Annotated in this window: 50 protein-coding genes and 1 pseudogene (1 of these 51 running past the window's edge); 16 read left to right on the forward strand and 35 right to left on the reverse strand. The window is 32.3% G+C overall.

The window, feature by feature from the left end; all coding sequences use genetic code 11:
* The 4 genes from DG435_RS04210 to rpsF all read right to left on the reverse strand — a co-directional run.
* A protein-coding gene (locus tag DG435_RS04210; protein ID WP_106792130.1) for a carboxypeptidase regulatory-like domain-containing protein crosses the window boundary here: on the reverse strand, positions 1 to 328 show its 5' end (the start). 2,834 nt of this gene lie to the left of the window's left edge; 328 of the gene's 3,162 nt are visible here — the first part of the coding sequence; its start codon is at positions 326 to 328; its stop codon lies off the left edge, out of view.
* A gap of 279 nt (positions 329 to 607) precedes the next feature.
* Entirely contained in the window at positions 608 to 1,060 is a 453-nt protein-coding gene (gene rplI / locus DG435_RS04215; RefSeq protein ID WP_106792129.1) for a 50S ribosomal protein L9, read from the reverse strand.
* An 18-nt stretch (positions 1,061 to 1,078) separates the two neighbouring features.
* A complete protein-coding gene (gene rpsR, locus DG435_RS04220; protein WP_174412104.1) occupies positions 1,079 to 1,378 on the reverse strand; it encodes a 30S ribosomal protein S18 in 300 nt (99 codons plus the stop codon).
* Positions 1,378 to 1,716 carry a 30S ribosomal protein S6 gene (gene rpsF / locus DG435_RS04225; protein ID WP_024769054.1) on the reverse strand — a complete coding sequence of 113 codons (339 nt, stop codon included), beginning with the start codon at positions 1,714 to 1,716 and terminating at the stop codon, positions 1,378 to 1,380. The genes rpsR and rpsF overlap by 1 nt, the downstream gene beginning before the upstream one ends.
* 171 nt (positions 1,717 to 1,887) lie before the next feature.
* On the opposite strand from rpsF, the gene DG435_RS04230 reads away from it, so the two are divergent.
* Complete coding sequence (locus DG435_RS04230) at positions 1,888 to 2,595, forward strand: LytTR family DNA-binding domain-containing protein (protein WP_024769053.1); 708 nt, start codon at positions 1,888 to 1,890, stop codon at positions 2,593 to 2,595.
* Here DG435_RS04230 and priA read toward each other — a convergent pair.
* From priA to nadC, 7 genes are all read right to left on the reverse strand, one after another.
* Positions 2,592 to 5,045 carry a primosomal protein N' gene (gene priA / locus DG435_RS04235; protein ID WP_106792128.1) on the reverse strand — a complete coding sequence of 818 codons (2,454 nt, stop codon included), beginning with the start codon at positions 5,043 to 5,045 and terminating at the stop codon, positions 2,592 to 2,594. The genes DG435_RS04230 and priA overlap by 4 nt on opposite strands.
* A 146-nt stretch (positions 5,046 to 5,191) precedes the next feature.
* The gene (locus DG435_RS04240) at positions 5,192 to 5,758 is read right to left on the reverse strand and encodes a chalcone isomerase family protein (protein WP_106792127.1); all 567 of its coding nucleotides are present in this window, start codon (positions 5,756 to 5,758) and stop codon (positions 5,192 to 5,194) included.
* 114 nt (positions 5,759 to 5,872) lie between these two features.
* Positions 5,873 to 6,316: a DUF2147 domain-containing protein gene (locus tag DG435_RS04245; protein ID WP_106792126.1), complete on the reverse strand. Its 444-nt coding sequence runs from the start codon at positions 6,314 to 6,316 to the stop codon at positions 5,873 to 5,875.
* Positions 6,317 to 6,419: 103 nt separating this feature from the next.
* Entirely contained in the window at positions 6,420 to 6,983 is a 564-nt protein-coding gene (locus DG435_RS04250; RefSeq protein ID WP_106792125.1) for a chalcone isomerase family protein, read from the reverse strand.
* A gap of 143 nt (positions 6,984 to 7,126) precedes the next feature.
* Positions 7,127 to 7,687 carry a chalcone isomerase family protein gene (locus DG435_RS04255; RefSeq protein ID WP_106792124.1) on the reverse strand — a complete coding sequence of 187 codons (561 nt, stop codon included), beginning with the start codon at positions 7,685 to 7,687 and terminating at the stop codon, positions 7,127 to 7,129.
* A gap of 33 nt (positions 7,688 to 7,720) precedes the next feature.
* Positions 7,721 to 8,644, reverse strand: coding sequence for a YihY/virulence factor BrkB family protein (locus tag DG435_RS04260; RefSeq protein WP_106792123.1), 924 nt, complete (start codon positions 8,642 to 8,644; stop codon positions 7,721 to 7,723).
* Positions 8,645 to 8,647: 3 nt separating this feature from the next.
* Positions 8,648 to 9,505: a carboxylating nicotinate-nucleotide diphosphorylase gene (gene nadC / locus DG435_RS04265; protein ID WP_106792122.1), complete on the reverse strand. Its 858-nt coding sequence runs from the start codon at positions 9,503 to 9,505 to the stop codon at positions 8,648 to 8,650.
* A 141-nt stretch (positions 9,506 to 9,646) separates the two neighbouring features.
* On the opposite strand from nadC, the gene rlmH reads away from it, so the two are divergent.
* Positions 9,647 to 10,120, forward strand: a complete 474-nt coding sequence (gene rlmH / locus DG435_RS04270) for a 23S rRNA (pseudouridine(1915)-N(3))-methyltransferase RlmH (RefSeq protein ID WP_106792121.1) — start codon at positions 9,647 to 9,649, stop codon at positions 10,118 to 10,120.
* Between the two features lie 52 nt (positions 10,121 to 10,172).
* Here the strand turns inward: rlmH and DG435_RS25425 are convergent, their stop codons facing one another.
* From DG435_RS25425 to DG435_RS04295, 6 genes are all read right to left on the reverse strand, one after another.
* Positions 10,173 to 10,328: a hypothetical protein gene (locus DG435_RS25425; RefSeq protein WP_159025528.1), complete on the reverse strand. Its 156-nt coding sequence runs from the start codon at positions 10,326 to 10,328 to the stop codon at positions 10,173 to 10,175.
* Positions 10,329 to 10,417: 89 nt separating this feature from the next.
* On the reverse strand, positions 10,418 to 11,992 hold the full coding sequence (locus DG435_RS04275) for a S41 family peptidase (RefSeq protein ID WP_106792120.1): 1,575 nt from the start codon (positions 11,990 to 11,992) through the stop codon (positions 10,418 to 10,420).
* A gap of 325 nt (positions 11,993 to 12,317) precedes the next feature.
* The gene (locus tag DG435_RS04280; RefSeq protein ID WP_106792119.1) at positions 12,318 to 12,740 is read right to left on the reverse strand and encodes a hypothetical protein; all 423 of its coding nucleotides are present in this window, start codon (positions 12,738 to 12,740) and stop codon (positions 12,318 to 12,320) included.
* Positions 12,741 to 12,768: 28 nt separating this feature from the next.
* Entirely contained in the window at positions 12,769 to 13,215 is a 447-nt protein-coding gene (locus DG435_RS04285) for a hypothetical protein (RefSeq protein ID WP_106792118.1), read from the reverse strand.
* Between the two features lie 24 nt (positions 13,216 to 13,239).
* On the reverse strand, positions 13,240 to 13,920 hold the full coding sequence (locus DG435_RS04290) for a response regulator transcription factor (RefSeq protein ID WP_106792117.1): 681 nt from the start codon (positions 13,918 to 13,920) through the stop codon (positions 13,240 to 13,242).
* Between the two features lie 3 nt (positions 13,921 to 13,923).
* Positions 13,924 to 15,318 carry a sensor histidine kinase KdpD gene (locus tag DG435_RS04295; RefSeq protein WP_106792116.1) on the reverse strand — a complete coding sequence of 465 codons (1,395 nt, stop codon included), beginning with the start codon at positions 15,316 to 15,318 and terminating at the stop codon, positions 13,924 to 13,926.
* Between the two features lie 305 nt (positions 15,319 to 15,623).
* Between DG435_RS04295 and DG435_RS04300 the strand changes: the two genes are divergently transcribed.
* The 7 genes from DG435_RS04300 to DG435_RS04325 all read left to right on the forward strand — a co-directional run bounded on the left by DG435_RS04300 (position 15,624) and on the right by DG435_RS04325 (position 20,664).
* A complete protein-coding gene (locus DG435_RS04300; protein WP_234387073.1) occupies positions 15,624 to 16,514 on the forward strand; it encodes a geranylgeranylglycerol-phosphate geranylgeranyltransferase in 891 nt (296 codons plus the stop codon).
* Between the two features lie 3 nt (positions 16,515 to 16,517).
* On the forward strand, positions 16,518 to 17,099 hold the full coding sequence (locus tag DG435_RS04305; RefSeq protein WP_106792114.1) for a Maf family nucleotide pyrophosphatase: 582 nt from the start codon (positions 16,518 to 16,520) through the stop codon (positions 17,097 to 17,099).
* 346 nt (positions 17,100 to 17,445) lie between these two features.
* Positions 17,446 to 17,607, forward strand: a complete 162-nt coding sequence (locus tag DG435_RS25430) for a hypothetical protein (protein WP_159025527.1) — start codon at positions 17,446 to 17,448, stop codon at positions 17,605 to 17,607.
* Between the two features lie 285 nt (positions 17,608 to 17,892).
* Positions 17,893 to 18,843, forward strand: coding sequence for a septum formation inhibitor Maf (locus tag DG435_RS04310; RefSeq protein ID WP_106792113.1), 951 nt, complete (start codon positions 17,893 to 17,895; stop codon positions 18,841 to 18,843).
* Positions 18,844 to 18,879: 36 nt separating this feature from the next.
* Entirely contained in the window at positions 18,880 to 19,167 is a 288-nt protein-coding gene (locus tag DG435_RS04315; RefSeq protein WP_106792112.1) for a 4a-hydroxytetrahydrobiopterin dehydratase, read from the forward strand.
* 171 nt (positions 19,168 to 19,338) lie between these two features.
* Complete coding sequence (locus DG435_RS04320; RefSeq protein ID WP_106792111.1) at positions 19,339 to 20,064, forward strand: YebC/PmpR family DNA-binding transcriptional regulator; 726 nt, start codon at positions 19,339 to 19,341, stop codon at positions 20,062 to 20,064.
* 99 nt (positions 20,065 to 20,163) lie between these two features.
* Positions 20,164 to 20,664 carry a hypothetical protein gene (locus DG435_RS04325; protein ID WP_234387072.1) on the forward strand — a complete coding sequence of 167 codons (501 nt, stop codon included), beginning with the start codon at positions 20,164 to 20,166 and terminating at the stop codon, positions 20,662 to 20,664.
* Here DG435_RS04325 and DG435_RS04330 read toward each other — a convergent pair.
* The 4 genes and pseudogenes from DG435_RS04330 to DG435_RS04340 all read right to left on the reverse strand — a co-directional run bounded on the left by DG435_RS04330 (position 20,661) and on the right by DG435_RS04340 (position 24,658).
* Positions 20,661 to 21,179: a 1-acyl-sn-glycerol-3-phosphate acyltransferase gene (locus tag DG435_RS04330; RefSeq protein ID WP_369871653.1), complete on the reverse strand. Its 519-nt coding sequence runs from the start codon at positions 21,177 to 21,179 to the stop codon at positions 20,661 to 20,663. The genes DG435_RS04325 and DG435_RS04330 overlap by 4 nt on opposite strands.
* Before the next feature lie 60 nt (positions 21,180 to 21,239).
* Positions 21,240 to 22,301: an iron-containing alcohol dehydrogenase family protein gene (locus DG435_RS25900; RefSeq protein ID WP_234387077.1), complete on the reverse strand. Its 1,062-nt coding sequence runs from the start codon at positions 22,299 to 22,301 to the stop codon at positions 21,240 to 21,242.
* Between the two features lie 78 nt (positions 22,302 to 22,379).
* Positions 22,380 to 23,084, reverse strand: a pseudogene (gene kdsB, locus DG435_RS25905) (3-deoxy-manno-octulosonate cytidylyltransferase); the annotation flags it as partial.
* Positions 23,085 to 23,230: 146 nt separating this feature from the next.
* On the reverse strand, positions 23,231 to 24,658 hold the full coding sequence (locus DG435_RS04340) for an ATP-dependent RecD-like DNA helicase (RefSeq protein WP_106792108.1): 1,428 nt from the start codon (positions 24,656 to 24,658) through the stop codon (positions 23,231 to 23,233).
* A 136-nt stretch (positions 24,659 to 24,794) separates the two neighbouring features.
* On the opposite strand from DG435_RS04340, the gene DG435_RS04345 reads away from it, so the two are divergent.
* The 3 genes from DG435_RS04345 to rsmD are packed head-to-tail and all read left to right on the forward strand — an operon-like array spanning position 24,795 to position 26,783.
* The gene (locus DG435_RS04345; protein WP_106792107.1) at positions 24,795 to 25,439 is read left to right on the forward strand and encodes a type II secretion system protein; all 645 of its coding nucleotides are present in this window, start codon (positions 24,795 to 24,797) and stop codon (positions 25,437 to 25,439) included.
* On the forward strand, positions 25,420 to 26,244 hold the full coding sequence (locus tag DG435_RS04350; protein ID WP_106792106.1) for a DUF3822 family protein: 825 nt from the start codon (positions 25,420 to 25,422) through the stop codon (positions 26,242 to 26,244). Before DG435_RS04345 ends, DG435_RS04350 begins: the two co-directional genes overlap by 20 nt.
* 2 nt (positions 26,245 to 26,246) lie before the next feature.
* The gene (gene rsmD / locus DG435_RS04355; protein ID WP_106792105.1) at positions 26,247 to 26,783 is read left to right on the forward strand and encodes a 16S rRNA (guanine(966)-N(2))-methyltransferase RsmD; all 537 of its coding nucleotides are present in this window, start codon (positions 26,247 to 26,249) and stop codon (positions 26,781 to 26,783) included.
* Between the two features lie 29 nt (positions 26,784 to 26,812).
* On the opposite strand, the gene DG435_RS04360 is transcribed toward rsmD, so the two are convergent.
* The 9 genes from DG435_RS04360 to DG435_RS04400 all read right to left on the reverse strand — a co-directional run bounded on the left by DG435_RS04360 (position 26,813) and on the right by DG435_RS04400 (position 36,876).
* Complete coding sequence (locus DG435_RS04360; protein ID WP_106792104.1) at positions 26,813 to 27,268, reverse strand: hypothetical protein; 456 nt, start codon at positions 27,266 to 27,268, stop codon at positions 26,813 to 26,815.
* Positions 27,269 to 27,528: 260 nt separating this feature from the next.
* Positions 27,529 to 28,431, reverse strand: coding sequence for an aldo/keto reductase family oxidoreductase (locus DG435_RS04365; RefSeq protein ID WP_106792103.1), 903 nt, complete (start codon positions 28,429 to 28,431; stop codon positions 27,529 to 27,531).
* A 44-nt stretch (positions 28,432 to 28,475) separates the two neighbouring features.
* Positions 28,476 to 31,400 carry a glycoside hydrolase family 3 N-terminal domain-containing protein gene (locus DG435_RS04370; protein ID WP_369871656.1) on the reverse strand — a complete coding sequence of 975 codons (2,925 nt, stop codon included), beginning with the start codon at positions 31,398 to 31,400 and terminating at the stop codon, positions 28,476 to 28,478.
* Positions 31,401 to 31,407: 7 nt separating this feature from the next.
* Positions 31,408 to 31,893, reverse strand: a complete 486-nt coding sequence (locus DG435_RS04375) for an ABC transporter ATPase (RefSeq protein WP_106792102.1) — start codon at positions 31,891 to 31,893, stop codon at positions 31,408 to 31,410.
* Positions 31,894 to 32,006: 113 nt separating this feature from the next.
* The gene (locus tag DG435_RS04380) at positions 32,007 to 32,798 is read right to left on the reverse strand and encodes a (Fe-S)-binding protein (protein WP_024769023.1); all 792 of its coding nucleotides are present in this window, start codon (positions 32,796 to 32,798) and stop codon (positions 32,007 to 32,009) included.
* A 57-nt stretch (positions 32,799 to 32,855) separates the two neighbouring features.
* Positions 32,856 to 33,302: a phosphoheptose isomerase gene (locus DG435_RS04385; RefSeq protein ID WP_106792101.1), complete on the reverse strand. Its 447-nt coding sequence runs from the start codon at positions 33,300 to 33,302 to the stop codon at positions 32,856 to 32,858.
* Positions 33,303 to 33,382: 80 nt separating this feature from the next.
* Positions 33,383 to 34,708, reverse strand: a complete 1,326-nt coding sequence (locus tag DG435_RS04390) for a (Fe-S)-binding protein (protein WP_106792100.1) — start codon at positions 34,706 to 34,708, stop codon at positions 33,383 to 33,385.
* A gap of 6 nt (positions 34,709 to 34,714) precedes the next feature.
* Positions 34,715 to 35,665, reverse strand: coding sequence for an MlaD family protein (locus DG435_RS04395; protein ID WP_106792099.1), 951 nt, complete (start codon positions 35,663 to 35,665; stop codon positions 34,715 to 34,717).
* A gap of 86 nt (positions 35,666 to 35,751) precedes the next feature.
* Positions 35,752 to 36,876 carry an N-acetylmuramoyl-L-alanine amidase gene (locus DG435_RS04400; protein ID WP_106792098.1) on the reverse strand — a complete coding sequence of 375 codons (1,125 nt, stop codon included), beginning with the start codon at positions 36,874 to 36,876 and terminating at the stop codon, positions 35,752 to 35,754.
* 201 nt (positions 36,877 to 37,077) lie between these two features.
* Here DG435_RS04400 and DG435_RS04405 point away from each other — a divergent pair, with 201 nt between their 5' ends.
* Positions 37,078 to 39,846: a putative LPS assembly protein LptD gene (locus DG435_RS04405; protein ID WP_106792097.1), complete on the forward strand. Its 2,769-nt coding sequence runs from the start codon at positions 37,078 to 37,080 to the stop codon at positions 39,844 to 39,846.
* A gap of 82 nt (positions 39,847 to 39,928) precedes the next feature.
* Positions 39,929 to 40,309 (forward strand): RidA family protein, encoded by a 381-nt coding sequence (locus DG435_RS04410; protein WP_024769017.1) that lies wholly within the window; start codon positions 39,929 to 39,931, stop codon positions 40,307 to 40,309.
* Between the two features lie 388 nt (positions 40,310 to 40,697).
* Here DG435_RS04410 and DG435_RS04415 read toward each other — a convergent pair whose 3' ends face one another.
* Positions 40,698 to 41,015 carry a 2Fe-2S iron-sulfur cluster-binding protein gene (locus tag DG435_RS04415; protein ID WP_106792096.1) on the reverse strand — a complete coding sequence of 106 codons (318 nt, stop codon included), beginning with the start codon at positions 41,013 to 41,015 and terminating at the stop codon, positions 40,698 to 40,700.
* 112 nt (positions 41,016 to 41,127) lie between these two features.
* Between DG435_RS04415 and DG435_RS04420 the strand changes: the two genes are divergently transcribed.
* On the forward strand, positions 41,128 to 41,469 hold the full coding sequence (locus DG435_RS04420) for a cupin domain-containing protein (protein ID WP_106792095.1): 342 nt from the start codon (positions 41,128 to 41,130) through the stop codon (positions 41,467 to 41,469).
* Positions 41,470 to 41,574: 105 nt separating this feature from the next.
* On the opposite strand, the gene DG435_RS04425 is transcribed toward DG435_RS04420, so the two are convergent.
* The 4 genes from DG435_RS04425 to DG435_RS04440 form a co-directional block, all read right to left on the reverse strand.
* Positions 41,575 to 42,576: a S41 family peptidase gene (locus DG435_RS04425; protein WP_106792094.1), complete on the reverse strand. Its 1,002-nt coding sequence runs from the start codon at positions 42,574 to 42,576 to the stop codon at positions 41,575 to 41,577.
* On the reverse strand, positions 42,576 to 43,451 hold the full coding sequence (locus tag DG435_RS04430) for a hypothetical protein (RefSeq protein WP_106792093.1): 876 nt from the start codon (positions 43,449 to 43,451) through the stop codon (positions 42,576 to 42,578). Before DG435_RS04430 ends, DG435_RS04425 begins: the two co-directional genes overlap by 1 nt.
* A gap of 706 nt (positions 43,452 to 44,157) precedes the next feature.
* Positions 44,158 to 44,556, reverse strand: a complete 399-nt coding sequence (locus DG435_RS04435) for a hypothetical protein (RefSeq protein ID WP_106792092.1) — start codon at positions 44,554 to 44,556, stop codon at positions 44,158 to 44,160.
* A gap of 65 nt (positions 44,557 to 44,621) precedes the next feature.
* Positions 44,622 to 45,050, reverse strand: a complete 429-nt coding sequence (locus DG435_RS04440; protein WP_106792091.1) for a hypothetical protein — start codon at positions 45,048 to 45,050, stop codon at positions 44,622 to 44,624.
* 86 nt (positions 45,051 to 45,136) lie between these two features.
* Here DG435_RS04440 and DG435_RS04445 point away from each other — a divergent pair, with 86 nt between their 5' ends.
* Positions 45,137 to 45,514, forward strand: a complete 378-nt coding sequence (locus tag DG435_RS04445; RefSeq protein WP_106792832.1) for a transposase — start codon at positions 45,137 to 45,139, stop codon at positions 45,512 to 45,514.
* Positions 45,515 to 45,575: the final 61 nt, after the last annotated feature.

Genomic DNA, 45,575 nt, shown 5'->3' on the forward strand with positions numbered 1-45,575 from the left:
TACTATCCTCAACCAGCGTTATATTAAGGTTAAAGGTTTGTCCCAATTGTAAAAACACTTCATCAATAAGTTGCTTTTTAAAACCTACATAACTTATTGTTATTCTATAGGGCCCTCCTACACGCAAATTGTTTAGATTAAAACGCCCGTCAAAATCAGTCACTCCTCCATAAGAAGTACCTGTAGGTCCATGGACTGCGGTAACATTAGCACCTGGTAGTAATTGACTCCCATTATCACGTACTATTCCCGAAATATTAGAAGTAGTAACCTGAGCATTGATCGTAGTCCCCATCAACACTAAAATTAATAGAATAATTTTTTTCATGTAATAATAACTTTTAATTAATTGATTAAGAATGAAGTCGTTTAAACTTTTTGGGTTCTAGCGAAAAATAGTAGCTTTTTGATCAATTGTTCCGAGTACTCGGGATTGTACTTCATAGTAGCACTACGAAGTAAGAAAAAGACAAAAATTGAGTAAAAAAGGACATTTTTATAGCGAATTGAAAAAAGTTTAAACCACTACAATAAAAATAAAATAAAAAAATCGCTCAAAAGAGCGATTTTTCATAATATTATAAAACAGTTATCAACTGTTATTTATCTATTTAGCTTTAGTAATTACTTCAAAAGCAACAGGAATAATTACTTCTCTATGAAGGCGAACAGAAGCTTCATACTGACCTAAACGTTTAATTGTTCCACCAGGTACAGTAATAAATTTCTTTTCTAATTCAACACCTTCCTTAGCAAATGCTTCTGCAACATCAGCATTAGATACAGAACCAAATAATTTATCTCCAGCTCCAGCCTTTGCTAAAATTTTGATTTCTAATCCAGTAAGTTTCTTTCCTATTTTTTCTGCATCTTCGATCTCTTTCTTTTCTTTAAAAGCACGTTGTTTCAACGTTTCAGCAAGTACTTTTTTTGCAGAAGGAGTTGCTAATAATGCAAGTCCATTAGGAATTAAATAGTTACGACCATAACCATTCTTAACTTCTACTACATCGTCTGCGAATCCTAGATTCTCAACGTCTTTCTTTAATATAAGTTCCATAATATGTTATGACGAATTTTATTTTAATAAATCACCAACGTATGGCATTAAAGCTAGATGTCTTGCTCTTTTTACGGCAACACTTACTTTACGTTGATATTTTAATGAAGTTCCTGTAAGGCGACGAGGTAATAGCTTACCTTGTTCATTTACAAATGCCATCAAGAAATCTGGATCTTTATAATCAATATACTTGATACCAGATTTTTTAAAACGACAATATTTCTTCGTTTTTGATGTATCTATATTAAGAGGAGTAAGATATCTGATCTCTCCGTCTTTTTTTCCTTTAGCTTGTTGTTCTATAGATGACATAATTAAGCTTTTTGTTTGTTTCTATTTCTTCTCTTCTCTGCCCAAGCAATTGCATGCTTATCAAGGCGTACAGTAAGGTAACGCATTACTCGTTCGTCTCTTCTGTACTCAACTTCTAAAGCATTGATAGCTTCACCAGGTACCTGGTATTCGAATAAGTGGTAAAATCCACTTTTTTTGTGTTGGATTGCATATGCAAGCTTTTTAAGCCCCCAATCCTCTTTTGATATCATCTTGGCACCATTAGAAACAAGAATGTCTTCGTATTTCTTAACTGTTTCCTTTATCTGATCTTCAGATAAAACGGGATTCAAGATGAAAACAGTTTCGTATTGATTCATAAAAATCTATATTTAAATTAAAATTGGCTGCAAAAGTAAGACTATTTTTTGGATTTTCAAACCCTAATATCATTTCGATGAAACACTATTTTTATCGATAAAAAGCCGAAATTGTTTGTGGAAATAAGATATATTCATTAATATTGTATTGGAATATATAACACTATACAAGTGGAGCAATCTCAATTAAAATGTGCGGTAGTAGATGATTCCCGCCTCCAAAGACTAGCTATTGTAAAGCTAATAGACGAACATTCTTCACTAGAATTAGTGGCTGAGTGGAATAATGCTATTGAGACAAAAAATGGTTTACTCGATACTCAAGTGGACTTATTATTCTTAGATATTGAAATGCCAATCCTTACTGGCTTTGATCTTTTGGATGATTTAGAGAATAAACCTCATATTATTTTTGTCACAGGAAAAACGAAATATGCATTTAAAGCTTTCGACTATGATGCAATAGATTATTTAAGAAAACCATTAAAAAAAGATCGTTTTAATGCTGCTGTTGATAAAGCTCTTAGCATGTCCCGTATAGGAGGAGAAAATGCTATTGTAGAAGATGACGATTATATTTTTGTAAAGAGTAATCTGAAAAAAAGGAAAATCTTTCTTAATCAATTAAAATACGTAGAAGCTTTAGGAGATTATGTGAAGCTTATAATGGAAGAAGGTGATCCTATTGTTGTTTTAGCTACAATGAAATCTTTTGAAGCACAACTACCTAGTGATCGTTTTTTAAGAATTCACAAGTCTTATATTGTGAATCTGGATAAGGTAGAGCGTTATAATAGTCGTAATATAGAAATTGCGGATGAGAAAATACCGCTTAGCAGACATAAAAAACATTCTTTGATAGAAGCTTTGAATAACTAGTAGTTATCTACATTAATTATAACTCTTACTCCTGAAAATTCTTTTATACTTTTAAAAGAAGTGTTGATTTTTCTTATCACTTCTTTTGTTTTATTTAAAGATTGACCTTGTGGTATTTTTATAACTATATTTTTATGATATTGATTTCGTATTCTTGAGACAGGAGGAAACTCTGGACCCAGAACATTTTCATTAAATACGTTTCTAAAAGATCTAGCTAACCAGTTTGTAGCTTCATTTACCTTATTATAGTCCTTATGTTTACCTGTAATCTTTATTGTTTTATAAAAAGGAGGGTATTTATATTGATGTCTTTCTTCGATTTGATCTCTATACATTCCAGAATAATCATTAACAGATACTTGTTGTAAAATCTGATGAAAAGGATTGTATGTTTGGATCAAAACTTTACCTCTTTTTTTGGTTCTACCTGCTCGACCTGCTACCTGCTGCATTAATTGAAAACTACGTTCATGCGCTCTAAAATCGGGAAAATTAAGCAGGTTATCTGCATTCATTATACCGACTAAGCTTACATTTCTAAAATCCAATCCTTTAGAGAGCATTTGTGTACCCACCATAATATCAATATCTCCTTCTTCAAAACGGTTGATAATCTTTTCATATCCATGTTTTCCTCTGGTTGTATCCTGATCCATTCTTCCAATATTATGATCAGGAAAAAGCTCTTGCAACTCTTTCTCTATTTGCTCTGTTCCAAAACCTTTTGTAGTTAAATCAACACTATCACAAGCCATACATTTTTGTGGCATTGCAATATGGTATCCACAGTAATGACATCGTAGCTGATTTCTAAAACTATGAAATGTAAGACTAACATCACAATTCGGACATTGAGGAGAGTGTCCACAAGTATTGCACTCTACTACAGGAGAGTACCCTCTTCTGTTTTGAAAAAGAATAACTTGCTCTCCTTCTTTTAAAGCATCATGAATACCTGTTAACAAAGTATCACTAAAATGCCCAGTCATTTCTTTTTTTCGATATTTTGTTTTTATATCCACCAAATTAATTTCTGGCATTAATACATCACCGTATCTTCTGGTCAATTGTACAAATCCATATTTCTTTTGCTTAGCATTATAGTATGTTTCAAGAGCTGGAGTTGCAGATCCTAATACTACTTTGGCGCAAAACATTTTGGCTAAAACGATTGCTGTATCCCTGGCATGATATCTTGGAGCAGGGTCATATTGCTTAAAGGTGTTTTCGTGTTCTTCATCTACTATAATTAACCCCAAATTGGCAAATGGTAAAAATATTGCTGATCTAGCACCAATAACCACCTGTGCTTTTGTCTTTTTTGTTTTTACATTATTCCATGCTTCTACTCTTTCATTAACAGAATACTTAGAGTGATATACTGTGAGTTTCTCTCCAAAATATTCCTGTAATCGGGTAATGAGCTGTGTTGTTAACGCTATTTCTGGCAGTAGATACAATATCTGTTCTCCTTTCTGAATGACTTGCTCTATAAGTTTAACGTACACTTCTGTTTTACCAGATGAAGTAACTCCATGAAAAAGACATACATCTTTATCTTTAAAAGATTCCTTTATTTCCTCATACGCCTTATCTTGATATTCATTAAGCTGTTTAGTATTTCCTGTCGTTTCTCCTGTATATTGAACACGATCGGTTTGCAAATGGTATTCGTCTAATATATTTTTATCAACTAATGCTCGTATTACAGCTGCAGAACTATTAGAAGCTTTTACAAGCTCACTTACCTTAATTGATTTGGTAGTTTGAGCCTGTAATGTAAATAAATGCATCAACACCTCTCTCTGTTTAGGCGCTCTAGACATTGTATCTAATAAAACTCGTAGTGATTCTTCTTTATTATATTCTGTGTTTAACCGAATATATCGTACTATTTTAGGCTTATATTGCTCATATATTTCTTCCTGAACCGTAATAACTTCTTTTTCTATTAATCGTTTTATGACAGGTAGTACATTTTTTTTACTAACAATATTCATCACTTCTTGTATACGAAGTAAGCTCTGATACTGTAATGCTTCATAAATCAGAAACTCATCATCTTTTAACAAGGATTCGTCAAAAAGAGATTTTTCATTTTTTAGAATTATAGTTTCACTTTCTAGTAAGAAGGCTCCAGGAAGAGCAGCTCTCATTACTTCTCCTTTTGTGCACATATAATAGTTAGAAATCCAAGACCATAGCTCTAACTGATGTTGAGTAACTATTGGTGATTCATCAAGAATATGTTCTATTTCTTTAGCTTCATATACCAAAGGAGGGTTTTGATGTATCTTTGTTACCAGAGCAGCATACACCTTACTTTTCCCAAATTGAACAGCTACCCGCATTCCTGGTTGCAAAAAAGTAGCTTCAGTTTTATTAATACTATAGGTAAACTCTTTATCAAGAGGTATAGGAAGAATTACATTTATAAAGTATGACATTACCAATTATAACAAAATTCGGAATAGTTTAGTGTAAAACAACAAAAATACAAGTTTAACCCATAGAATGAAGTTTAATTTTTAAGAATAAAAAAAGTCCGATTTAATTAACAAATCGGACTTACTATTATATATGCTTGTATTCCTTATTTACTCAACCCTAACATTCCACCTTTAATAAGTTTGCAAGCAGGCTCATTTCCTAACCAGATCTTAAATAGGGCGTATTTAAAATCTCTTCCTTTTATAAAACCAAGCTCTTCACCATTTTTATAGGTTTTAATTCCTTTTCCTTTGATGTATACTAAATCAAAATAATCATTAATCTGCATTGGCGAAGTAAATAATTTTAAGAACTTTTCGATTCTAACATCTAAGGTTTGGGTATTACCAAACATTGCGTCATCAAAGCCTTTTCTAAAAACCTTAACCATTCGCTTATTTGTTACTTTCTTAGATACTATATTTAAACGAATAGACATACTCTCATCAGAATCCAAGACTACTCCCGGGTCATTATATTTTTTCTTGGTATACAGACCTCCCGAATAGGTATCAAACCCAAGAATGCTTCTCATTCCTGCTCCATTTAATGATAGCTCTTCTCCGTCAAAACTAACTTTATAAGGTAATACAATATCCCCTACTCTTACCTGCGCCATCGCGAAGGTAGATATAAGAGCTACAATTGTTAATGTAATTATTTTTTTCATGGTTTAGATTTTTTAAATTTCAAGGAGTTAGTCCTAAATCTTTAAAAACCTAACCAAAAGAATTGTTAAAATTTATAATTTGATAAATTTTAAAAAGGAAATAGGTCTTATATATTATACTCGAATCCACTTTTGTGTTCTATATAAAAAAGCTATATATCCTCGCACATTAAGTACATTTGGGCTATCCTCATCAATCCAGATTTTACATCGGTATATTTTGCCATTCTCTGGATCCATAATAGTTCCATCTTCATACTGATTCCCATCTTTTTCAAGTTCTTTGATAATCACCATTCCCTCTATAGGCTTATTATAGTCACTGCCTTTACATTCGATACATAACTTATTTCTTTCTGCTTCATCTAATACCTGTAGAATCTTCCCAAACAGTTTGTTTCCTTTCTTATAAATTTCTACGATAGATCTCGGCTCTCCTGTATTATCATCAATAGTTTTCCATTGCCCTACTATTTGTTGTTGTTGTTGTGCATTTACTGTTGTCGATATTAGTAATATTGCTACAAAAAGAATTTTGCAAAAACTGATAACTTTCATGATAATTTGTGTTTATTAATCCTAAGATAAAAAAATATGACAAAAACAAAAAGCTACCGATTAAAACCGGTAGCTTTTTACTTATTATTTTAATGGTATTAGGTTATTGTATTCCTAACATTCCATTTTTAATTTCTTCACTTGCTGGTTCATCTCCAAGCCAAATTTTAAATAAAGCATATTTAAAATCACGCCCCTTGATTACTCCAAGTTCTTTTTCGTTTTTAAAAGCAGTTACTCCTTTGTCTTTAATATATACTATATCAAAAACATCGTTCTTTACTATAGCTTCAGAGAAAAAACTAATAAATTTATTTATTCTTTTATCTAGTGCTTTTGTATTACCAAAAGTGGCTCTATTAAAACCATCTTTTACTGCTTTTATCATTTTCTTTTGTGTAACAAAACCAGAGACAATATTCAATTTTATAGCCATCGTTTCATTTGCATCAAGGATTTCTTTAGGGTCTTTGCTCTTTTTTGTTAAATAAAGTCCTCCTGCATACATATCAATCCAAAGCACTTTTCTCATTCCGGCACCATTTAATTTCAAATCGGTATCACCAAAATTCTCTTCATAAGGCAAAATAGCTTTACCAACCCTAATTTGGGCAGTAGCAGCAGACAGGGAAATTAGTGCTAGCAGTACTAAAGTAATTTTTTTCATTATAACTAAAGGTATTTGGGGTATTAATATTTGTTTATACTTATTTTTTAAAGCGCACAAATATAAAAAATATTATGCACGCACAACATCCTGAAATACATTTACTTAATTTTTTAACAAAAATACGATTATATCCTATTGGTTTAACTACCAAGCATTTCTTTTTTAAGCCCTTTATCTGCTGGTTTATTTCCTAACCAGATACCAAAAAGTGCTTTTTTAAAATCTAACCCCTTGACGTATCCTTTTTCTTTACCATCTTTATAGATTACACTTCCTTTTCCCTTTTCATATACCATATCATACACCTGATCTACTTCAATTTCATTATTAATAAAGCCAATAAATTTTTCTATTCTTTCGTTATAAGCCTCCATATTTCCGTTAGTTGATTTTTTAAACCCTTCACGTAAAGCATTAGCCATTTTACTTCTAGACATCATACCAGAAAGAATATGCAACTTAATTGCCATAGTTTCATCTGCTTTAGCTATTGCACTGGCATTACTACTTTTTTTCTTAAGATATAATGCTCCTGCATAAATATCAAAAAAGAATTTTTCTCTAAGGCCTCCTCCATTAATCGTTAAATCTTCTCCATTAAATTTTACTGTATTAGGTAATGTAGCATCCCCAATTTTGGTTTGAGCCTGTGTAGATACAATAGTAAAAAAGGCAACAAATAATATACTTAGTTTTTTCATTTTAAAAATTATTAGAAATCTATATTAGTGAAATTATGTATTAAAATTCTTTCTTAATTGATTTAATGATGCATTTAGTTCAAAACCCAGCAGTACTAAATTAGCATTAAGCCATATATATAGCATTAATATCAACATTGCTCCAATCGAACCGTACAATTGATTATAATTTGAGAAATTATCAATATATATCCCAAACAGATATGTTGTGATTATAATCAAAAAGGTAGTCATAAATGCTCCCGGTGAAAAGAACTTATTCTGTTTTCCTTCTGAAGTACCGAAATAAAATAAAGTAGCTATGATCACAAATATCATAAAAACAAATAATGCATATTTACCCAAAGTTAACCAAAAAACAGTATCATCGACAACACCCATTTTATTTAAATCATCTACTAAATACGAAAAGTATAAAGTTCCTATAACCGTAATTAACAATAACGATGCCACGATAATTGACACTCCCAGCGCTACTACATATTGCCTTACAAAATTTCTATTTAGAGTTACATGATAAGAGTATTCAAAACCAGAAAAAACTGCATTAACTCCATTGGTCATAAAAAGTATAGATAGTACAAAAACAGTGGATAGTAGTCCTCCTCGGGGATTAGATGCTATATCTTCGAATATCCCAGAGAAAAAATCTGAAGATTGATTCGGTAATGCTCCTTTAATAAATTCGAAAAAATTCTCCTCAAACCCGTCTATTGGTACATAGGGAATCAAATTAAGAAGAAATAATAAGAATGGAAACAGAGAAAGGAAAAAACTCCATGATATCGCACTGGCTCTAGCCGAAAAAGTACCTTTTATAATCCCGATAACATAGATTTCTATTAGATCGTATATCGATAATCCTTCAAAACCAGGAAGAATAAGTTTCTTCCCTATTTTGACCAATATATTGATCACAGGAATCTTGTTAAGCTTATCTTCTACGGGTTTTGACATATATTATACAGCTTTCAGACTCAAATCCAGATTATAAACAGAATGTGTTAGCGCACCGCTGCTAATATAATCTACTCCACATTCTGCATATTTACGAACAGTTTCTTCATTAATTCCTCCACTGGATTCGGTAAGACACGAATCACCAATTAATTCCACAGCTTTTCGAGTATCTTCATAATTAAAATTATCAATCAATATTCGATACACTCCTGGTGTTTGAAGTATTTCTTTGATCTCATTAAGATCTCGGGCTTCAACAATAATTTTAAGATCAAGGTTTTGGTCAGAAAGATATTGTTTAGTCTTTACTATAGCTTTGGTAATTCCCCCGGCAAAATCGATATGGTTATCTTTTAGCATTACCATATCATATAATGCAAACCGATGATTCTCTCCTCCTCCAATCTTTACCGCCCATTTTTCTATTGCTCGTATTCCCGGAGTTGTTTTTCGAGTATCTAGAATCTTTGTTCCTGTACCATCCAAAAGAGTAACAAAATGATTTGTTTTGGTAGCAATTGCACTCATTCGTTGCATGGCATTAAGTACTAATCGTTCTGCTTTGAGGATAGACTGTGAACTTCCTGAAACATAAAAAGCTACATCTCCGTATTTAACACGAGATCCATCTTCTAGTACAGTCTCAATTTTTATATTTGGATCTACATAATTAAACACGCTCTTGGCAAAATCTACTCCCGCCAGGATACCTTCGTCCTTAACTAAAAGTTTTGCTTTTCCGGTGGTGGATTCTGGAATACAAGCTAATGAACTATGATCACCATCTCCTACATCTTCGCGTATGGCATTGGTAATTATCAAATCAATTTCTTTATTGAATTGGGTTTTGCTAATCATATTGAATGGTTATTTTTGCTAATGTAAAAAAAGAAGTCGGAAGTACGAAGTGAGAAGCACATCGTATTTTTATTTACTTTACACCATAAATCTAAGTTTCACCTGGTTTTTGAGTAGAAATTACTACAATATTAAATACACATGAATATTAAATTACTTGCCGTAGGCAAAACAGACGACAAACAACTCAATGACCTTATCAATAACTATATCAAAAGGTTACAGTTTTATATTAAATTTAGTTTTGAAATCATTCCCGATATTAAGAATGCAAAAAATCTTAGTGAATCTCAACAAAAAGAAAAAGAAGGGAAATTAATTCTTAATCACGTCGAAAATTCTGATGTATTGGTATTATTAGATGAAAATGGAAAGCAATATGATTCTGTACTATTTTCTGAAGTATTGCAAAAACATATGAATAGCGGGATTAAACAATTAATTTTTGCAATAGGAGGCCCTTATGGGTTTAGCCCAGAAGTGTATAGTAGAGCTAATAGCAAACTATCATTATCCAAAATGACATTTTCGCATCAAATGATACGTTTATTTTTTGTAGAACAATTATATCGTGGATTTACCATTTTAAAAAATGAACCTTACCATCATCGATAAGGTTCATAGTACTTTACAATTATAATTTTCTCATATTCCTACTGTATTTTAATTATTCTTTAATGATATCTTTAAAATCGTCAAACATATCTATCAGATCTTCTGTATTAGTAATAGAGATGTTAATCCTATAATAACCTTCTCCTGATTCATCTCCAGAATAACTAATAGACACTTTTGAGTTTGAAGTTGTTTGGGTATTGCTCAAAAAAAGAGTAAATACGAAGTATAATGTGCAAATGATTGTTTTTGTAATTTTTGTTTTTTTTGATTGAACAAATAACACTTGCTCTTTTTTTAATCATTATTGATAAACTTCTTAATCGCATTATTTAATACATAAAGTTCTCTGTTTTCGAAATTTTCTTTGTTAAGCCCTACAAGAAGATCCAGCTTAGCAGGGTTGCCCTGAAGCATTTCTCCTTGTTTATTTACAGTTCGTGAATAAGGTATAGAGAATTGAAAAATTTCCTGACCTGCTATCTTATATTCTCTTTGATCGTTTCCTATATAGGTTTTCTTAATGCTTCCATTATCATCTATATAAAACACCACCGTAACAAGTGCAAAAGTGAGGTCTGCAGATTGAGGCTGTCCTACAACAAGGGCATTACCATATTCTTTCATACGATATGCAAAATCATCGGCAGAGCTTGCAGTATTTTCATTTACCAAAACGATAACATTTTTAAACTCGCGCTTTGCAGTTTTATTAGGTTGAATATACGCTAAGTCGCAATTCTCACTACCTCTACAAAAATCTGCCCTGATCGGTAAAAAATCACCTGTTTTAGTTTTTTCATATGTTTTGTTTTTCAGAATATTTTCAAACCATTTTTCTGCACCACTAAACCCATATGATAATTCTAATCGTAGGTTTTCATTAAGCAAAAGCCCTGTCTTCTTATATTGTACTCTAAGATCCATAAACTGAGATGAACAAAGTTCTGCCATAAATGATGAATTCTCCTTTCCTCCAGGGTTATCCTGAACATCAAATACAATATGATCTACCTGGTTTTTTATTAATTGTAAACCTTGTCTAAGCTTTTGAATATCACTACATATTGTAGAATCTTTTGCCTCTAGTGCACACCTTAAATCATTACTACCACGTTTATATGCAAAATTTTTAATTTTTACTAATGCAATCTTATTCTTAACCAGTAATGCTGCTTTATACCCCTTTTTAACAAGTTTCCAATCTTTGTAACCGCTAACATCTATGGCTTTATATCTGTTATACCAAGACGCTTTATCTTCATTTTTATGATAAACAACTTTTTTTGAACTACCATCAGAATAAGTGATACTTTCAGGAATCTTTCCGTTGATTTTCAAACCATTTTCGAATCGAAATTTAAAACTGGCCTGACTGGTTCCCAAACCATTTGATCTGGTTTCATAATTCACAAATTTTTTAAAAACATCTTTTATTGAAACGTCATTGATTTTTTGAATGGTTTTTTTCGTTTCTAAATCAAAAAATGAAATATTTGGATAGGTATATCCAATTTTAATGGAACTTTTGTATCTATTTTTCTTAGTTTTTTCTGTTGGATAAGTAAAACGAAAATAAGAATGCCCACTAACGAATCCTCTTCCAAAATCAAGAAACTTTTGCCTTAATTCCTGGTAATTATCTACTTTTTTGAATTGTGTTTCGTGATATTTCTTATACTGATCCCAGGATACATCCTTAGTTTTATTCCTAACGACAATAGCTTCTGCATCCAGAAATTCTATTTCTGAAATCATTTGTTTGTACAATTCTGACACTTGTTCAGAGGTTAAAAATGACTTATCTTTATCTTGAGCATTAACTGAAATTACAATACTCAAAAAAAATATACTGTTAATAATTAGTTTCATCTGTTTATTTCATTGTTAGAGGTTATACTTCGACTTAACTCGGTATAGTATGAAACCTTTGAAGGTTAAACGATTTTTCTTCTATGTGTATTTAATGATACTTTTTAATCGTGTCGGTTTCTTTCTTGTTTTAAATAGTAAGACGGGTATGGGTTAAGAATAACTCATACTTCTTCATAAAAAGTAAATAAGAGTTTCTTTTGCCAAAAACACTATCTTGACAATCGCACTGCTTTTCTTTTAAGATATTCTGTTGATTAAATCCGGATAGTATTGAAATTATCCCCTATCCCAGACCCTGGTGTTGTATAGTTCAAGTAAGAAACTACTGTGTTATTATCTCTTTTAAATCCTGAAACATATCTATCAAATCTTCTACTAAATCGGCAGATACAAATTCTTTATCCATAAAAACGTTTAGTTTTCCTCTTTTCAGTTTTACAACATACCCTGTTTCTCCTTTGGTATTATATTTCCAGGTAGATGTCGTTCCGTTTTTAGTCATTTCAGGAGTTAAATGATCTTTTAAAAACTGTTTTAGTTTTCCTGTTTTGGATGATGGGAAGCTAGCTTTTAATGTATACATATCTTCTGTATTAGAGATAGAAATGTTTACTCTATAATTACCTTCTCCAGGTTCGTCGCTAGAATAACTAATAGACACTTTAGAGTTTGAAGTTGAAGTTGTTTGGGCATTGCTCAAAGAAAGAGCAAATACAAGACTTAATACACAAATAATTGTTTTCATAATTTTTGTTTTTTGATTGATGATTGATTTAATTTTCGTTTTTTGATGTAATTGATTTTAATTCTTTGCCTATTCTTTCAAATTTCTTAATCAGTTTATTTGAGGCCAGTTCTTTATCTACATTGATTCTTAATCTATTTTCTTTGAGTCGCACTTCATATAATTCTTCATTTTCAGTTTCTTTTCTCCACAAATAAGCCTCATCCTCGATGGTCATATTTTCTTTTCCAAATTGATCGATGAGGTAAGATTTCACATCATTTTCCATATACTTCATAAATCTTATTTTGATTCTAAAACTCTTTCCCATATCAATGATAGCAAAGGACCTAGAATAACTTTTCTCACTCGAATCATCACTAATACTTATAGTTACTTCTGATGTTGACTTAGAAGAACTTGTGGAGCTTGTTTGGGCATTCATTGTTAGTAATCCTATAAGAAGATTTACCAAAATGGTGATTAATGTTTTCATATTGTTTGTTTTTTGATTGATGATTTAAGCTATACTAAATGTGAGACCAACCCCACGTACACTTTCTATATTTATGTTATTATCTTCTTTAAAATATTTTCTTAATCGACTTATGAATACATCCATACTTCTACCAGAGAAAAAATCATCATTACCCCAGACATCCTTAAGCACATCTTCTCTTTTGATCATTGTATTTCTATGTTCCCATAAATATTGAATTAACAATGTTTCCTTTTCTGTTAATCGCTGTGATTCTCCATTTAATTTTAATTGATGATTAACAATATCAAACTCATAATTCCCTATTCTTACAACATCTTCTTTAATGGATTCTACTTTTCGCGTTCGTTTTAAAATATTTTGAAGTTTAAGGACCAGAATATCTGCTTCAAATGGTTTCACGATGTAGTCATCTGCGCCTAGTTTTAATCCTCTGATTTTATCTTCTTTCATTTTCTTAGCCGTGAGAAATATGAATGGAATTTCGGGATCAATATCTACTACTTTCTCTGCCAATGTAAATCCATCCATTTTTGGCATCATTACATCAAAGACACATATATCAAATTTTCCTTCAGAAAAGATCGATAGCGCTTCTTTACCATCCTTGGCCCAGGTTACAGTATAATTATGTATTTCGAGGTATTGTTTTAATATACTTCCGAAATCAAAATCATCTTCTGCGAGTAGTATGTGTTTCATATATTAAATTGTTGGTATGGTTATTTTAAAATTTGTTCCTTCATCGGGTTTACTTTCAATATCTATTTCACCCTGGTGTGCCTTAATGATTTGGTCGGTATAGAAGAGTCCCAAACCTAATCCTTTTACATCATGCACATTTCCTGTTGTTACTCTATAAAACTTTTCAAAGATTCTATGGTATTCTTTTTCAGAAATCCCGATCCCATTATCTCGAATCGAAATTGTATATCCGCCATTTTTAAGTTCTGTTCGTATCTTAATTTTGACTTTTTCTTTCCCGTATTTTACAGCATTTTCCATTACATTAAATAAGGCTGTGGTAAATAGAAATTTATCAATATTAAGATCTACATCTCTAAATTCTATCTTCGTACTCACTTCAACTTCTTTATTCTTAACCGATAACTTAAAATCTTCTACAACTTCTTTAAAATACTTACTATCCAGAACTTTTTCTTTCTTTAAAATAATTTCTTCTGACCCTAAAGTATTATTCATCACCTGATCGATTAATTTTTGTAATCGGTTATTTTGTCGATCTAATATATCTAATGCGCTAGAGAATATTTTTGGTGAATTTTGAGTCTCCTTGTTTCTTAAACTTTTAGACGCAATACTTAAGGTTGCTAGTGGAGTTTTAAGCTCATGGGTTATATTATTTATAAAATCATTACGTACATCGGCAATTTTCTTTTGTTTAATCACTGTTTTAATCGAATAGAAAAGTAGAGCTACCACGAATAATAACAATATAACAGAGAATAAAAACAGGCTTGCCATTTGCCCAAAAACTATTCTTTTCCATCCAATAATACTAATCGAATCTACTGTTCGAATTTCGAGATTAAGTTGAGTTTTTATAATTTCAACACCACTATCATCCTCTATATCTTGTTCTGTAAACCATCTACCACTACTTATTACATTACCTTCTTCATCAGGAAAATCTTCTCCGAACAGAAAGTAATTACTCTCTTCTTTTGCTTTAAAAACGGTATCTAGACGGTTATTATCATGAATAATAATACTCTTTATTGTTTTCTTATATTTTAACTCATATCCCAGATTAACTTTTCCCATTTCTTTTTCATAGTACTCGTTAAATGTATTATTTAACGAATCTGTAAAAGGCTTGAAACGTTCTATGGTTTCATTTTTAAGAAGGTTATTCTTTCTATATTCTATTAGATTTTTTGTTAATTGATTATACCAAAGCTCTGCTATAGAATCCATTTCTTTGGTATTATCGATACTCGAGACGGCTTTCTTGGTTTCTTTAATAAACACATCTTTTTTAAGTTGATATGTGTTATAAATCAAATACCCCTGAATCCCAGATAATGCTAATAAGGTCAAAATGGATGTAATGATAAGTATGTTTATTTTTTTCTTCATTATGGTGATATATAGCTTGTTTATTTTTTTAATACCTGATGTATCAAAAGGTTGCTACGTTAACAAAAAATGTGACTTTCTTTATTTTAATACCCATTCGTTTTTTGATTGATGATGATCCCAAAAGTATAGCAAACATCTTTTGAATCAATAAAATCAGCTTCCATTAACCGTCTATTAACGTTAATACACTTAATCGTTACTGTAAAAACAAGGCTTTTAAGTATCTATGTTAATAGGCCAAAAATTAGTATTAATTATTACATTTGCTGACTAATTAACCAATCACTTCTATGCTATCCTATTTGAAGCTTATAAAATTTGATAACTTACTTATAATTGCCTTTGCACAATTATGTATTAAATATGGTCTATTTGAGCCCTTTAATATTGCTATTACTCTAAATGGTTTGGGTATTGCTATTCTAATGATTGCTACATTTTGTATTGCTGCTGCGGGTAATATAATTATTGAAATCTATAACCAAGAAGATACAAGTGTAAAAGGCTTATTATATGGTTCTATAACCGAAAAATCAGCGAATCGATTATTCATTATTTTTAATATTATAGGGGTACTTATTGGATTTTATCTAGCTAATCTTATTGATAGACCTGGTTTTGCAGCATTGTTTATAGTAATTTCTGGAGTGTTTTATATCTACGCATCTTATCTGAAAGAAATCTTAGTTCTTAAAAATTTTATTCCCGCATCGCTTGCCGCATTGAGTTTAATTGTTGTAGGGATTTTTGATCTTCTTCCTGCTATCACCGAAAAAAACAGAGAATCACAAACCGTTATTTTTTCTATTATCTTAGATTACTCAATATTTACATTCATTATTGTGCTATTAAGAGAACTAGTGAAAGATTGTCTGCATATAGATAGAGATCATAATATTGGGATTAGAACTATCCCAATAGTTTTGGGTAAAAATCGAACAACAAAATTAATTGGAGTATTAACATTACTTCCTATTTTTTCTATTGTCTATTATATATACACTTATCTTTTTTCAAATAGTAAAGCTGTTATTTTTGTACTGATCCTTATTGTTGCTCCACTGCTCTATTTTATGATTAAAAGCTTTAGTGCCGAATCAGATAAACAACTTACCAGGTTATCATTGCTTTTAAAGATAGTTTTATTTGCTGCATCTATCTCACTCTTATTTTATCAATTTATTTTAGTATAAGGTATGTTAAAAGATATATTAAAAGATAAAAATGTAATTCTTGCATCTGGTTCTCCCAGAAGACAACAATTTTTTAATGACCTGGATCTGGATTTTACAATACAATTAAAAGAGGTCGACGAAATATATCCCGATCATCTCAAAGCCGAAGAAATTTCGGATTATCTGGCTAAGCTTAAAGCAAATGCATTTACAGATTTACATCTAAAAGATATTTTAATCACCAGTGATACTATTGTTTGGCATAATAACAAAGCTTTAGGCAAGCCAAAAAACCTGATAGAGGCTTCAGAAATGATTAATTCCCTATCTGGAGATACTCATGAGGTTATTACCTCGGTGTGTTTTAAAACAATCAATCAGACTATTATAGTACATCAAACTACCAAGGTTACTTTTAAGAAGCTATCTGCAGAAGAAATCGAATACTATGTACAAACCTACAAACCTCTAGATAAAGCAGGAGCTTATGGTATACAAGAATGGATTGGTTTTATTGGAATATCTAATATAGAAGGGAGTCATTTTAATGTAATGGGGCTTCCCACGTATCTTGTTTATGAAACGTTTAGGCAATTAGCCTAAACGCATCATCTCAGCAAATTTAGCGCATAGAATATATATTAACACCCGTTGCGCATTTATAATTAATAGTATAAAAAGCGTCAATTCGAGTGATTTTTCGGAATAGGATGAAGAAAAATTGTATCGAGAATAGCTTTTTTGATTCGAAATTCTATTCTCGATACACTTCTTCCTTTGGTCGAGTACTCGAACTGACGAATTTCAAATCAAAAAAATTCAAATACACTATGGGTTTAACTTTTCTATTGATACTTCTTATAGTAACAAAATGTTAAATGAGGTTTCCCCGTAATTACCTGATTTTTAATTTGTTTATATTTCTTTATTATTTTTAAAACTTAATATTATGCTAAAGAATATTTTAAACTTAAACGGTATCAAAACACTTAACAAAACAGAACAAAAATCCTTAAAAGGAGGTTGGACTTATGTTATGTGTCACTCATGCGATCAATACTTACCTCCTGGATATGTATGTATGAATGAAGTTTTTTGTGGACCTAACTAATACTGTATAAAAAATAAAAACGGGATATATTGGTCCCGTTTTTTATTTTTAAATCACCAAATACATCCTTAACATACCAGTTCATTAACTTCTATATATTCTACACTTCTTTATCACTATAAATAGATTTATCTTTATATTCAATAAAAAAGTATTTTCTACCATCAACATCATTAGAAAATTTCTCGTTCATCTATCAATTAAAAGAATTAGATAGTTACTGAAACGTTAACAGTACTTGTCAAATCCAAGGTTTATTGTAATTTGCTCTATAAAAATGTTATCATGAAAAAGTCAATACTACTATTCGCTTTATTGGGCGTATTAGTCTTTATTGCTTGTAGCAATATTAAGGCAGACGAAGTGACCAAAGCTTCTACATCTAATGAGATCATTAAAGAGAAGATGCCTCCTGCAAAAGCTCTATCCGAAGATTTTAAGAAATACTGGTATGCAGGTAAAGCAGAAATATCATCATATCAACTAGAACAAGCTCGATATGGTGAAATAAGAAAAGGAACGGCGGTACTAATTTATGTTACCGAAGATTTTTTACCCAAAAAACAGGTGAAAGCAGATCGTCAAAACACAAGTAACATACCGGTTTTAAAACTTAATGCTACCAAAAAGTTTAACACAGGAATCTACCCATATTCTGTTATGCAGAGTATATTTTATCCCGTAGCAGATAATCAACATGCCATTAAAGTATCTAATTCGATGCAAGAATGGTGTGGTCACGTATACGCACAGTTGAATAACAAAAAACAATTCGAGATTACCTCACATTCCTATTTTGAGAATGAAGCAGATCAGGATTTTAAATTAGACAAAGCTATTTTAGAAAATGAACTTTGGGCAAAAATCAGAATCAATCCAGATGCATTACCACAAGGGGATCTACAAATCATCCCTTCTTTTGAGTATTCTAGATTGAGACATAAAGATATTAAAGCATACTCGGCTAAGGCATCTATACAAAAAGACACTGATACTAATACATATACGATAGAATATCCCGAACTTGATCGAAGTATCAGTATCACTTTTAATGCTTCTTTTCCGTATGAAATTGAGCATTGGACAGAAACATATAAAAGTGGGTTTGGACCCAATGCAAAGAAGCTTACTACAAAAGCAACCAAAATCAAAAGTATTAAATCTGCTTATTGGGGTAAAAACAGTAATAAAGATGAAGTCTTACGTGATGAATTAGGGCTTACTAATCAAAAATAAATATCAATTAATTTACAACTAACTAATACTAAACTAATGATAAAGTTATCAGAATCTGACATAAAAGAAAAACTAAATAATATTGATGGTTGGGAATACCATGATAATGCCCTTCATACCACTTTTGAATTTAACGATTTTAAAGATGCTTTCTCTGTAATGACTCGTATTGCTTTTGAAGCCGAACTACAACAACATCATCCAGACTGGTCAAATGTCTATAATAAATTACATATTAGTCTTTCTACCCATGATGCTGGCGGTATTACCGAGAATGATTTTAAACTGGCAAAAACTATAGATAACATTATCGAAGGAGAATAGGGATTAAACTCATTTATAATCAAAAAATAAATATCAAATTCTAAGGTCAAAACTTCTTGTTTTACTTTTTGAATTTTGGTACTTTAGGCGTAATCAAAATTGATCGTACACAAACATTTGTCAAAAACTTGGTTTCTACTTATGTTTGTATTTAGATTTTAAAATTAGCATATGGGAAGAGCTTTTGAATTTAGAAAAGCACGTAAGATGAAACGTTGGTCAGCAATGGCAAAAGCGTTTACTCGAATTGGTAAAGATATTGTAATGGCTGTAAAAGAAGGTGGCCCTGACCCAACTTCTAACTCTCGTTTAAGAGCAGTGATCCAGAATGCCAAATCTGTGAACATGCCAAAAGATAATATCGAAAGAGCAATTAAAAAGGCATCTGATAAAGATCAAGGTGACTATAAAGAAGTTCTTTTTGAAGGATATGCTCCTCACGGAATAGCTATTTTGGTAGAAACAGCTACAGATAACAACAATAGAACGGTTGCTAATATACGATCCTATTTTAACAAGTGTGAGGGTAATCTGGGCACATCAGGTTCTGTAGAGTTTATGTTTGATCATACCTGTAATTTTAGAATTAATAGTGAAGGACTAGATCCTGAAGAGCTTGAACTCGAATTTATTGATTTTGGAGCAGAAGAAGTTTTTAAGGATGATGATGGAATATTAATCTATGCTCCTTTTGGAAGTTTTGGAACAATACAAAAAGAATTAGAAAGTCGCGAAATCGAAATTCTATCCTCTGGATTTGAACGTATCCCGCAGGTTACCAAAAAAATAACTCCGGAGCAAGCTGCCGATGTAGAAAAATTATTAGAAAAGATCGAGGAAGATGATGACGTTCAGAACGTTTACCATACTATGGAGGAATCTTCTTCTGAAGAATAAAGATATTTCTAGTTATCATAAAGAAAAGAGTTTAGCATAGCTAAGCTCTTTTTTTGTTATGTTTACTATAATACCCCGACTATAGATAAAATATAAGCTATGAAAAGATTAGCCGTACTTCTTCTATTTTCATTTGTGAGCACATTACAAGCTCAACATATGGATAATGATAAACTAGAGTTAATTATCAAAAAAAATGCAGATACTCTAAATGGTATTCCCGGTAACTGGAAATTTATATACAAAGAGACTCCAATGCTTTGTGTAACTGATAAAACCAATAATCGGATGAGAATTATTTCTCCTATTACATCATCGGATAATCTTGATAAAGATGTATTACTTGATGCAATGACTGCTAATTTTCACTCTGCTCTTGACGTAAAATATGCTATCACCAATAAAATTTTATGGTCGGTTTATATTCATCCTTTAAAAGAACTTACCGAGGAGCAAGTAAACAGTGCTATATCACAAGTATATTATGCTGCAAGGACTTTTGGCTCTACTTTTTCTAGTACAGAACTTATTTTTGGAGCAGGAAATACAAAGAAAAAACCTAAAGAAGCTATTCCAGAAGAAAAAATCCGTAAATTTTAAGTTCCGTCGAAGCTATTTTCAGGAACTTTACCTTTAACCCCTACAAAGAAACTATACATACATTCAAAATCCTTTTTAATATCCTCTGTGGGATAATAAGGATCAGAGACCACACATTGTTTTTTCCCAAAATCAAAAGCAACCATAATAATAGGAACATTTGCAGCTTTAGCGATATGGTAAAATCCTGTTTTCCACTCTTTAACTTTTTTCCTTGTTCCTTCTGGAGCAATAGTTAAACGCAACTCATCCTTTTTTCTAAATATCTCTGCAATAGCTTCGACCTTATTCTGGCCAGGAGTTCTATCCAAAGAAATCCCTCCTACTCTTCTAAGATACCAACCTAGTGGCCATTTAAAAAGTTCTTTTTTACCTAGAAAGCTTATCTTAATCCCGGCTAATTGTCGTATCAAAAGGCCAATATAGAAATCGTGCCAACTTGTATGAGGCACTACAATAACTATACACTTTTTAACCGTATCAGCACTGAAATTACCGATAAACTTCCAGCCCATAATTTTATGATATATGAAGGAAGAAAAATATCGCATGAAAATAAAAGATTGAAAAGCAATTTACAAAGAACGATATAGTTCTTTTAGCATATCAGCATTTATTTTAGATTTCCAATTGTATCCCAGAGCATTTTCCCAGAGTGGTTCTAAGCTTAGTGCAACCTTAGTCATAACATCTAATTGATCTTCGGTTACATTGGCACAAACTCCTGTAGGTAAATTAATATTATGAAATTCTTTCATTTTTTTGAATACAGCTACACCTTCAGGATAGTATTTTTCTAATTTATCAAATACAACACAATTACCTATCCCATGTTTTGTTCCTAGCACATATGCCAGTCCATAACTCATAGCGTGAGCAACACCAACCTGAGAATATGCAATACTCATTCCGCCATGCCAGGAAGCCATCATCAGTTTTGCATCTACTTCTTCTTTACTTAGATTATTCTCGAGAAAAATCTCTTTACATAAGTCTAAGGCTTTTTCGCCATAGCTCTGACTAAATGCATTTAAATACGTTCCGTCTAGTGATTCAATACAGTGAATATAACAATCCATACCCGTATAGAACCATTGATCTTTAGGAACATCTTTTATTAATTCTGGATCTAATACAACCTGATCAAAGGGTGTAAAATCAGAATTGATTCCTAATTTGCGTTCGGGTCCTGTAAGTACTGTTGTACGAGACACTTCTGCTCCTGTTCCTGAAATCGTAGGAATTCCCACATGAAATACAGCTTTATTTTTTACCAGATCCCATCCCTGGTAATCTGAAGCACTTCCTGGGTTGGTAAGCATAATCGCTACAGCCTTGGATAAATCTAATATAGAGCCTCCTCCTATTCCAATAATTCCACTGGGGACATATTGATAATCATTTCTTATTTTAGAAACTATCTCATCTACCTGAGATGTTTTGGGTTCTTCAACAGTTGATACGTAAATTATCTCATCTGTATACGATAATGGTATTCTATCCTCTATAAACGAGGTATTGTTCTTAAAAACGTCATCTACCAAAAAGATAAAAGGAGCAACACCATTTCGTTCGGGTGAAATAATATCACAAATCTGATTAAAAGCTCCTCTCCCAAATACTACTTTTGGTACCATTGGGAAGTTTTTATGCATAGAAGTAGATTCTTCTGGAGTAATTATAGATTTTGGATTCAATAGATTTTCTTTATTTATTATTCTTTTTGCTCTTTCTAAATCTTCCGGGGTATCGATTTCTACACCTTCGTGGTGCGTTTCAACCATTTTAATATTTTTACCATATTCAAGATATCGAATACATTCTATTTTCTCTGAAGCTTCTAAAGAACGCATTGGTAAACGGTAAAAATCTAAAATGGCTTGTTTCTTAAATGCATAAACACCTTTGTGTTTATGGTATACATGGTTTATTTCTTTATCTCTTGGATATGGTATAGGTGCACGAGAAAAATATAATGCGTAATTATCTTCATCTACAATAACCTTTACACTATTAGGGTTCATGATATCATCCCAATCATCCATAGGAGTCATTAGACTAGCTAAATCTATACGATCAGAGTCTTCCTGATAAAATACACTTAATACTTTTTCTAAGCTCTCCCTGTCGGTAAAAGGCTCATCTCCCTGAACATTAACTACAATATCGACATCCATATCTTCGACTGCTTCGGCTATTCGATCACTACCACAGCTATGTTCTTTCTTGCTCATAATGGCCACACCACCATGAGAAGTAATTTCTTTGTAAATAACATCGCTATCAGTAACTACATAAACAGCATCAAAAAGTCCGGAATTTAGAGTAGCTTCATATGTTCTTCTTATGACGCTTTTTCCTTCGAGATCTTGCATTAGCTTGCCAGGAAATCGCGTGGCAGCATACCTCGCAGGTATCATTGCGATAGTTTTTAGAGTATTTTTGTTCAAAATTTGTTGCTTTTCTAGAGTTGCAAAAATAACTTTTTTTAATCAATTTTCGGGCCAACCATATATTTTATATCATAAAAAATTATAAAATATCTAATATCTCCCTTTTGCAAATTTCAATTTTCAGTAAAAAAATCATCTTTAAACCCAATTAGATATAATTTTTTCTTAGCTCTGGTAACTGCCGTATATAACCATCTTAAATAATCTTTATTAATTCCATCCGGAAGATAAGGTTGCTCTATAAACACATTATCCCACTGCCCTCCTTGTGATTTATGACATGTAATAGCATAGGAGAATTTAACCTGTAAACTGTTAAAAAACTTATTATTCTTTACTCCCATAAATCGTTTGTACTTAGATTTTTCATCTTCAAAATCTTTTAGTACTTCCTGATACAATTTATTTGATTCTTCATATGATAAAGATGGAGTTTCTGATGTTAATGTATCTAATAACAATACAGTTTCAAAAGGTTTTTGATTTGGATAATCAACCATATTAACATTAACTATTGCAAATCGAAATCCATATAATTCTTTTATAGAAAAAATCTCTAAAACTTTAATTATATCTCCATTTGCAATAAAACCAGCTTCACTTTTATTGTCTAGCCAAAAATAATTATTCTTAACCACCATCAAATAATCTCCGGGCGATAGTTCTTCTTCTTGAAAAAGTATCCTTGAGCGAATCTGTTGATTATAAATATTAGCTCTTTTATTAGAACGAAGTATAATCACAGATTCTTCATGACCAACACTAGAATATGCCTCATTTAATGCATCCATAATCTCATGACCATCAAAAAATCTTACTATATCGGGATATCCCGATACCTGAAATTGAAAGGAATCGTAAAAACCATCATTAATAATTTCTCTTAGCCGGGTAGCATTCATTAAAATACCACTATTTTCTGCTTGTCGTACTACTTCATCCAGCTCTATCTGAGTAACTTCTTTATTAAACCCCATTGCAAGATTATTAGGATCAAGTGCAGGGCTTACTTCTAATTTTACTGGTGGTAATTGCGCTGTATCCCCAATAAAAAGAATTTTACAATTATGTCCAGAATACACATACATCATTAGATCATCTAGTAAAGATCCATTTTCGAATAATTTACTATCGCTAGGAGTATCTGGTATCATAGAAGCCTCATCTACAATAAAAATAGTGTTGCGGCTTTTATTTTGTTTTAATTGAAAAGCTAATCCACCACTTTTATTCTTTTTAGGATAATAAATATTCCTATGAATAGTCTGAGCCTGTTTTCCCGAAAAATTACTAATCACTTTAGCCGCACGCCCCGTAGGAGCAAGTAAAACTGCATTTAATTTAGCTTTCCATAGGTTTTTAACCAAAGATCCTATCAAAGTAGTTTTTCCTGTACCCGCGTATCCTTTTAATAGAAAAAGTGATTCTTTTGCCCCTGATAACACAAAATAAGATAGCTTTTGTAAGACAATATCTTGTTTTATAGTAGGTTCAAAAGGAAAATCTTCTTTTAATAATTCATAAAATTCTTTTTCCTTCATTAAAAAAACTTGTCTATATGATTCATATCTCTATTAATAAATCAAAGATAGGGATGATTTTTTGGCAATAAACTTTTACGATTAAAAAAAAATTGTAGATTTGCGTATACACTAATGTTTAAAGCTAAATCATAAAATGAAAATTGTTGTTCAATTAGTTCTGTGGGTTATTATAGGAGTTTTGGGATACTTAGTATTCAATTCTGTTAATGGTCCTGTAAAGTTCAATAAAATAAAGCAAGCTAGATATGCAAAAGCTGTTGAAAATTTAAGAGATATTCGTACAGCTCAATTAGCATACAGATCAGTGACTGGGAAATTTACTAAAGATCCTGTTAAATTAGTTGCTTTTATAGATACTGCTAAATTTACATTAACCCAAAGAAGAGATTCTAGTTATATTGCATTTAATAAGATCCTAAAAATTGATGAGCCAAGAGATACTGTTATTGTTGATACTCTTGGATATGCATCGGTAAAAGATTCTTTATTTAAAACAGGAAATCATAAAAATATGATTAAAATACCTATAGAAGGTGTTGAATCTAATTTTGTAATGGATGCTGGTTATATTAACAAAAATGACCTTAGAATCCCGGTTTTTGAAGCTAAAGTAGCTAAAGATATATTACTACACGATCAAGATAAAGACTTATTAGCTCAAGAGAAAGAAATACGTTCTGTTGATGAAGTTAATGGTGGGTTTCTTTCGGTAGGATCAATGACAGAAGTAATGACTTCTGGTAACTGGCCAAGAACTTATGGTGCAAACGATCAATAATACAATTGATAATACATCAAAAACATTGTCCATTCAGGTAAGCCTGAATGGACTTTCTTTTTGTACAGTAAATACAAGCAATCAAATAACATCTATAGAGCACGAAACCTTTGGTATACAATTAACTCCCAAACAAGTACTGGATAAAATCAAATATACTTTTGATCACAATCACAATCTAAAAGAAGTTTTTGATACCATCGAGGTAATATACCAGAATGAACTATACACTGTAGTTCCTAAACCTTTATTTAGCGAAGAATTATTAAATGAGTACCTCAAGTTTAACACAAAGGTGCTTCAAAATGATTTCATTGCATATGATGAATTGAATCCCCACAATATTGTAACAGTATACATTCCTTATACCAATATTAATAATTTCTTTTTTGATACATTTGGGTCTTTTACCTATAAACACTCCAGCACCATTCTAATAAATTCTTTGCTTACTCAAGAAAAAAACAGCGAATCTATTACCGTTTTTGCGAACATGAATGATGCTTCTTTTGATATTATAGTAATCAATAAAGGAAATTTGATATTAAGTAATACATATAAATATCAAACCAAAGAAGATTTTTTGTATTATTTATTGTACACTACAGAGCAATTACAACTAAACCCAGAAGAATTCAATTTGGTATTTTTGGGAGATATTTCTAAAGATAGTGAGTTTTTCAATATTGCATATACTTATATTCGCCATATAAGTTTCGGAAGTCTTCTTCAGAAACCACAAATAACAGAAGATATAGCATCTTTTGAGCCTCATAAACATTTTGTATTACTTAGTCATTTTTAAATATGCGTATTATATCAGGAAAATATAAAGGAAAAAGACTTACAGCACCTAAGAAATTACCAGTACGTCCCACTACTGATATGGCGAAAGAGGCATTGTTTAATATCTTAAGAAATCAATACAACTTCTCTCAAATATCTGTTTTAGATCTTTTTGCAGGAACAGGAAACATAAGCTATGAATTCATATCCAGGGGAACAGAGGATATAACTGCAGTAGATTCTCACTATGCATGCCTTGGATATATTAAAAGTGTAGCAAAGGAACTGGACTCTCCTATTGAAACCATAAAAAGTGATGTGTATAGCTATCTCGAAAAAGTAAAACGAAAAACAGATATCATCTTTGCTGATCCCCCGTATGATTTTACTACAGATCAGTTTAGTAAAATTGCAACATTAGTTTTTGAGAATGAGTTATTAAATGAACATGGAGTCTTGATTATTGAGCATTCTAAACACACCTCTCTCGAGGAATCACCATATTTTAGTAATTCGAGAAAATATGGAGGATCTGTTTTTAGTTTTTTTGAAAAATAAATCTACACAAAAGCCTCCTTATACATATATTATGATTCGGTCATTACCGAGGTTCGGATCGAAAATTCGTCAATAGTAGTAAGGTTGCTTAAAGAATTAATTTGATGAGCAGCATTACTAATAATCTCTTCATAAAAGGCCAAAACTTTGACATCAAACCCAGGAGTATCTTCTGCTGTAATTTTAAATATATCCATTTGGTAAATGAAATTATTTAGGATATGATGACTAGAAGAAAGCATGGCTTTATAAATATTTAGTTTTGCATTTTCCATCTTTACTTTTTTAGCATTTTGCCGTGTGTCTATAAGTAGGAATACAAAAAATATTAATATTGGAATTATCATTTCGTCAAATTCAAATTGTTCTATACTTGCTAATAATGCAATAGCTCTTTCAAATAATTCTAATTCTAAGACAACGGTTGTTACATAAATAAAAATAGATAATACTAATCCGATACATGTTAGTTTATACTTATTCATTAGTTTAGAGTTAGGGGGTTAGGGGAATAACGATTTGTGAAGAATTTAAATGTTACGGTTTACAAATACTACATAAAATTGTAAATAAACGTTCGATTTTCAATACTAAATATATAGGAAAAATAGCAACTTGTAGTAATTTACATGTATTTTAACATTATTTATAGTTATAGTTAAAGTTCTTTTATAAGTGTACTAGGTAAATAAACTGACAGTCAGTAACATATCAAGGGGTTACTCATGATCAAAATAGCATTCTTTTAAGCCACTTCTTTTCCTGTAGAAGCTTCCCAAATCATAAACCATTCTTCATCAGTAATTTTAATCGCTAAAGCATCTACTGCTGATTTAATACGATTAATTTTGGTCGACCCGATAATTGGAAGAATTCCAGAGGGATGTTTTACAATCCAAGATGTTAGAATCTGATCAGACGTAACATTATATTTTTCAGATAACATACCAACCACTTTATTAATCCTTACTACCCTATCTTCTGGCTGTTTCATAAAGAATTTCCCTCCTGCAAGTGTAGAATACCCCATAGGTTTAACATGTTCGGTAATACATTGATCCAAGGTGCCATCTATAAAAGGATCCAGATGAAGTGGAGAGACTTCTATCTGGTTTGTTGCCAAAGGTGTAAACTTATGTAACATCTCAAATTGTTGTATCGTAAAGTTCGACACTCCAAAATGCAATACTTTACCATCATTTTTGAGCTTGATAAAAGCCTCTGCAATCTCTTCAGGATTCATTAGCGGACTTGGTCTATGAATCAAAAACAGATCTATATAATCTGTATTTAGATTCTGTAAAGATTGTTCTGCAGAACTTATAATATAATCTTTACTGGTATTGTACGATTTAATAATAGTATCAGGACGGTTAGGTGTCACTAATTTAATACCACATTTGGTAACAAGTTGCATTTTTTTACGAAGAGAAGGTTGTTTTTTAAGCGCATTACCAAATAATGTTTCTGTGGTATAATGCCCATAGATATCTGCATGATCAAAAGTAGTAACATCTATAGCTAAACAATCTTCAATCAATTCCTGAGCTTGATCTATGGTTAAATTAGCTCCCCATGCTCCCCAGTTCATACACCCGGCTACTATACGTGAGCATATAGAGTCTGGATATGAAACCTCGATACTCATATTTTTAGCTTTTAAAAAATTACTATCACTCTTAACACTATCAATCAATAGTCTATTGCTTCGTATATTAACCTTTGTATCTCTGAACGAATATCATGAGATATAAGTTTTCGATTTGCAGCATTAGGGAAAGTACGATTACTTAAAAAGACATATATTATTTCTTGTTCTGGATCTGCCCAAGTAAATGTTCCCGTAAAACCACTATGCCCAAAACTAGTCATTGATATACACCCGCAAGTCGGTCCTACATCACCCAATTGCGGTTTATCAAATCCTATTCCCCTTCGTACATTTCGATGGCAATAATGACATGTATTAAACTCATCTAATGTTTCTTCTCTAAAATATTGTTTGCCGCCATAATACCCTTTATTGAGATACATTTGCATTATCTTAGTAACATCATTAGCATTAGCAAAAAGTCCAGCATGCCCAGCGATTCCTCCTAGCATCGCTGCTCCCTGATCATGAACATATCCGTGAACAACCTCATCTCTAAAAATCCTATCATGCTCTGTAGGAACAATTCTTTTTTTTCTGAATCGCGTTAGAGGTAAATACGAGGCATTATTAGCTCCCAATGGTTTATAAAAATGTTGTTGAGTGAGCTTATGTAACGTATTGCCATAATGATCTTCTATATATGTTTTTAAAAGATAATACGGCAAGTCACTATACTTATATTTTAATCTATCTCTTAATTCACTATCTCTAATCCTTAGAAGCAAAGAATCTTTCATGTCACTTCTGAAATAAAGATTATTAGTGACTTCAATATTAAAATCTTTAGAGCGGCTTTTTCTATAATATTTCTTATCAGGCTTTCGCGTTACAGAATCCATTGTTTGCAAATAAAAAGGAATCCAAGCCTTCAATTTTGCATAATGCGAGAGCATTGATCTTATGGTGATATTTTCTTTATTAGATCCTTTAAAAGAGGGTAACATCTTTCCTACCCTAGTATTTAAAGAAATTATTCCTTTATCCTTTAGCTCTATAGTAAGCGGCAAAGTAGCTAATATTTTGGTCAAAGACGCCAGATCATAAACATCAGACCCTTTAACTTTTCTAAATTTATTATAGGTATGGTACCCATAATTTTTATTAAACACTACTTTTCCTTTCCTCGCAACGATTAGCTGTACACCCGGGGCCATTTTTTCTTTTAGTGCAAAATCCACTATAGAATCAATCCTATTAAGTTTATAAGAATTCATCCCTACACTTTCTGGTAATCCATAAGATAACCTATTCAAGGCTCTGGTTTCATATCCTGTACCCGCAGGAAATTCTTCTCCAATGCTTACAGGGAGTTTTCCTTTGGCCTCTAAAGCTCCAAAAAGTAATTGTGCCGTTTTCTCCTGGGCTACCTTACTATTTTGATAAGACATCACTATACCTTCAAAATTTGTAGTGGTTAACATATCTAACATTGCATAAGGTCGTGCAAATACACTAAGAACTGTAGTGTTTAACCTGGCAATCTCATATAACCAAACCAATTCTTTATCCTTAAACTTATATTCTGCCCAGGGTGAATCGTTAGATTTATGAAAACCTACAATGACATAATTATAGTTTTTTAATTGCTCTACCATTTCACCCAATTGATTGGCCTTTACCCATTCGATCTGAGTGTATTTGCTTAATTCTTCATAAAATGCTTCTCCAGAATCGTTTCCAAGTGAAACATAAGCTATTTTCTTCAGGTCAAGGTTTTTAATCGGCAGTGTAGCTCTTTCATTTTTTATAACAGTCAAAGAATTTTCGACCAAATCATGAAGCAGTACTTTATTTTTTACACTATTCAATTCCTCATAAAGGAAATCTGTTTCTACAGGCTTATAGACATTAAGACCAGCTTTATATTTAGCCAATAAGATCTTTCTGACGGAATACGACAAACGCTCTTCTGTAAGAGCTCCAGAGTAATATGCAGATACTATTTTTTGCGATGCTAATGGCACATCTTCCGACATTAAAAGGATATCATTTCCTGCTAAAAAAGCTGCTAAATCAATATCGCCCGGAGCTTTAAAATTAGAAGCTCCTTTCATATTAAGAGCATCTGTAAAAATTAATCCTTCGAACCTTAAGCTATCTTTTAATACTCCAGAAACTACTTTTTTAGAAATAGAAGACGGATAGCCTGATCTATATTCTAAACTAGGAATATTAAGATGAGCAACCATAATACTGGATAGCCCTTCGTTAATAAGTTTTTTATATGGATATAATTCGATGCTATCAATTCTTTTGGCATCAAAATTAATGGTCGGTAATGTATTATGTGAATCAGTATCGGTATCCCCGTGACCAGGAAAATGTTTAGCACTAGCCAGGATCCCTTCTCGTTGCATGCCTTTCATAAAAGCCAGTGCTTTTTGAGTTACCTTTTCTTTATCTTCTCCAAAAGAACGATTACCAATGATTGGATTTTTAGGGTTTGTATTGATATCGACAACAGGTGCAAAATTAATATGCACTCCCATTCGTTTACAATGCCTTGCTACTTGTCTTCCTGTTTCTTCTATTAAATGATCATCCTGTATTGCTCCAAGGGTCATATTCCAGGGAAAAGCCTGTGTCGAATCTAGTCGCATACCTAGCCCCCATTCTGCATCTATACCTATTAATAATGGTATTTTGGATAACTTCTGATATTCATTATTTAGCTTAGCCTGTCGCTTGGGGCCTCCTTTAGAAAAAATAACGCCTCCAATCATAAACTCTTCAATGAGTCGTTTTATTTTATCTGTTTCTCTTTGGGGATCAGAAGAAGATACATTTACCATAAATAACTGCCCCACTTTTTCCTTAAGGGTCATTCTATTATAAATGCTATCCACCCACCTTCTTTGGGTTTCAAAATCTTCTGCTAATAAAGGATTTTCTGATTGAGCATCAACGCCAAAAGTGATTAGAAAAATTATAAAAGAAAAATACTTTTTTATGATATGCCGCACGAAAATTTTAATTTAAAAAACGGTTATGCCAACTATCTTTTGCTGGGACCTCCCAATTGATTCGATATTCGGCAATATTAGTAACCAGGTTATTGAAAACGATAGTATTTGGGGATACTGATCTATTTTTAGCCATTTTCTTAAAATCTGCAAGAGGTTTATAGGCTACAAATTCTCCTTGCTTAAAAGACACGTTCATCTTGTCCATTAAGTCTACATCATATGTTTGTTCTAATTCCTGAACAAAACGAACAGAGGCATCTATAGAGCACCCTGTTGCCTGATTCATCCCTTGGTCTAGTCCAATGGCTATAAATCGTTTATACTTAATTTCATAACCTGCTTTTAGATCAGCACCGTGGGCTGTCCACTGAGTTATAAATTCTTTTATTTTTTTTTCGATTTCTTCCAGTTCATCCAAAGTGAATGACCGATTTGCCTGATAAATCCACACTCGAGATGTTTCCGGAAGGTCATTAAAATCTACCAACATGAGCTATTTTTTACTAAAGTAACAAAAACTATTGCTATTTACGATTATAGAAAAGAGTTAATATGAAAAAACATATTAACTCTAATAAAATTGTGTATAATTAAGAAAAAAAATTACAAATCCTGAGCATTGGCAATAAGTTCGGCCACATCCATCACTTGTATACTTTCTTCTTTTTCTTTACTCTTTACCCCATCTGTCATCATTGTATTACAAAAAGGACATCCCGCGGCAATAATATCTGGTTTGGTTTCTAAGGCATCTTCTGTTCGTTCAACATTAATATCCTTATTTCCAGGTTCTGGTTCTTTAAACATCTGGGCACCTCCAGCTCCACAACATAATCCATTTCGCTTACAGCGTTTCATTTCTACAAGCTCTACTTCTAATTTTCTAAGTAAATCTCTTGGTGCTTCATATACGTTATTTGCTCTACCCAGATAGCATGGATCATGAAATGTAATTCGTTTACCTTTAAATTTTCCTCCTTCAACTTTTAATCTACCTTCGTCCAAAAGAGATTTCAGAAATTGAGTATGATGCATTACTTCATAATCCCCTCCTAGTACAGGATATTCATTTTTTAAGGTATTAAAACAGTGAGGGCACGCAGTAACTACTTTTTTAATTTCGTAAGCATTCATTACCTCTATGTTTGTAACCGCTTGCATTTGAAACAAGAATTCATTACCTGCTCTTTTTGCCGGATCTCCCGTACAGCTTTCTTCGGTACCTAATACAGCAAAATCTACATTAGCATTATGAAGTAATTTCACAAAAGCTTTTGTGATTTTTTTAGCTCTGTCATCAAAACTACCAGCACAGCCCACCCAAAACAAAACTTCTGGTTTCTTGCCTTCTGCCATATATTCTGCCATTGTTGGCACCTTTACTGTCTCACTCATATTATACTATTTAAAGTTTAGAAGTTTACCCAGGGGTTAACATCCTAAAACTCATATTTAATCATGTTTTCCATCATCAAAAACTTCGATGGTCACAACTCTTTCTACCAATTCTGTAAATTTACCAGTATATCGTGTTGCTTTTACCAGGTGATTATCAATCCAATGGTAGTTCCCTCCTCTTGGTTTTCCCATCAAAAGACTATGGTATTTAAAACCACATTTCTTTAACCATGTTTCGGTTACATCTCTGTGTTCTTCGGTTCTTGAAGTAAAGAAGCATATAACATGTCCTTGGTCATACCATTTATTTAATGTAACTAATGCATCAGGAAAAGGCTCACAAGTAACCATTCGCCCTGGTTCTTCATTAGGTACATCTTCGGTTATAGTCCCATCAATATCAATAAGATAATTCTTGACACCTTCTGGTAAGACCGGGCTCACATGTTCTCCTTCTTCTATTTTATCATGCAATAACTTTTCTACTTCTTCCTTTTTCATAATTTCTATTAATTTGTGGTTTAATTGGTTAAAAGTTTTGGTTAAAATTTAATTTATTTGGATTGGTTATTTAATAAAAATTATTCGTTACTCCAGTTTAATCTATCCATTTGGTTAAATGGCCATGGAGCTCCATTATTTTCTATATTGGTCATCATATTATTTAGATCAGATGGTGCTGCACTTTGCTCCATTACCAGATAGCGTCTCATATCTATAATAATAGACAATGGGCTAATACTAACCGGGCAAGTCTCTACACAGGCATTACAACTGGTACAAGCCCACAGTTCTTCGGGAGTAATGTAGTCATTCAGCAATTGTTTTCCATCATCTACAAAACTACCATTCTTATCAATATTATCTCCTACTTCTTTTAAGCGATCCCTGGTATCCATCATGATTTTACGCGGGGATAGCTTTTTTCCTGTTTGATTTGCAGGGCATTCGCTTGTACAACGGCCACACTCGGTACACGTATATGCATTTAGCAATTGCACCCAGTTTAAATCTGCAACATCTGATGCTCCAAATTTCTCTGGTTCTCCTTCTTGTTGATCATCAGCCGGAGCAGCAAAAGGATCTGCACTTGGATCCATCATTAATTGCACTTCTTTGGTAACAGCTTCGAGGTTATCAAGCTCTCCTTTAGGGTTAAGATCCCCGTAATATGTATTCGGAAATGCCAACAGGATATGTAAATGTTTTGAAAAATATAAATAATTTAAGAACACTAATATCCCTATAATATGCACCCACCAGCATGCTCTTTCTAATACTATTAGTGCTGTTTCTGACATCCCATTAAAAAGTGGGGATATATACTGACTTATTGGGTACGCCCCAGCCTTGATATAATGATCTGCTCCTAATGCCTGTAACTGAAGATCCGATGCATTCATTACCAAAAACAAAGTCATCAAAACCATCTCGAAATACAGGATTAAGTTCCCATCATTTTTTGGCCATCCTTTCATCTCTGGATTCCAGAAACGTTTTAATTTAATCACATTACGACGAATCCAAAATAAAACAACTCCTATAAATACAAGGAATGCCAAAATCTCGAACGAACCAATTAAGAAATCATACAATCCTCCTAAAAACGCAAAGATCCTATGTGTACCAAAAACACCATCGATGATAATTTCTAATACTTCTATATTGATGATAATAAACCCTAGATATACAACAATATGCAATATTCCTGCTACAGGTCGTCGCACCATTTTAGACTGTCCTAATGCTATCCTAGCCATATTTTTAAATCGCTCTCCTTTATTATCAGAACGATCTACGTCTTTTCCTAATCGGATATTACGAATGACTTTGCGGACATTTTTTGTGAAATATCCAATACCCGCTACCAAAACAAGTATAAATAGGATATTAGGTATGTATTGCATAATTTTTTAATTTATTGAATCTGTTGGTTTTTCGTAAGGAGCATTTTTCTTTCCAAAAACCGAAATATGAACATATCGTTTTGGATTTAATCGTAAATCCTGTATCAGTAATTCTAGTTGTTTACTGGTTTTTTCTAAATTATCATATAATTTATCATCTTTCAGTAATTTCCCAACCGTTCCTCTTCCTGAGTTAATGTCTTTTGAAATTTTCTCAAAATTAGTCAATACCTTTTCCAGGTCTTTTCCTAATTTGGCCACATTTATCTGAGCTAGAGAATCTGAAACCTTATTAAGATTAGTCGACATTTTATCTAGATTGGTAAATGTATTATTTAACTTTTCCTCATTACCTGAAAGAATAGTATTTAAAGAGCTCGAAGCTCCTTTAAAATTCTTAACTGTTACACTTAAATCTTTAAAAATAGAATTCAGATTATTTTTATTATCTACATTAAGGATTCCGTTAACCGAGTTTAAAAGCGTATCTGCATCTGTAATTGCGGCTTCAAGTTTTTCTTGCAAAGGCGCGAGCTTATCATTTACCAACTCTAGTAGGCCTGCTTCTATCTTGCCTGGCAATGTATCTTTATCTTTTGCTTCGAGGCCTTGCTCATATATAGGCATTATAGCTAGTGATTTTCCACCTATCAAGCCACCACCATATACTTTGGCCATGCTGTTCTTTGAAAACGAAAAATCACTATCTACATTAAACTCTACAACAAGGTTACCCTTGGTATCTGCAAAACTAATAGAAACCACTTGTCCTACAACCATACCATTTATGGTCACCGGAGAAGAAGGTATTAATCCTTCTACATTATCATAAATAGCATAAAAGGTTCTATCATTTTCTAAGAGATTTTTTCCCTTCAGGAAACTATAGCCAAAGATTAAAAGTGCTATTGCGCAGATTGCTAATATTCCTGTTTTGACTTCTCGAGTAAATTTCAAAATAGATTACATTTTAGGACACAAATTTAGAATAAAAATACATTTCTACTGGTAATTTCCTAAGGAATTATCAGTATTTATTTAGATTAATTCGAAGATGTATCAGCTTTTAGAGCTTCTGTTAAAGGAATCGATTCACTATTACGAAAAGCAACGATAAAGCTAGAATCAAATCCTTTACCGACTGCAATTTCTCTTAATTCTTGTATTAAAGTATAATTAGACGTACTTCCGAAGTAATACTTATACAGGTCACCCGTTTTATTTTTAGACAACTGGTCCAAGCCATTAAAATTAAATGATTGTAATTCTATATCGCTGGATCCTGCTGCAATTTGCACCTTAAATGTGATATCATCATACACCTGATCTCCTTCCATTTTGGCAGTTACTCGAGTTACTTCAGGGGTTTTGGGTGGATCTATTTTATAAATAGCATCAAGGCTCTCTTTATAATCTACAATCGAGGTAGTGATAGATTTTGCCATCTCTCCCTGTCCTTTTTTAGAGTTAAGATATTTTCCCTCGCTATTGTTGGTTAGAAAACCTAATTCGATAAGAACACTAGGCATATAGGTTTGATGTAAAACGACAAAACCAGCTTGTTTTACTCCTCTACTCTTTCTGTCTAATGCTTTTTTAAATCTATTCTGTACAAAACTAGCAAGTGTAAGGCTCTGATCCAGATATTCTTCCTGCATTAAAGTAAGTCCGATAATTGATTCTGGAGAATTGGGATCAAACCCATCATAATTAGCTTCATAATTATCTTCCAGAAGAATTACTGAGTTTTCGTTTTTTGCTACATTAAAATTTTCATTGTTAGCATGTAACCCTAAAACAAAAGTTTCTGTACCAAAAGCCTGAGAGCGGTGCGAATTGCAATGTACAGATACAAAAAGATTTGCTCCCGCCTTATTGGCTATACTTCCTCTCTCATGTAATTCTATAAAGGTATCTGTCTTTCGGGTATACACTACTTTAAACCTACCATCATTTTCTAAAGCCGCACCTACGGCCAAAACTACATCTAGTGCAATTTCTTTTTCTTTATATCCATTTCCTCGGTTGCCGGGATCATGACCTCCATGGCCCGCATCCAGAACAACAACAAACTTTTCTTTTTCCTGAGCAACCACATTGGCATCAAAAATAGGTGCGATACATAAAAAAACCGACAAAAAAACACTACATACTATACTTCGTCTCATCAACTACAATAATTTTACTACTAATTTTGAAACATTTTCGTTATGTTTCAGTATTTAATATAACAAGTTAAAAATCTAAAGATTGTGATTTATATAATAAACCTATATCTTCTATGTTTATACAGCTTAGAAGGTATGCTTTTGACATAATTTTTTATTTTTTTATGAATTACAATCTAAGCATAAAAAATATATGTAATTTTGGCACTTCAAAAACTGAGCCATAGTTATACAAAAATAGGATTTAAACCATTGCAAACAACGGTACGTTACATACTTTATTCACTAAGTTTTTCACTGTTTTGTATTTCTCAAATCACAGCACAGGAAATAAACGAGACTAAGGAGGTTCCCATTCCTGCTAATCAGGATACTATAAACTCTATTACGGTCAATCCAGAGGAATTACTCAATGAAAAAGCTCAGGACACGGTCAAAAAAGACACACTTACTGCAGAACCACAACTGTTAACAGACAAAGTGGTCTATAAAGCCACTGATTATATGAGATTAAGTCGTAAAGAGAACAAGATGTATCTTTATGATAATGCCGAGATCGTGTATGGAGAAATGCAAATTAATGCTGGATTTATTGTAGTAGACAATGCCAAAAATGAGGTATATGCCTATGGAATTAAAGATTCTCTGGGCGAATATGTACAAACTCCTGTCTTTAAACAAGCGCAGAATGTAGTAGAACCGGATTCTATTCGTTTTAATTTTGACACCGAAAAAGCATTGATATATAATTCTCGAACAGAGCAGAACGGGTTTAGGATTAAAAATGAGATTTCAAAACGAGAGAATGATTCTGTGATTTACATGAAAAATGTAAAATTCACTACTTCAGAAAATATTGAAGATCCAGAATATTATTTTTACGCCCGTAGAATTAAGTTTGTACCTAAAAAGAAAATTGTAACGGGGCTTGTTAATATGTTTATTGCCGATGTCCCTACTCCTTTGGGATTACCGTTTGGATATTTCCCATTAACAGAGGATAGAACTTCGGGATTTATTATTCCTAGTCCGGGAGAAGAAAATAACCGTGGATATTTTCTTCAAAATGGTGGGTATTATTTTGCTATTAGTGATTATGTAGACCTAACCCTTATGGGTGATTATTACACTAATGGCAGTTATACTTTTGCTACAGAATCTGCCTATGCCCTACGTTATAAATATAGAGGAAATCTTAGGTTTAGGTATGAAAACAACTTGCGTAGCGAAAGAGGGTTTCCTGATTTTGCCAAAACCACGACATACAATATCCAATGGACCCATAGTCAGGATGCAAAGGCCAATCCAAACTCAAGGTTTTCGGCTTCTGTAAATTTTGGTAGTAGTGACTTTTTTCAGCAATCTACCAACCAACTCAATACAGGTAATTTCCTGAATAATCAAATCAGTTCTAATATATCCTATGCTAAGACATTTCAGGGAGATCCCCAGGTTAATGTTAATCTTGCAGCTACTCATAACTCTAATACTAATACTGGAACTGTAAATTTATCACTTCCAAATATGAATCTGAGTGTATCACGAGTATTTCCTTTTGCCCCAAAAGTAGGTGCAAAAAAAGGGATCATACAGAATATAAATACACAATATAATTTTAAAGGGGAAAACAGAATACAAACTACCGATGATGATTTATTCTCGGCTGATATGTTTAAAGGTGCTAAAATAGGAATGCAACATACGATTCCTTTAACTACAAACTTTAAGATATTCAAGTACCTTAGTGCTACAGCGGGGACAAATTTTCAGGAAAACTGGGTATTTGAGACGATAAAGCAAAGTTATGACTCTAATGCTAATGATGGTGCTGGCGAAGTGGTACGAGATACTATAAAAGGTTTTGATGCTTTTCGTACGTATAACTTTTCAACAAGTCTGGGAACAACCGTTTATGGAACTTTCAAGTTTAAGAAAGGTAAAAAAATAGAAGCGATTCGCCATACCATGAGACCTTCTATTAGTTATAGTATCAATCCTGCATTTAGTGAGTTTTATGATAGCTATACGGTTACCGATGATCCCAATACAACCAATATTAATGAAACAGAAGTTGTAGAATACTCCAGGTTTGAAGGGGGTTACTTTGGGGCACCGAGTAATACATTTTCTAGCAGTATTGGATTTTCTCTTAGTAACAATGTAGAAATGAAGGTAAAAAGTAAAGATAGTACAGCTACAGAAGCCAAAAAAGTTACCTTATTAAATAACCTTAACTTTAGTACATCTTACAATGTTGCAGGAGATTCTTTAAAGTTAAGTCCGCTATCTATTACTGGTAATATTCCTATTATCCAAAACAAACTGGATATTAACTTTAATGCGCAACTAGACCCTTATGCATTAGATAACAATAATCGCAAAATCGATGTGTGGAATATCGATAATGGAGGTAGTCTTTTTCGCTTAACCAGAGCTAGTGCTAATTTTGGGTATTCGTTTTCTAGTAAAGATTTTGAGAAAGGAAAAGTTAATGAAGATCCTCTGGATAATCAAAACTTTAGAAATGAAGGCCGGCCTGACAACCTGTTTGGGGGAGTTACCGACTTTGGGGAGGATCGTTCTTTTGATAAAGACAAAAGTAAAAATGCCGATAAAGACATAAAAAACTATAATTACAAAATACCCTGGACTTTGCGACTGTCATATAATGTTAATTATAGCAATAGTGCCCGGCAAAATGAAATATCATCGCACTCTATCATGTTTTCTGGTGATGTAGAACTCGCTCCGCGATGGTCTGTTGGAGTATCTTCGGGATATGATTTAAAGAATCCCGGGTTTACATATACCAATTTAAGATTTCAGCGAGATCTGGAAAGTTGGGTTATGAATTTTAATTGGATTCCATTTAGTGAAAGAACATCATGGAACTTCTTTATAGGTATCAAATCATCGATGCTTAGTGATATTAAATGGGACAAAAGACGTGAGCCAGATAGGCAGCTATAGGCTTCAAGTTTTTGGTTTCAAGTTTTTGGTTTCAAGTTTTTGGCTAGCAATAAAATTATAAATTAATACAACATACTATCACATGAAAAAAATCATAACTACGACCAAAGCCCCTGCTCCTATTGGTCCTTATAGTCAGGCTATTTTAAACGGAAATACATTATATACATCAGGTCAGATTGCTATTAATCCAGAAACAGGAGCATTAGTTCTGGATGACATTACAACTGAAGCCAAGCAGGTAATGCAGAACCTAAAAGCTGTATTGGATGAAGCCGGAATGACATTCGAGAATGTTCTTAAAACCACTATTTTTTTAAGTGACATGAATAATTTTGCTGAAGTAAATGCCGTATATGGTAGTTATTTTAATGAAGAGACTGCACCAGCAAGAGAAACTGTAGCGGTGTTAACTCTACCAAAATCGGTGAATGTAGAGATCTCTGTAATTGCTGTAAAGTAATATATAACAACATTGTTAGTCCGAGCTTGTTGTAGATTATAGTGATTAATCTTATAAACCTGAGTTCGACGTAAGAAAATCACGTCAATTCGGGCGATCTGATACTTCGACATAGCTCAGTACAGGCTGGAAGATTGTATCGAGAATGGTGGTTTTCTATCTAAAAAAGCTATTCTCGATACAGTTTTTCTCCATTTTATTCTGAAAAACCACTCGAATTGACGCTTTTTTATAACATTATAGCTTAAACTCAGGTTATAAAAACTTCGACAAGCTTTGTTTAATCTTCGTTTTACATTAAAATTCTACTTGTTACACTTCCTTTTTATTTTTGACAACATCTCATTATCGATATAAGGTAAAATCTATTTCAGAAAACAAATAGCGATTAATCTCCTCCTATAATTTCTATTTGCATCGTATCAATATGTTCGTCTAAAAGAATTTGACATGCCAATCTGCTGTTGGGATAATACTCTAATTGATTTTTTAGTATGTTGTTCTCCAGTCCTTCAAAAAACCGCATTGGAGTACTAGATAAATGTACCCGAATATGGCAAGTACCACACAGTCCTCTACCTTTACAATCCCCTATTTCATCATGTAGCTTGTTGACTAATAATTCCATAAGGTTACGATACTCAAATTTTTTAAATTCTAAAACATGAGCATCTCCAATAGTATCTATGACATATACTGTATACATTGCATTTGATTATGTTTGCAAATTACAATTAGGAGTTTACTTTACCTTATGATTTAACTCATAAAACAAGCAGAAGAATATAGTTAGTTTTGTTGTATAAAAAACAATTACTATGCAATTAATCTCATTACTCAAGGATCTTACCTACGGGGATACAAAACCTGTAATCACCAAATTAATAGAAAATGATGCTACCAAAGAAATTAGAATCGTTTTTAAAAAAGGCCAGGAAATGAAAAGTCATAAGACCCCATTCCCAATTACTGTATCTATTTTTGAAGGTGCAATTAATTTCGGAGTCGACAATGCCGAGCATATCCTTAAAAAAGGAGATCTTATTTCTCTGGAGCCTAGTATTATTCATAACCTGATTGCATTAGAAAATAGTATAGTTCGACTTTCGCTCTCTAAGAACGATTCTGTAGAAAGAGTACAAAAAGTAACTGAGCAATAAACCCCATATAAAAATAAAAAACAGTCACATTGTAGTGACTGTTTTTTTCTTTTACTATGTTTCATGGATTACGAATCCGAGCTGAAATAGTATTAAAATAATGCCTTATTGCAGTTCTAAAATCGCACGCTCCAAAACTTCATCTTTTGTTAAATCACTCCAATCTACAAGTGCTTCAATATCTGGTGGAACTCCATTTTCATAATCAGGGCTCTTATCTAATGTTAATGCTTGTGTAATAGAGAACCTATAGGTCCAACCATTAGGTAGTTGCCCTCCGTTAGGCAAACCAAGACCTCCTCCTGTAGTATCCCCGATAAGTGTAATGTTTGGAAGTGCTTTGGTGGCAAGTGAGAAAAATGAACCTGCACTATACGTTCCTCGATCTACTAATACAACAATTTTATTTTTATATCGTATTCCTTCATACGGAGAGACATATACCGGCTCTGCTTCTGAAAAATCATTTCGTCCCGGGCCACTTTTTATTCTAGAATAGTTAACCAGCGTTCTACGCTCAACAAAACGGCTTAAGATTGCAAAAATATCGGTTACAGCTCCACCTCCGTTTTCTCGTAAATCTAAGATCAATCCTTTTGTGTTTTTATATCTATTTAGAACAAAATTCAGATTCTTGGCATCTACAGTACCAGGAAAGGAAGGAAAACGCACATATCCTATTTCTTTATTATCAAGAAAATTATGCAAAAATGGTCCCGTAATGTAATAATCTCGATTCAAATAGTGATCTTCAATGATACGCCAATCAAAATTATCTTGTCCTAAGTAATCTACTCTAAACGTAGAGACATTAAAATTCGATATTAGATTGGTATGATCATCTCTTAGTTCTGTTAACATTCCTCCCAATACTTTAAATAGTGAATCTTGACTCATTCCATCATAAATCTTGGCAGCATATTCAGATTTTACAACATCCCAATCAATATTTTTTACATCAAAGTAGGAATATTTCTCATTGCATTCATTCCATAGATATTCAAAATTATCTTTTGGATTTGTAGAGGCCAAGTCGTTTTCAAAAAGTGCTTTCTCACAAGAGATAAGAGATAGACTTATTAATAATATACTATATAACTTTCTCATTACTTATTATTGGTATTAAATAGAAAAGTGAGTTTTAAAAGATGGGCAGACATCTCGAATTTATCAAAATCCCCACCGGTTTTATACGCATCCCATACATACGAAAATCGTAATGCATTTTTGTTCTTAAGAGAAATTGTATAGTCTAAAGAGCTATTTACCCTAAACCCAGAAAACATATCGAACTCATACTCATCAAATATATTTGCTTCATTTAACAAGCCTGATTGCCCATTATACACATATCCATTTCGAAACGAGCTATTGACCAATCCAACATTTAGTCTAAATGCTAAATTTCTTGTTCTCTTTTTCAGCTTATATTTAATAAATAAGAACTTTTTACTCTTTTCTTCTTTACGGCTTATATCTTTTTCGATTTTAACAGAGCCAAAAAGAGTTGGAATAATTTCGACTCCTATCCCGTTATTACCAAATCCCTCATTAGTTCTAAAATTAGTGGTGGTATTAAATAATCCACCGACTTTTACATTTAACTTAGGAGAGCTTAGCATATTTAACTGGTATAATCTAGAGTAGTACAAGGATACACTATGTAGTTTACTACTTTGGGAATGGCTGTTAAAGTCATTATGAAACTGCCCAAAAAGGTAGGATGCTCCAATTTCTGATTCTCTTTCTACATCAGCTTTAGTATATGATAGCGCTATGTTTCTTGGTGTGCCTTTATAAAAAAGCGGAGAGGTTGCAAAATCTCTAAAAGATGATCTTCCTAACCCTGCAGTAAACCCTATATAGGCAGGTCTGTTTTTTCTTTTTTCTTTCTTAGAAAGCTCCGGATTTTCCGTTTGCGAAATACCTGTTACTGATATAAACAGTAACAGCATAATGACAATTCTATTTTTTCTTATCATTTAGATGTTAGTTTTGATTTTAATGATTTAATGATATGAGTGTAAGTTGTTAACCTAATGACAACTGAAAAAGCAATAGGTTGCATCGTTTCCAAAATCTTTAATGAACTTAGTGTGGGTTTTATCTTAAATCTGTCTATATTTTAATATTAGATGAGCATAGATAGTTTTCTATATTTAATAAAGAGAAGTATACAGAGAGGTACTTACGAAGTACCCTCTCCCTACTGCAGAAGTACCCTTCCCCCTGTGCAAACACAGGGCAATCCTATGTAAAACAGAGGCAGCACCTCTGTTGAACACAAGTGCTGCCTCTGTTTACAGTACCCCACCCCTCTTCTGGAAGTACCCCTAACCAAGATTATGAGTAACTATACCCACTACCATAAGTACCCCTCTAGCATGTACATCACTAACATACCTACTTATATAAGTACCTCCCCCCACTTATATAAGTGGGGTCTAGCCTTGTTTTATCCTAAAATATGTTAGCTTTTTTTAAGACGAGACATCTTTGACGCCACTTTTGAGGACAGGAAACTGTTTTCTTAGCTCACTTTTATGCATAAAAAAAGAGCTGTATTTCTACAACTCTTTTTTACTTATATATGTTATTTGATAATCAAACTTTATAATGCTTTTTTTAAAAAGCACCAGTTTGGGACATTACCTAGCGGGAGCTCCATACTAGGGAACAGCGAGGGAGTTAGCGGCTATCTATTAAATATAAAATCGTATTCCAAAGAGAAAACATAGTAGCCGAATTATGCAACCAAACTTTATCATTATTATTTAGAACAATGTTTTTATATAAAAATTTGAACTTTAAATACCCTGTCCCTATACGACAGCCGTTTTCATGTAATTCATCGATAAATTCTTTAAGTAAAATTTCTTCACTCTTTCCTGAAAAAGTTAAGTAATAAACAAACTGTTCTCCGATAATAGTATATACACCTTTTTTATTTTGAATTCCTAATAAAGCACTTTTCCCTTGCGCATTCAAATGTTTTATTATTTCAGAAGTTTCATCTATATAGTATTTCCCAGCATGTTTCACTAAATTATTTCTTTTAACCTTAGCTTTTAATATACTTAATTTCATGTTATTACAATGTACTTTTTATCCATAGAATGCGCCATCGGGGTTGTAAACCTATATTATCTGATTTAATTATAAGAGATAAATTTATTACTAAAGTCTACTGTAACTACATTTCCTTTTATATAATTTATAGAAATAAAGCTACAATTTAAATCATCTAAAACTACAGGTTTTCCTTTATTGATTTTAAAGCTAATTTGCTTAATATTAGCAATTTCACCTAGACTGATCTCTTTTGCTAGCCCTAATGTATTATCAGTAGTAATCCTACCTTCAAAAGATTTATGTTCATTAGTTGTTACTTCTATTAAATCATCATCAAAATCTGATTCAAAAAAAAGTACAACTATATCCTTATTTTCTCCTGAACATTCTCCAGAATTAATCTTTACCTGGTATGTTTCATTTATATTGGCTTCATTCTTGTCTTTCTTACAAGAATTTAGGATTAAAACCAATAAGGCATAAAATATAATATTTTTATAAAAACTCATACTGACTCACTTTAAAAATTCCCTACTCTTTGTTTTTTATTTTCCCTGTCTTGTCCTGAAATAGGTTTACACAAAAGTGTAATATAATGGATAGATATTCAAAAACTTATTCAACAAAATGGCAGAATAGGTATAGTGAAGAATTTAAGCAATTTATTTGTAATGAATTCTTGACGGGAACTGCGACTAGAAGATCAATTGAAAAGAAATATAACGTTGGCCATGGTCAATTAACTTTTTGGTTAAAACAATTGGGATATGATTATTCAAAACCAAGTATTGTATCTTTACCAATGATGGCAGATCAACCAGACAAATTATCAACTAACAAGGAAGTATCTTTATCTCAACTAAAGAAAGAACTTCAAGAAGCTCGATTATTAGCTGAAACCTACAGGAGAATGATTGAGGTAGCTGAAGATGAATTTAAAATCAAGATTGTAAAAAAGTCCAATACCAAGTAATCCAAGAGATGAAAACCCTTTATCCAAAGGTTAGTTTAGGCAGATTCTGCCGATTACTTGG

The sequence above is a fragment of the Aquimarina sp. Aq78 genome (assembly GCF_900299525.1).
Taxonomy (GTDB): domain Bacteria; phylum Bacteroidota; class Bacteroidia; order Flavobacteriales; family Flavobacteriaceae; genus Aquimarina.

Bases quoted from the DNA above. Each gene is read 5' to 3' on its own strand.
- rplI (WP_106792129.1), bottom strand. From the start codon at position 1,060: ATGGAACTTATATTAAAGAAAGACGTTGAGAATCTAGGATTCGCAGAC.
- rpsF (WP_024769054.1), bottom strand. From the start codon at position 1,716: ATGAATCAATACGAAACTGTTTTCATCTTGAATCCCGTTTTATCTGAA.
- priA (WP_106792128.1), bottom strand. From the start codon at position 5,045: ATGTCATACTTTATAAATGTAATTCTTCCTATACCTCTTGATAAAGAG.
- DG435_RS04240 (WP_106792127.1), bottom strand. From the start codon at position 5,758: ATGAAAAAAATAATTACATTAACAATTGTAGCTCTTATATCTACCTTC.
- DG435_RS04245 (WP_106792126.1), bottom strand. From the start codon at position 6,316: ATGAAAGTTATCAGTTTTTGCAAAATTCTTTTTGTAGCAATATTACTA.
- DG435_RS04250 (WP_106792125.1), bottom strand. From the start codon at position 6,983: ATGAAAAAAATTACTTTAGTACTGCTAGCACTAATTTCCCTGTCTGCT.
- DG435_RS04255 (WP_106792124.1), bottom strand. From the start codon at position 7,687: ATGAAAAAACTAAGTATATTATTTGTTGCCTTTTTTACTATTGTATCT.
- DG435_RS04260 (WP_106792123.1), bottom strand. From the start codon at position 8,644: ATGTCAAAACCCGTAGAAGATAAGCTTAACAAGATTCCTGTGATCAAT.
- nadC (WP_106792122.1), bottom strand. From the start codon at position 9,505: ATGATTAGCAAAACCCAATTCAATAAAGAAATTGATTTGATAATTACC.
- rlmH (WP_106792121.1), top strand. From the start codon at position 9,647: ATGAATATTAAATTACTTGCCGTAGGCAAAACAGACGACAAACAACTC.
- DG435_RS04275 (WP_106792120.1), bottom strand. From the start codon at position 11,992: ATGAAACTAATTATTAACAGTATATTTTTTTTGAGTATTGTAATTTCA.
- DG435_RS04280 (WP_106792119.1), bottom strand. From the start codon at position 12,740: ATGAAAACAATTATTTGTGTATTAAGTCTTGTATTTGCTCTTTCTTTG.
- DG435_RS04285 (WP_106792118.1), bottom strand. From the start codon at position 13,215: ATGAAAACATTAATCACCATTTTGGTAAATCTTCTTATAGGATTACTA.
- DG435_RS04290 (WP_106792117.1), bottom strand. From the start codon at position 13,920: ATGAAACACATACTACTCGCAGAAGATGATTTTGATTTCGGAAGTATA.
- DG435_RS04295 (WP_106792116.1), bottom strand. From the start codon at position 15,318: ATGAAGAAAAAAATAAACATACTTATCATTACATCCATTTTGACCTTA.
- DG435_RS04305 (WP_106792114.1), top strand. From the start codon at position 16,518: ATGTTAAAAGATATATTAAAAGATAAAAATGTAATTCTTGCATCTGGT.
- DG435_RS25430 (WP_159025527.1), top strand. From the start codon at position 17,446: ATGCTAAAGAATATTTTAAACTTAAACGGTATCAAAACACTTAACAAA.
- DG435_RS04310 (WP_106792113.1), top strand. From the start codon at position 17,893: ATGAAAAAGTCAATACTACTATTCGCTTTATTGGGCGTATTAGTCTTT.
- DG435_RS04315 (WP_106792112.1), top strand. From the start codon at position 18,880: ATGATAAAGTTATCAGAATCTGACATAAAAGAAAAACTAAATAATATT.
- DG435_RS04320 (WP_106792111.1), top strand. From the start codon at position 19,339: ATGGGAAGAGCTTTTGAATTTAGAAAAGCACGTAAGATGAAACGTTGG.
- DG435_RS04325 (WP_234387072.1), top strand. From the start codon at position 20,164: ATGAAAAGATTAGCCGTACTTCTTCTATTTTCATTTGTGAGCACATTA.
- DG435_RS04330 (WP_369871653.1), bottom strand. From the start codon at position 21,179: ATGGGCTGGAAGTTTATCGGTAATTTCAGTGCTGATACGGTTAAAAAG.
- DG435_RS25900 (WP_234387077.1), bottom strand. From the start codon at position 22,301: ATGGTACCAAAAGTAGTATTTGGGAGAGGAGCTTTTAATCAGATTTGT.
- DG435_RS04340 (WP_106792108.1), bottom strand. From the start codon at position 24,658: ATGAAGGAAAAAGAATTTTATGAATTATTAAAAGAAGATTTTCCTTTT.
- DG435_RS04345 (WP_106792107.1), top strand. From the start codon at position 24,795: ATGAAAATTGTTGTTCAATTAGTTCTGTGGGTTATTATAGGAGTTTTG.
- DG435_RS04350 (WP_106792106.1), top strand. From the start codon at position 25,420: ATGGTGCAAACGATCAATAATACAATTGATAATACATCAAAAACATTG.
- rsmD (WP_106792105.1), top strand. From the start codon at position 26,247: ATGCGTATTATATCAGGAAAATATAAAGGAAAAAGACTTACAGCACCT.
- DG435_RS04360 (WP_106792104.1), bottom strand. From the start codon at position 27,268: ATGAATAAGTATAAACTAACATGTATCGGATTAGTATTATCTATTTTT.
- DG435_RS04365 (WP_106792103.1), bottom strand. From the start codon at position 28,431: ATGAGTATCGAGGTTTCATATCCAGACTCTATATGCTCACGTATAGTA.
- DG435_RS04375 (WP_106792102.1), bottom strand. From the start codon at position 31,893: ATGTTGGTAGATTTTAATGACCTTCCGGAAACATCTCGAGTGTGGATT.
- DG435_RS04380 (WP_024769023.1), bottom strand. From the start codon at position 32,798: ATGAGTGAGACAGTAAAGGTGCCAACAATGGCAGAATATATGGCAGAA.
- DG435_RS04385 (WP_106792101.1), bottom strand. From the start codon at position 33,302: ATGAAAAAGGAAGAAGTAGAAAAGTTATTGCATGATAAAATAGAAGAA.
- DG435_RS04390 (WP_106792100.1), bottom strand. From the start codon at position 34,708: ATGCAATACATACCTAATATCCTATTTATACTTGTTTTGGTAGCGGGT.
- DG435_RS04400 (WP_106792098.1), bottom strand. From the start codon at position 36,876: ATGAGACGAAGTATAGTATGTAGTGTTTTTTTGTCGGTTTTTTTATGT.
- DG435_RS04410 (WP_024769017.1), top strand. From the start codon at position 39,929: ATGAAAAAAATCATAACTACGACCAAAGCCCCTGCTCCTATTGGTCCT.
- DG435_RS04415 (WP_106792096.1), bottom strand. From the start codon at position 41,015: ATGTATACAGTATATGTCATAGATACTATTGGAGATGCTCATGTTTTA.
- DG435_RS04420 (WP_106792095.1), top strand. From the start codon at position 41,128: ATGCAATTAATCTCATTACTCAAGGATCTTACCTACGGGGATACAAAA.
- DG435_RS04425 (WP_106792094.1), bottom strand. From the start codon at position 42,576: ATGAGAAAGTTATATAGTATATTATTAATAAGTCTATCTCTTATCTCT.
- DG435_RS04430 (WP_106792093.1), bottom strand. From the start codon at position 43,451: ATGATAAGAAAAAATAGAATTGTCATTATGCTGTTACTGTTTATATCA.
- DG435_RS04435 (WP_106792092.1), bottom strand. From the start codon at position 44,556: ATGAAATTAAGTATATTAAAAGCTAAGGTTAAAAGAAATAATTTAGTG.
- DG435_RS04440 (WP_106792091.1), bottom strand. From the start codon at position 45,050: ATGAGTTTTTATAAAAATATTATATTTTATGCCTTATTGGTTTTAATC.
- DG435_RS04445 (WP_106792832.1), top strand. From the start codon at position 45,137: ATGGATAGATATTCAAAAACTTATTCAACAAAATGGCAGAATAGGTAT.